The sequence below is a fragment of the Bacillus sp. FSL K6-2839 genome (genome assembly GCF_038003365.1).
Classification (GTDB): domain Bacteria; phylum Bacillota; class Bacilli; order Bacillales; family Bacillaceae; genus Bacillus.
Genome location: NZ_JBBOOZ010000001.1, coordinates 459,807 through 516,325, shown reverse-complemented (window position 1 = coordinate 516,325; position 56,519 = coordinate 459,807). Strand labels below are relative to the sequence as shown.

General features: G+C 42.3%; 56 protein-coding genes, 16 tRNA genes, 3 rRNA genes and 2 pseudogenes. 23 read left to right on the top strand and 54 right to left on the bottom strand.

The window, feature by feature from the left end; genetic code table 11:
- Positions 1-170 precede the first annotated feature (170 nt).
- The gene (locus MHH26_RS02340; protein WP_334748309.1) at positions 171-1,466 is read left to right on the top strand and encodes a homocysteine synthase; all 1,296 of its coding nucleotides are present in this window, start codon (positions 171-173) and stop codon (positions 1,464-1,466) included.
- Positions 1,467-1,509: 43 nt separating this feature from the next.
- On the opposite strand, the gene lepB is transcribed toward MHH26_RS02340, so the two are convergent.
- Both lepB and MHH26_RS02330 read right to left on the bottom strand, forming a co-directional pair.
- Positions 1,510-2,076, bottom strand: a complete 567-nt coding sequence (lepB, locus tag MHH26_RS02335; RefSeq protein ID WP_340972135.1) for a signal peptidase I — start codon at positions 2,074-2,076, stop codon at positions 1,510-1,512.
- Between the two features lie 155 nt (positions 2,077-2,231).
- Positions 2,232-4,172: an LTA synthase family protein gene (locus MHH26_RS02330; RefSeq protein WP_106041376.1), complete on the bottom strand. Its 1,941-nt coding sequence runs from the start codon at positions 4,170-4,172 to the stop codon at positions 2,232-2,234.
- A 495-nt stretch (positions 4,173-4,667) separates the two neighbouring features.
- Here MHH26_RS02330 and MHH26_RS02325 point away from each other — a divergent pair, with 495 nt between their 5' ends.
- The 5 genes from MHH26_RS02325 to MHH26_RS02305 all read left to right on the top strand — a co-directional run bounded on the left by MHH26_RS02325 (position 4,668) and on the right by MHH26_RS02305 (position 7,448).
- A complete protein-coding gene (locus MHH26_RS02325) occupies positions 4,668-5,471 on the top strand; it encodes a DUF2262 domain-containing protein (protein ID WP_340972130.1) in 804 nt (267 codons plus the stop codon).
- 17 nt (positions 5,472-5,488) lie between these two features.
- Positions 5,489-6,178, top strand: coding sequence for a DUF1963 domain-containing protein (locus MHH26_RS02320; protein WP_340972127.1), 690 nt, complete (start codon positions 5,489-5,491; stop codon positions 6,176-6,178).
- Positions 6,179-6,244: 66 nt separating this feature from the next.
- On the top strand, positions 6,245-6,514 hold the full coding sequence (locus tag MHH26_RS02315) for a hypothetical protein (RefSeq protein WP_307499343.1): 270 nt from the start codon (positions 6,245-6,247) through the stop codon (positions 6,512-6,514).
- A 128-nt stretch (positions 6,515-6,642) separates the two neighbouring features.
- Positions 6,643-6,834 carry a hypothetical protein gene (locus MHH26_RS02310; RefSeq protein ID WP_106041368.1) on the top strand — a complete coding sequence of 64 codons (192 nt, stop codon included), beginning with the start codon at positions 6,643-6,645 and terminating at the stop codon, positions 6,832-6,834.
- 68 nt (positions 6,835-6,902) lie between these two features.
- On the top strand, positions 6,903-7,448 hold the full coding sequence (locus tag MHH26_RS02305) for a histidine phosphatase family protein (RefSeq protein WP_307499342.1): 546 nt from the start codon (positions 6,903-6,905) through the stop codon (positions 7,446-7,448).
- 34 nt (positions 7,449-7,482) lie between these two features.
- On the opposite strand, the gene MHH26_RS02300 is transcribed toward MHH26_RS02305, so the two are convergent.
- From MHH26_RS02300 to MHH26_RS02195, 22 genes are all read right to left on the bottom strand, one after another.
- Positions 7,483-8,187, bottom strand: a complete 705-nt coding sequence (locus tag MHH26_RS02300) for a hypothetical protein (RefSeq protein ID WP_307499341.1) — start codon at positions 8,185-8,187, stop codon at positions 7,483-7,485.
- A gap of 117 nt (positions 8,188-8,304) precedes the next feature.
- A complete protein-coding gene (locus MHH26_RS02295) occupies positions 8,305-8,496 on the bottom strand; it encodes a DUF7832 domain-containing protein (RefSeq protein WP_340972120.1) in 192 nt (63 codons plus the stop codon).
- Between the two features lie 205 nt (positions 8,497-8,701).
- Positions 8,702-8,783 (bottom strand) — tRNA-Leu (locus tag MHH26_RS02290).
- A 38-nt stretch (positions 8,784-8,821) separates the two neighbouring features.
- Positions 8,822-8,910: transfer RNA gene (locus MHH26_RS02285), tRNA-Leu, on the bottom strand.
- 14 nt (positions 8,911-8,924) lie between these two features.
- Positions 8,925-8,995: transfer RNA gene (locus MHH26_RS02280), tRNA-Cys, on the bottom strand.
- Between the two features lie 5 nt (positions 8,996-9,000).
- Positions 9,001-9,075 (bottom strand) — tRNA-Gly (locus tag MHH26_RS02275).
- A gap of 7 nt (positions 9,076-9,082) precedes the next feature.
- Positions 9,083-9,154: transfer RNA gene (locus MHH26_RS02270), tRNA-Gln, on the bottom strand.
- A 9-nt stretch (positions 9,155-9,163) separates the two neighbouring features.
- Positions 9,164-9,239 (bottom strand) — tRNA-His (locus tag MHH26_RS02265).
- Positions 9,240-9,269: 30 nt separating this feature from the next.
- Positions 9,270-9,343 (bottom strand) — tRNA-Trp (locus MHH26_RS02260).
- Between the two features lie 13 nt (positions 9,344-9,356).
- Positions 9,357-9,441, bottom strand: a tRNA-Tyr gene (locus tag MHH26_RS02255).
- A gap of 15 nt (positions 9,442-9,456) precedes the next feature.
- A tRNA-Thr gene (locus MHH26_RS02250) sits at positions 9,457-9,529 on the bottom strand.
- A gap of 6 nt (positions 9,530-9,535) precedes the next feature.
- Positions 9,536-9,611: transfer RNA gene (locus tag MHH26_RS02245), tRNA-Phe, on the bottom strand.
- Between the two features lie 18 nt (positions 9,612-9,629).
- Positions 9,630-9,706: transfer RNA gene (locus MHH26_RS02240), tRNA-Asp, on the bottom strand.
- 4 nt (positions 9,707-9,710) lie between these two features.
- Positions 9,711-9,787, bottom strand: a tRNA-Met gene (locus MHH26_RS02235).
- A 15-nt stretch (positions 9,788-9,802) separates the two neighbouring features.
- A tRNA-Val gene (locus tag MHH26_RS02230) sits at positions 9,803-9,878 on the bottom strand.
- A 31-nt stretch (positions 9,879-9,909) separates the two neighbouring features.
- Positions 9,910-9,984: transfer RNA gene (locus MHH26_RS02225), tRNA-Glu, on the bottom strand.
- Between the two features lie 17 nt (positions 9,985-10,001).
- Positions 10,002-10,092: transfer RNA gene (locus MHH26_RS02220), tRNA-Ser, on the bottom strand.
- 4 nt (positions 10,093-10,096) lie between these two features.
- A tRNA-Asn gene (locus MHH26_RS02215) sits at positions 10,097-10,171 on the bottom strand.
- Between the two features lie 9 nt (positions 10,172-10,180).
- Positions 10,181-10,297, bottom strand: a 5S ribosomal RNA gene (rrf, locus tag MHH26_RS02210).
- 109 nt (positions 10,298-10,406) lie between these two features.
- Positions 10,407-13,337 (bottom strand): 23S ribosomal RNA (locus tag MHH26_RS02205).
- Between the two features lie 182 nt (positions 13,338-13,519).
- Positions 13,520-15,068 (bottom strand): 16S ribosomal RNA (locus MHH26_RS02200).
- The 16S, 23S and 5S rRNA genes sit together here with 16 tRNA genes alongside, the layout of an rRNA operon.
- A gap of 316 nt (positions 15,069-15,384) precedes the next feature.
- Positions 15,385-16,263, bottom strand: coding sequence for a nucleotidyltransferase-like protein (locus MHH26_RS02195; protein WP_034664951.1), 879 nt, complete (start codon positions 16,261-16,263; stop codon positions 15,385-15,387).
- 189 nt (positions 16,264-16,452) lie between these two features.
- Between MHH26_RS02195 and MHH26_RS02190 the strand changes: the two genes are divergently transcribed.
- Entirely contained in the window at positions 16,453-16,800 is a 348-nt protein-coding gene (locus tag MHH26_RS02190) for a YgzB family protein (protein WP_307499339.1), read from the top strand.
- Between the two features lie 34 nt (positions 16,801-16,834).
- Here MHH26_RS02190 and perR read toward each other — a convergent pair whose 3' ends face one another.
- Positions 16,835-17,272 carry a peroxide-responsive transcriptional repressor PerR gene (gene perR, locus MHH26_RS02185; RefSeq protein ID WP_012009347.1) on the bottom strand — a complete coding sequence of 146 codons (438 nt, stop codon included), beginning with the start codon at positions 17,270-17,272 and terminating at the stop codon, positions 16,835-16,837.
- Positions 17,273-17,429: 157 nt separating this feature from the next.
- Positions 17,430-17,897 carry a thioredoxin-dependent thiol peroxidase gene (gene bcp, locus MHH26_RS02180; RefSeq protein WP_034664955.1) on the bottom strand — a complete coding sequence of 156 codons (468 nt, stop codon included), beginning with the start codon at positions 17,895-17,897 and terminating at the stop codon, positions 17,430-17,432.
- A gap of 129 nt (positions 17,898-18,026) precedes the next feature.
- Between bcp and MHH26_RS02175 the strand changes: the two genes are divergently transcribed.
- Both MHH26_RS02175 and MHH26_RS02170 read left to right on the top strand, forming a co-directional pair.
- Entirely contained in the window at positions 18,027-19,322 is a 1,296-nt protein-coding gene (locus tag MHH26_RS02175) for a glutamate-1-semialdehyde 2,1-aminomutase (protein ID WP_307499338.1), read from the top strand.
- A 246-nt stretch (positions 19,323-19,568) separates the two neighbouring features.
- On the top strand, positions 19,569-20,642 hold the full coding sequence (locus MHH26_RS02170; protein ID WP_307499337.1) for an FUSC family protein: 1,074 nt from the start codon (positions 19,569-19,571) through the stop codon (positions 20,640-20,642).
- Between the two features lie 227 nt (positions 20,643-20,869).
- Here MHH26_RS02170 and MHH26_RS02165 read toward each other — a convergent pair whose 3' ends face one another.
- From MHH26_RS02165 to fabL, 10 genes and pseudogenes are all read right to left on the bottom strand, one after another.
- Complete coding sequence (locus MHH26_RS02165; RefSeq protein WP_307499336.1) at positions 20,870-21,766, bottom strand: ABC transporter permease; 897 nt, start codon at positions 21,764-21,766, stop codon at positions 20,870-20,872.
- Positions 21,767-21,783: 17 nt separating this feature from the next.
- Entirely contained in the window at positions 21,784-22,785 is a 1,002-nt protein-coding gene (locus tag MHH26_RS02160; RefSeq protein WP_060595826.1) for an ABC transporter permease, read from the bottom strand.
- Positions 22,786-22,969: 184 nt separating this feature from the next.
- Entirely contained in the window at positions 22,970-24,556 is a 1,587-nt protein-coding gene (locus MHH26_RS02155) for an ABC transporter substrate-binding protein (protein WP_307499333.1), read from the bottom strand.
- The gene (locus MHH26_RS02150; RefSeq protein WP_307499332.1) at positions 24,531-25,508 is read right to left on the bottom strand and encodes an ABC transporter ATP-binding protein; all 978 of its coding nucleotides are present in this window, start codon (positions 25,506-25,508) and stop codon (positions 24,531-24,533) included. The genes MHH26_RS02155 and MHH26_RS02150 overlap by 26 nt, the downstream gene beginning before the upstream one ends.
- Positions 25,477-26,499, bottom strand: coding sequence for an ABC transporter ATP-binding protein (locus MHH26_RS02145; RefSeq protein WP_106031309.1), 1,023 nt, complete (start codon positions 26,497-26,499; stop codon positions 25,477-25,479). Before MHH26_RS02145 ends, MHH26_RS02150 begins: the two co-directional genes overlap by 32 nt.
- Before the next feature lie 112 nt (positions 26,500-26,611).
- Positions 26,612-28,354, bottom strand: a complete 1,743-nt coding sequence (locus MHH26_RS02140; RefSeq protein WP_307499330.1) for an ABC transporter ATP-binding protein — start codon at positions 28,352-28,354, stop codon at positions 26,612-26,614.
- 94 nt (positions 28,355-28,448) lie between these two features.
- The gene (gene ntdP, locus MHH26_RS02135) at positions 28,449-28,979 is read right to left on the bottom strand and encodes a nucleoside tri-diphosphate phosphatase (RefSeq protein WP_106071860.1); all 531 of its coding nucleotides are present in this window, start codon (positions 28,977-28,979) and stop codon (positions 28,449-28,451) included.
- A 147-nt stretch (positions 28,980-29,126) separates the two neighbouring features.
- Positions 29,127-29,387 carry a YgaB family protein gene (locus MHH26_RS02130; protein WP_034664977.1) on the bottom strand — a complete coding sequence of 87 codons (261 nt, stop codon included), beginning with the start codon at positions 29,385-29,387 and terminating at the stop codon, positions 29,127-29,129.
- Positions 29,388-29,561: 174 nt separating this feature from the next.
- A pseudogene (locus tag MHH26_RS02125) lies at positions 29,562-29,711 on the bottom strand (gamma-type small acid-soluble spore protein); the annotation flags it as partial.
- Positions 29,712-29,786: 75 nt separating this feature from the next.
- On the bottom strand, positions 29,787-30,539 hold the full coding sequence (gene fabL / locus MHH26_RS02120; RefSeq protein WP_024425211.1) for an enoyl-[acyl-carrier-protein] reductase FabL: 753 nt from the start codon (positions 30,537-30,539) through the stop codon (positions 29,787-29,789).
- Positions 30,540-30,620: 81 nt separating this feature from the next.
- Here fabL and MHH26_RS02115 point away from each other — a divergent pair, with 81 nt between their 5' ends.
- A complete protein-coding gene (locus MHH26_RS02115) occupies positions 30,621-30,845 on the top strand; it encodes a hypothetical protein (RefSeq protein ID WP_060595815.1) in 225 nt (74 codons plus the stop codon).
- Here the strand turns inward: MHH26_RS02115 and mutY are convergent.
- Positions 30,832-31,932: an A/G-specific adenine glycosylase gene (gene mutY / locus MHH26_RS02110; protein ID WP_340972106.1), complete on the bottom strand. Its 1,101-nt coding sequence runs from the start codon at positions 31,930-31,932 to the stop codon at positions 30,832-30,834. The genes MHH26_RS02115 and mutY overlap by 14 nt on opposite strands.
- A 191-nt stretch (positions 31,933-32,123) precedes the next feature.
- Between mutY and MHH26_RS02105 the strand changes: the two genes are divergently transcribed.
- The gene (locus tag MHH26_RS02105) at positions 32,124-33,104 is read left to right on the top strand and encodes a metal-dependent hydrolase (RefSeq protein WP_307499328.1); all 981 of its coding nucleotides are present in this window, start codon (positions 32,124-32,126) and stop codon (positions 33,102-33,104) included.
- 27 nt (positions 33,105-33,131) lie between these two features.
- On the opposite strand, the gene rsoA is transcribed toward MHH26_RS02105, so the two are convergent.
- Together rsoA and MHH26_RS02095 are read right to left on the bottom strand one after the other, a co-directional pair.
- A complete protein-coding gene (gene rsoA / locus MHH26_RS02100; RefSeq protein ID WP_148666385.1) occupies positions 33,132-33,353 on the bottom strand; it encodes a sigma-O factor regulator RsoA in 222 nt (73 codons plus the stop codon).
- Positions 33,301-33,903, bottom strand: a complete 603-nt coding sequence (locus tag MHH26_RS02095; RefSeq protein WP_340972101.1) for a sigma-70 family RNA polymerase sigma factor — start codon at positions 33,901-33,903, stop codon at positions 33,301-33,303. Before MHH26_RS02095 ends, rsoA begins: the two co-directional genes overlap by 53 nt.
- Positions 33,904-34,069: 166 nt before the next feature.
- Between MHH26_RS02095 and MHH26_RS02090 the strand changes: the two genes are divergently transcribed.
- From MHH26_RS02090 to MHH26_RS02080, 3 genes are all read left to right on the top strand, one after another.
- The gene (locus MHH26_RS02090) at positions 34,070-34,234 is read left to right on the top strand and encodes a YvrJ family protein (RefSeq protein ID WP_307499326.1); all 165 of its coding nucleotides are present in this window, start codon (positions 34,070-34,072) and stop codon (positions 34,232-34,234) included.
- Between the two features lie 94 nt (positions 34,235-34,328).
- Positions 34,329-35,492 carry an oxalate decarboxylase family bicupin gene (locus MHH26_RS02085; RefSeq protein ID WP_307499325.1) on the top strand — a complete coding sequence of 388 codons (1,164 nt, stop codon included), beginning with the start codon at positions 34,329-34,331 and terminating at the stop codon, positions 35,490-35,492.
- A gap of 67 nt (positions 35,493-35,559) precedes the next feature.
- Entirely contained in the window at positions 35,560-35,982 is a 423-nt protein-coding gene (locus MHH26_RS02080) for a regulatory YrvL family protein (protein ID WP_060595810.1), read from the top strand.
- Positions 35,983-35,986: 4 nt separating this feature from the next.
- On the opposite strand, the gene MHH26_RS02075 is transcribed toward MHH26_RS02080, so the two are convergent.
- From MHH26_RS02075 to MHH26_RS02060, 4 genes are all read right to left on the bottom strand, one after another.
- Positions 35,987-36,481, bottom strand: coding sequence for a DinB family protein (locus MHH26_RS02075; RefSeq protein ID WP_106037161.1), 495 nt, complete (start codon positions 36,479-36,481; stop codon positions 35,987-35,989).
- Positions 36,482-36,529: 48 nt separating this feature from the next.
- Entirely contained in the window at positions 36,530-39,121 is a 2,592-nt protein-coding gene (locus MHH26_RS02070; protein ID WP_307499324.1) for a YfhO family protein, read from the bottom strand.
- 87 nt (positions 39,122-39,208) lie between these two features.
- Entirely contained in the window at positions 39,209-40,192 is a 984-nt protein-coding gene (locus MHH26_RS02065; protein ID WP_034665005.1) for a glycosyltransferase family 2 protein, read from the bottom strand.
- Between the two features lie 290 nt (positions 40,193-40,482).
- The gene (locus tag MHH26_RS02060) at positions 40,483-40,755 is read right to left on the bottom strand and encodes a YfhJ family protein (protein ID WP_034665009.1); all 273 of its coding nucleotides are present in this window, start codon (positions 40,753-40,755) and stop codon (positions 40,483-40,485) included.
- Positions 40,756-40,871: 116 nt separating this feature from the next.
- Between MHH26_RS02060 and MHH26_RS02055 the strand changes: the two genes are divergently transcribed.
- Positions 40,872-41,021, top strand: coding sequence for a small, acid-soluble spore protein K (locus tag MHH26_RS02055; RefSeq protein WP_003217849.1), 150 nt, complete (start codon positions 40,872-40,874; stop codon positions 41,019-41,021).
- 25 nt (positions 41,022-41,046) lie between these two features.
- Entirely contained in the window at positions 41,047-41,220 is a 174-nt protein-coding gene (locus MHH26_RS02050) for a YpzG family protein (protein ID WP_003217811.1), read from the top strand.
- 208 nt (positions 41,221-41,428) lie between these two features.
- Here the strand turns inward: MHH26_RS02050 and MHH26_RS02045 are convergent, their stop codons facing one another.
- Both MHH26_RS02045 and recX read right to left on the bottom strand, forming a co-directional pair.
- Complete coding sequence (locus MHH26_RS02045) at positions 41,429-41,743, bottom strand: YfhH family protein (RefSeq protein ID WP_106031317.1); 315 nt, start codon at positions 41,741-41,743, stop codon at positions 41,429-41,431.
- Between the two features lie 3 nt (positions 41,744-41,746).
- Positions 41,747-42,538: a recombination regulator RecX gene (gene recX / locus MHH26_RS02040; protein ID WP_307499322.1), complete on the bottom strand. Its 792-nt coding sequence runs from the start codon at positions 42,536-42,538 to the stop codon at positions 41,747-41,749.
- A gap of 94 nt (positions 42,539-42,632) precedes the next feature.
- On the opposite strand from recX, the gene MHH26_RS02035 reads away from it, so the two are divergent.
- The 3 genes from MHH26_RS02035 to MHH26_RS02025 all read left to right on the top strand — a co-directional run bounded on the left by MHH26_RS02035 (position 42,633) and on the right by MHH26_RS02025 (position 43,912).
- Positions 42,633-43,529 carry a TIGR01777 family oxidoreductase gene (locus MHH26_RS02035; protein WP_340972093.1) on the top strand — a complete coding sequence of 299 codons (897 nt, stop codon included), beginning with the start codon at positions 42,633-42,635 and terminating at the stop codon, positions 43,527-43,529.
- A gap of 52 nt (positions 43,530-43,581) precedes the next feature.
- On the top strand, positions 43,582-43,695 hold the full coding sequence (locus tag MHH26_RS02030) for a YfhE family protein (protein WP_080869592.1): 114 nt from the start codon (positions 43,582-43,584) through the stop codon (positions 43,693-43,695).
- A 61-nt stretch (positions 43,696-43,756) separates the two neighbouring features.
- The gene (locus MHH26_RS02025) at positions 43,757-43,912 is read left to right on the top strand and encodes a YfhD family protein (protein WP_034665021.1); all 156 of its coding nucleotides are present in this window, start codon (positions 43,757-43,759) and stop codon (positions 43,910-43,912) included.
- A 36-nt stretch (positions 43,913-43,948) separates the two neighbouring features.
- Here MHH26_RS02025 and MHH26_RS02020 read toward each other — a convergent pair whose 3' ends face one another.
- Entirely contained in the window at positions 43,949-44,536 is a 588-nt protein-coding gene (locus tag MHH26_RS02020; RefSeq protein ID WP_223256567.1) for a nitroreductase family protein, read from the bottom strand.
- A 273-nt stretch (positions 44,537-44,809) separates the two neighbouring features.
- On the opposite strand from MHH26_RS02020, the gene MHH26_RS02015 reads away from it, so the two are divergent.
- On the top strand, positions 44,810-46,066 hold the full coding sequence (locus MHH26_RS02015) for a transcriptional regulator (RefSeq protein ID WP_066031145.1): 1,257 nt from the start codon (positions 44,810-44,812) through the stop codon (positions 46,064-46,066).
- A gap of 36 nt (positions 46,067-46,102) precedes the next feature.
- Here the strand turns inward: MHH26_RS02015 and MHH26_RS02010 are convergent, their stop codons facing one another.
- From MHH26_RS02010 to mprF, 3 genes are all read right to left on the bottom strand, one after another.
- Positions 46,103-46,570 carry a thiol-disulfide oxidoreductase DCC family protein gene (locus MHH26_RS02010; RefSeq protein ID WP_066031146.1) on the bottom strand — a complete coding sequence of 156 codons (468 nt, stop codon included), beginning with the start codon at positions 46,568-46,570 and terminating at the stop codon, positions 46,103-46,105.
- A 336-nt stretch (positions 46,571-46,906) separates the two neighbouring features.
- Complete coding sequence (locus MHH26_RS02005) at positions 46,907-47,455, bottom strand: thioredoxin family protein (RefSeq protein WP_034665029.1); 549 nt, start codon at positions 47,453-47,455, stop codon at positions 46,907-46,909.
- Positions 47,456-47,546: 91 nt separating this feature from the next.
- Positions 47,547-50,117 carry a bifunctional lysylphosphatidylglycerol flippase/synthetase MprF gene (mprF, locus tag MHH26_RS02000; RefSeq protein ID WP_307499320.1) on the bottom strand — a complete coding sequence of 857 codons (2,571 nt, stop codon included), beginning with the start codon at positions 50,115-50,117 and terminating at the stop codon, positions 47,547-47,549.
- A gap of 168 nt (positions 50,118-50,285) precedes the next feature.
- On the opposite strand from mprF, the gene MHH26_RS01995 reads away from it, so the two are divergent.
- Positions 50,286-50,765, top strand: a complete 480-nt coding sequence (locus MHH26_RS01995) for a MarR family transcriptional regulator (protein WP_003217817.1) — start codon at positions 50,286-50,288, stop codon at positions 50,763-50,765.
- A gap of 313 nt (positions 50,766-51,078) precedes the next feature.
- Positions 51,079-51,381 (top strand): hypothetical protein, encoded by a 303-nt coding sequence (locus MHH26_RS01990; protein WP_095286102.1) that lies wholly within the window; start codon positions 51,079-51,081, stop codon positions 51,379-51,381.
- Between the two features lie 389 nt (positions 51,382-51,770).
- Here the strand turns inward: MHH26_RS01990 and MHH26_RS01985 are convergent, their stop codons facing one another.
- Together MHH26_RS01985 and MHH26_RS01980 are read right to left on the bottom strand one after the other, a co-directional pair.
- A complete protein-coding gene (locus MHH26_RS01985; protein WP_307499319.1) occupies positions 51,771-52,049 on the bottom strand; it encodes a DUF1648 domain-containing protein in 279 nt (92 codons plus the stop codon).
- Positions 52,050-52,494: 445 nt separating this feature from the next.
- The gene (locus MHH26_RS01980; protein ID WP_075611048.1) at positions 52,495-53,505 is read right to left on the bottom strand and encodes a ketoacyl-ACP synthase III; all 1,011 of its coding nucleotides are present in this window, start codon (positions 53,503-53,505) and stop codon (positions 52,495-52,497) included.
- 141 nt (positions 53,506-53,646) lie between these two features.
- Between MHH26_RS01980 and fabZ the strand changes: the two are divergent.
- Positions 53,647-53,937, top strand: a pseudogene (fabZ, locus tag MHH26_RS01975) (3-hydroxyacyl-ACP dehydratase FabZ); the annotation flags it as partial.
- Positions 53,938-54,013: 76 nt separating this feature from the next.
- Here the strand turns inward: fabZ and MHH26_RS01970 are convergent.
- The 3 genes from MHH26_RS01970 to MHH26_RS01960 form a co-directional block, all read right to left on the bottom strand.
- Positions 54,014-54,541, bottom strand: a complete 528-nt coding sequence (locus MHH26_RS01970) for a YfiT family bacillithiol transferase (protein WP_340972087.1) — start codon at positions 54,539-54,541, stop codon at positions 54,014-54,016.
- 15 nt (positions 54,542-54,556) lie between these two features.
- Positions 54,557-55,564 (bottom strand): zinc-binding alcohol dehydrogenase family protein, encoded by a 1,008-nt coding sequence (locus MHH26_RS01965; RefSeq protein WP_307499317.1) that lies wholly within the window; start codon positions 55,562-55,564, stop codon positions 54,557-54,559.
- Between the two features lie 78 nt (positions 55,565-55,642).
- A complete protein-coding gene (locus MHH26_RS01960; RefSeq protein ID WP_106038445.1) occupies positions 55,643-56,146 on the bottom strand; it encodes a hypothetical protein in 504 nt (167 codons plus the stop codon).
- Positions 56,147-56,519 lie beyond the last annotated feature (373 nt).

Sequence of the window (56,519 nt, the reverse complement as noted above, 5' to 3'; positions counted from 1 at the left end):
ACCAACATATACACCCTTCCAATTGAAATAAAAAAGTTCATCAACTTTATTGATTATTTTTTCAGATTTATCTAAAAAATGATTGACCAGGCATGAAACAAGATTTATAGTCTTATTAAATATTTCTTATCAAAGTAGTTGGTTTTATCTAACAAAAGGAGGATACACACATGTCAGAAGAACGTCCATTCCGTTTAGAAACAAAAGCCATTCACGCAGGTCAGGAGCTTGATTCAGCAACCTATTCAAGAGCCGTGCCTATTTACCAAACAAGCTCTTTCGGTTTTAGAGATAGTGAGCATGCGGCGAATTTATTTGGACTGCAGGAACCCGGAAATATTTATTCTCGCATTATGAACCCTACAAATGACGTCTTTGAAAAACGGATCGCTGAGCTTGAGGGCGGCATTGGTGCACTTGCTGTCTCTTCTGGACAAGCAGCGACAACTTATTCTATTTTAAACATTGCAGGAGCTGGTGACGAAATTGTATCCTCCAGCAGCCTTTATGGAGGCACGTACAATTTATTTGCCCATACACTCAAAAAGCTCGGCATTACAGTGAAATTTGTTGATTCATCCAACTTGGAAGAACTCGAAGCAGCGATTACAGACAAAACGAAGGCAGTGTATGCAGAAAGCATTGGGAATCCTAAAGGCGACATTCTACATATTGAAGCCGTCTCAGCCATTGCACACAAGCACCATATTCCGCTTATTGTGGACAATACGCTCGCAAGCCCCTATTTATTAAGACCGATCGAGTTTGGTGCAGACATTGTCGTCCATTCCGCTACGAAATTCATTGGCGGTCATGGTACATCAATCGGCGGTGTCATTGTCGATAGCGGCCAGTTTCCTTGGGCTGACAGTGATAAGTTCAAAGGGCTGACTGAACCAGATCCAAGTTACCACGGTCTGACGTATATCGAAGCGATTGGAGAAGCGGCTTATATCACAAAAGCACGTGTACAGCTCTTACGGGATTTAGGAGCAGCCCTATCACCATTCAACTCATTCTTACTTCTGCAAGGCCTAGAAACTTTGCATCTGCGTCTCGAGCGTCATAGTGAAAATGCATTAAAAACAGCGCAATTTTTACAAGATCACCCTCTTGTAGATTGGGTAAGCTACCCAGGTCTTGAAAGCCATGAATCTTATGAGCTTGCTCAAACGTATTTGCCAAAAGGACAAGGCGCCATTCTCACATTCGGTATTAAAGGTGGACGAGTAGCTGGTAAAAAGCTCATTGATTCCGTTAAGCTTTTCTCCCACCTTGCAAATGTGGGCGATTCCAAATCACTGATTATTCATCCTGCCAGCACAACACATCAACAATTAAGTGAAGCAGAACAAAAAGCGACAGGCGTCACACCAGAACTCATTCGTTTATCTGTTGGAACAGAAGCGATTGATGACATCCTTGCAGATCTTGAACAGGCGATCACAAAAAGCCAGGCTGAATGAAAATAGAAAAAGCACACCTCTGTGTGCTTTTTTTTATGAGTCATTAATCATTGAGTAGTCGAATGTCTTGGAAAGGGTAAAACACAAATGAAGTGGTTCCTTGAATATCACTCTTTGTAAAAAGACCTAAGCCATTGCGGCTGTCCATTGAGTTTTGACGATTGTCACCCATGACAAAATACTTTCCTTTTGGAACAGTAAGAGGACCAAAATCAGGTGTCAGCAAGGTCCCATCTGCGGCTGCTTTCTTTTTGTTTGACGCTAAGTAAGGCTCCGCCACTTTTTGTCCATTGACATATAGCTGGTCATTTTTCATTTCAATTTTATCACCGGGTAAACCAATTAATCGTTTTACATAATGAGTGCTGCGATCTTCCCCATCAAGAACAATGATCTGTCCCCGTTTGTAATCGCCGAAGTAATCAACCGTTTTATTCACAAAAACCCGCTCTGTATTATACAGTGTTGGATCCATAGAGGTTCCTTTTACAATATACGGTGCGAATAAAAAGTTACGAATGATAAAAACAGCAATGAATGCGATTAAGATGGCTTTGATCCAGCCCCATAATTCTGATTTCTTTTTTTGTGTTTTTGTATTTGTTGTCATAAGCTCCTCCTGAAATCCCCTAGGACGAAATGAGTTCCGCCAGCTGCACGCCAGCATCACGCTTGTATCACCCTAAATATAAACATATTTTGCCAACAAATCAAGCGGTGAGAGAGAAAAAGGCAAGCACCCTTCTGTGCTTGCCCAAAACTCAGTTACTTAGCAGAAGAATCCGCTTCTTTTTCTTTTGATTTACCATAGAAATAATCAGATGGATTCACTGGTTTAAAATCAGACAGCTTATGGAATCGAAGAAGATCCCTGTAAAGCACTTTATCTGAAAGGCTTAACTGATTATCGACACGGGCTTTAATCGCCTCTGTCTTTTTATTTTGTTTCACAACTTTACCTGTTTTTGTGTCGTAGACAGTGTTATCTACAAGTGTATATTTTGGTGTCACATAGTTTCCGTTACGGAATGCAACAGTTTGATCATGCTTCTTAGAGAATAAATCTGTTCCAAAATTCACATACTCATTTGAATCAATACCTTGTAAGTGAAGAAGCGTAGGCATCACGTCTACTTCACCACCATACGTATGGTTCACGCCGCCCTGTTTGCCAGGAATACGAATCATGAGTGGTACACGCTGGTTTTGTGCATTTTGATAAGGTGTAATTTCTTTCCCTTGAATTTCACTCATTGCACGGTTATGGTTTTCAGAAATACCGTTGTGATCACCATATAATAAAATAACAGAGTCTTTATACATACCTGATTTTTTCAAGTCTTTAAAGAATTGCTCTAATGACTCATCTAGATATCTTGCTGTTTGGAAGTAGTTATCTACTGTTTTGTCACCAGTTGTTGCCTTAGCAATCGTCGCATCTTTTTCATCTAAATTAAATGGATAGTGATTAGTCAGTGTCATTAAATGTGCATAAAATGGCTTTTTCATTGATTCTAGCATCGGGATTGATTCTTTGAAGAATGGTTTATCCTTCAGACCCATATTCACAAGATTTTCTTCATCCATGTTGTAATATGAAGCATCAAAGAATTGATCATATCCCATATGCTTATAAATCGTGTCACGGTTCCAGAAAGATTTATAGTCCCCGTGAAGCACTGCGCTCGTATAGCCTGCTTTTTGATCTAGGATGGCAGGGAGTGATTGGTAAGTATTTTCACCTTTTGTCACAAACGCTGCTCCCTCTGGCAAGCCGAACATACTATTATCCATCATTAGCTCAGCATCAGCTGTCTTTCCTTGACCTGTCTGATGGAAGAAGTTGTCGAAATACGTAAAATCCTCTTTACCATGAGCTAGTTTGTTTAAAAACGGCGTCACTTCTTCTCCATTTAGTTTGTAGTCAATTAAGAAAGACTGGAAGCTTTCTAAATGGATTTTAATGATGTTTTTCCCTTTTGCTTTACCAAAATACTCTGCGTTTGGCTTCGCATAGTGAGAAGCCGTATAGTTTACAACATCCGTTAAATCTTCACTGCTCGCATTTGCTACCTGTGTTGCATTTTGTGCTGATTGTACTCCGTCATAAATCGTATAATTATAAACACCTAAGTATTTGACAACATACTTGTGATCAAATGTTCTTGTTAATAATTCTGGACGGTCCTTTTCAGCTAAATGAAGGTTTACAAAAAACAGTCCTACACCTGCAGCCACAATCAGCAGTGCAAATGTCTTTTTCATTTGGAATTTCTTCACTTCTGGTCTCCAAATCACAATCGCTATCAAGATAATGATATCAAGGAAATACAAAAGGTCATGCGGCTTAATACTAGATAATACACCGCCAGTCATGCCTCCTCCAAGATTGCCTGCTTGCTTCATTGTGGAGAAAGTCAAAAAGTCATCAAAGAAACGGTAGTACGCTACATTCGCATATAAAAGTGCGGTCATAATAAAGTCAATAACAATTAAAACAATGGCAGATTTACGACCCTTCAAAAAGAGAGCCAGTCCCAAAAACACAATGGCTGAACTAAATGGATTTAATAAGAGAAGCCCCTCTTGAAAAGAACCTTTCACTCCTAAATTAAAGTCCATTTTGTAGGCAGCGTACGATTTCGCCCAAAATAAAAGGACAGCCAATACAAAAAAGCTATATTTGTTCGCAAATATTTTTTTCATAAAACCTCTTCTTTCTTAGTTATCGTTCTGATTTAAATGAAATCATAAAAAATTTACATTGATTTTGAAAATGTAAATCTTCTTCACCAAGCATTCCGATGCTCTGTTTCCGCCGGATATATGTGCTCCTTTAATATAACGTATGAGAAGCTTCAAAGGTTTCAAAAAAAAATACGAGTAAATAAAAGGAAAAATATCCATGAAGGGTTTGTAAATCACTCAGTACTACTTTACTTTTTTCATCTATTCGTGTCAAAGTAATTATAAAGAAAAGGAAGAATCACCTAGGCCTTTCGACTCTTTCACCTAAATTTATACAAAATTCAATACATAATCCATTTGTTTTTTATTGTGGCTCACCCTCCAGCAATCCATGTATTTTCTCTCCCTCTGTCAAGCTAAAAAAGTTTTAAGCAAAAAAAAGCTTGATTTCTCCTCCTGATGTGCGGTGTGATAAAGATATAGATTTTCAAAAAGCAGGCTGGAGGACATCACATGAAGAATAACAAACAAATAAGCGCATTTAAAGAAAGATTTTCAGAAGAAATAGATCACATCATTGCTGTCACAGGACCTTCAGGAGTAGGCGCAGGAAAAACCGGACAGGAATCTCTTTGGACCGCTTCTATTCCACTGATTGCATGGAAGGAAAAGGACCTCATCACAACCGAAAACATAAGGCTCTGCTGCTTAACAGATGAAGAGGGCTTGCGGGAAAAGCAGGCACAATTACATAAAGAATCAATCGTGACACTTCAGGTCCGAAAAGGTGAAGGTGAGTTCATGCTTGTATCACTCATCGATACAGATACACAGGATCAAAAGCTTCAAGAGATACTAGAAGAAGCTCAAAAACCTGTCTTTTACCATGATGACATGCTGGGCACCTTTGAATTAGTGAAAGGACTAGACTTATTTGAAACAACGATCCAATGGAGCAATCAAGAGTGCCTACTCTACTTCAACCTCGAAGAAGATGAAAAAGTAAACGACTCTCTTCGAACCGCTAGACAACTCATGGAAGAGCAGACCACATGGAACTCTTCCATTAAATCATTTGCAGCAAATCAACTGATTGAACTAGCTAAAGACTGGCAGGCACAAGATGACTCCGCTGAAAAACAAGAAGAGCTCACACTGGATCAATTTATGAGCCGCATCTCACTCGAAAGTCTGCATGCTTACCCAGATGGAGAGTTTGAAGTCTACTGTCATGACGGTGATTTGTTTTGGGGACATGTCATCATTGTCACAGGCAACATCAATGGCACGTTTCAAGATGCCCACATTGCAGGCTAAAGATTGAGGGATAAGTAATGGAGATAAAGGCTTTTCACGAATTAGAACAACTAGGAAAAACACCCGTCGTGGCTAAGAATGGCGGTTTTCGTCCTGATCCAGCAGCACACAGCTGGTTTGCCGGTCATTTCTTCATCCACCCCGATCAAGGCTGGCCAGCAGATCAAGATGGTTTCATGATCCCGATCTTACAAATTTATTTACCTGAAGTGCCAGGAGGAATGAACGGATTCAATGAATGTAAGATGATTCAAATCTTTCTTAATCAGAAAGCACTTCCGATTGATATCACCAAAAACGGCGAAGGCTGGAAGCTCATTGAATATGTAACTATGGATGGATTAAAAGTAGTTGAGACTCCAGAAGAAGTGAGAGGACTCAAACCCTTTCAAATTCAATGGAATGAAAGTGAGCAAAAGGACTACCCTTGCTGGGAAAAAGCGTGGTCATATGTTGATTTATCAGAAGTAAATGAAAGTGAGGAAGCGACAGAACACTTCTTTAAGCAATACACAAATTATTCATTCACAAAAATCGATGGATATGGCGCATATATTCAATCCCCACCCCATCATCAACCAGGCGAATTCATGCTGCAAATCGCCTCAGAAGAAAAACCTCGGTTCATGATTGGTGATAACGGCACGATGTATTTCTATTACGACAAAGACACAAAAGAATGGTTTATGCACTGGGGTTGTTTTTAAAGGTTTATTGAATGAAACCTTGCCTCCTTCTAAGCGTAGGAAAAAATATGGAAGGAGGAAACCAACATGGGATTCATTTTCGAAATCTTTTCACTTGCTGTGTATATCCCTTTTCTACAGGTAGATGAAGAAGATATCTCTAGAAACGCAGCCCATCTCAAAAAATTCAGCTGGTTTCACACGTTATTAAATGATCCAGCTTTCAGGAATCTCATCATTTATCATCCAGATGTCAGACAAGTCATTGGTAGATGTAACACGGATAAACTCCATCACAAGCGATACAACTTAAAATGCGAACGTAAAGTGCTGAAAGCATTACGTCGTGCTATGTAAATGTACAAAAAGAGCCGCACTTTCCTGTGGCTCTTTTCATCGTTCTCTAAGAAAACATTTGACGCCTGGACAACTCTCCCCGTATATTATGTATAAATCCATCTTTTTCATAGAAAAGGGGGCTTTACATGCGCTTGTTTAAGTACTGGAGAAAAAAGCAGCCTAAACAGCAGGTCACTTCAGAAAAGCAAGAAGACAGCATCCCAATCAACTTCTCCACACTTCCCTTTGGCACAGACACCGTAGACGATTTTTTGTTCAACTTAGACCTAACCTCGAAGCTAACAGATCCCTATAAAGAAACAGATTCGAACAAATGAACCTAGACCTTCATGAATCCTCATCCAATCCTGGATGATTTTTTTATACTCAATGAAAGGTGTGGCCCATGAAAACATATTATATCGTCAGACATTGCCAAGCAAATGGACAATCCGAGGATGCGTCTTTAACGCCACAAGGCATCGCACAATCTCACGCACTAGCACAGTTCTTTTCCGGTATCCACCTCAATCAGATCATCTCAAGTCCTTATAAACGAGCGATCCAAACCACTGAGCCCCTTGCTCATGTGAAACAGCTCGAGGTACAAATTGATCAGCGTCTTTCTGAACGTGTGTTAAGCAGTAAACCAATGGACGATTGGTATGAGAAACTAAAGCTCAGTTTTTCGGACTTACATATGACCTGTGAAGGCGGAGAATCGAGCCAAGAAGCGATGAATCGTATTGTAGAGGCACTCTATGAACAAATAAAATTAGGAAAAGATCATACCTTATTCGCCACACATGGCAATATTATGAGCCTGCTTCTAAAACACGCCGATCCCACGATTGGATTCAAGGAGTGGGATCAGCTAAGCAATCCAGATGTCTATGTTCTGCAATATTTTAGACCAGATCATGTAGAAATAGAGCGAATATGGCATAAGTAAAAAAACGGCAGAATGAATTCTGCCGTTTCCTCATCTATTGATGATAATAAAATGCCTCTACCCACTCATAGGGCTTCTTACGCTCCGCACACCATTTCATAAAGCCTCTTGTCTCCGTCTGCTGAAATTCCTTCCAATCCGATAAAAGCTGGTTATAGTAGACCGAATGTTTTTCAACATTGGTACGAATCCTCTTATCTTCAATCAGTATCATGACATCTTCAATGCCCTGAATTCGCTCTTGATCTTTCTCATAGGTGCTTAAATAAAGATCTTCATGTATATGATGAAACGAATACCATAAGGCCGATAGATAGGTTTCACAAATTTGAACTATCACACGCTGCTCCTTGCTGCCTCCAAGCTCTAGTGCCTTCAATAAGTAAGGCAGCCCTTCTCCCTGATGCACAAACAAGCCTTGCCAGCGATACGGTCTCACATCCATTGGATCAACATTCTCCCACTCTTGCAAAACAGGCTGAATCACCTCATTTACCAATGGAAACACAAGCAAATGATGACCATCCTCAAACCGTTCAATCCACTCAAACAGCCAAGCAACAAATACACGCTTTGCTTCAACCTCGTTTTCCTTCATCTCCGCAATAAAGGACTGAAGAACTTTAAGCGCATCTTTACGCAGACCCTGCTCTTTTCTCTCACAGTACTGTCTAAAAAGCGGATAATCTCGTGATTCCTCGTCTTCAATGATGGTCTGTAATATCGTCTTCGTATGCAAGATAACAACTCCGCCCCTCTAAATTCATTCTATTTATCTCCTATAGCCAATTGTAACGTCCACATGAAACAGTACAAAGATGAGAAGCTCTTATTTATTGAAACAAAACTAGATTCCTTAACGTTGATTCACCACATCTATATAACGCTTTTGAATCACTTCTTTGATTTTATCGTAGTTCTCCCAACGATCTTCAACATGATACACGCTTTCAGCTGCTGAGAATGTCTCCTCGTAGTCATCTAAACACAAGCCATGTTCAAAATCGAAATAATCCTGGGCGAATTCATTTCCTTCAGCATTTAGCATATTCTATTGGTCCTTCTTATTTCGAGGGAGGCAGCTACACGATCTGCTTGATAAGAGTGGTATAACGCCTAACTGCTGTTGAAAAATTTTCTAATAAGTTTATATTTTCATCTAAATAACTCGTTTTAACCACAAAAAAACGTTTCACCATTGTGGTGAAACGTTAGGCTGACGGTAAAATACCGATCATAAAACTTTTAATAGATACCGGTGGCCGGGGTCGAACCGGCACTCCGTGAGGAACACGATTTTGAGTCGTGCGCGTCTGCCAATTCCGCCACACCGGCATGATCATTAAAGAGCGCAACTTATTATAAAAAAACAATGGTGCCGAGGGCCGGACTTGAACCGGCACGGTAGTCACCTACCGCAGGATTTTAAGTCCTGTGTGTCTGCCAATTCCACCACCCCGGCAGTCTTTTCAAAAAAGGCGACACCCGGATTTGAACCGGGGATAAAGGTTTTGCAGACCTCTGCCTTACCACTTGGCTATGCCGCCATTATTGGAGCGGAAGACGGGATTCGAACCCGCGACCCCCACCTTGGCAAGGTGGTGTTCTACCACTGAACTACTTCCGCAAATTAACTGGGCTAGCTGGATTCGAACCAACGCATGACGGAGTCAAAGTCCGTTGCCTTACCGCTTGGCTATAGCCCAATAATAAAATGGGGCGATTGATGGGAATCGAACCCACGAGTGCCAGAGCCACAATCTGGTGCGTTAACCACTTCGCCACAACCGCCATAGATGTTATGAATCATATTAAGAAAATTGGCAGGGGCAGTAGGAATCGAACCCACACCGGAGGTTTTGGAGACCTCTGTTCTACCTTTAAACTATGCCCCTATGAAAACAAAAATGGTGGAGGGGGGCGGATTCGAACCGCCGAACCCGGAGGGAGCGGATTTACAGTCCGCCGCGTTTAGCCACTTCGCTACCCCTCCACATTTGAAAAACAGTGCCGGCAAGAGGACTTGAACCCCCAACCTACTGATTACAAGTCAGTTGCTCTACCAATTGAGCTACACCGGCAAATAGTGGTGGCTCGGGACGGAATCGAACCGCCGACACACGGATTTTCAGTCCGTTGCTCTACCAACTGAGCTACCGAGCCAAGTATTCTTTTTAAAAATGGCGGTCCGGACGGGACTCGAACCCGCGACCTCCTGCGTGACAGGCAGGCATTCTAACCAACTGAACTACCGGACCATTTTGGTTGCGGGGGCAGGATTTGAACCTGCGACCTTCGGGTTATGAGCCCGACGAGCTACCGAACTGCTCCACCCCGCGACGATATAAAAGATATGGTGGAGGATGACGGGCTCGAACCGCCGACCCTCTGCTTGTAAGGCAGATGCTCTCCCAGCTGAGCTAATCCTCCGAATAAAAATACTGGTGTATATTCTATAAAATGGTGACCCGTACGGGATTCGAACCCGTGTTACCGCCGTGAAAGGGCGGTGTCTTAACCGCTTGACCAACGGGCCCTTTATTATGTAAATTGTGGCGGAGAGCAAGGGATTCGAACCCTTGAGACGGGGTTACCGCCTACACGATTTCCAATCGTGCTCCTTCGGCCACTCGGACAGCTCTCCAAATTGGCTCCGCAGGTAGGATTCGAACCTACGACCGATCGGTTAACAGCCGATAGCTCTACCACTGAGCTACTGCGGAATGAAGAAAGCCTGGCGATGTCCTACTCTCACAGGGGGAGACCCCCCAACTACCATCGGCGCTGAAGAGCTTAACTTCCGTGTTCGGTATGGGAACGGGTGTGACCTCTTCGCCATCATCACCAGACAATTTAGTGACAAAAGATATTATACTATGTATTGAAAATAAATCAAGAGATATTTTAAAAATGTTCTCTCAAAACTAGATAACAATGTTCAAGCTTCACATTAGAATATAGGTTAAGTCCTCGATCTATTAGTATCTGTCAGCTCCACGTGTCACCACGCTTCCACCTCAGACCTATCAACCTGATCATCTTTCAGGGATCTTACTTCCTTGCGGAATGGGAAATCTCATCTTGAGGGGGGCTTCATGCTTAGATGCTTTCAGCACTTATCCCGTCCGCACATAGCTACCCAGCGATGCCCTTGGCAGAACAACTGGTACACCAGCGGTGCGTCCATCCCGGTCCTCTCGTACTAAGGACAGCTCCTCTCAAATTTCCTGCGCCCGCGACGGATAGGGACCGAACTGTCTCACGACGTTCTGAACCCAGCTCGCGTACCGCTTTAATGGGCGAACAGCCCAACCCTTGGGACCGACTACAGCCCCAGGATGCGATGAGCCGACATCGAGGTGCCAAACCTCCCCGTCGATGTGGACTCTTGGGGGAGATAAGCCTGTTATCCCCGGGGTAGCTTTTATCCGTTGAGCGATGGCCCTTCCATGCGGAACCACCGGATCACTAAGCCCGACTTTCGTCCCTGCTCGACTTGTAGGTCTCGCAGTCAAGCTCCCTTGTGCCTTTACACTCTGCGAATGATTTCCAACCATTCTGAGGGAACCTTTGGGCGCCTCCGTTACATTTTAGGAGGCGACCGCCCCAGTCAAACTGCCCACCTGACACTGTCTCCCTGCCCGATAAGGGCAGCGGGTTAGAAGGTCAATACAGCCAGGGTAGTATCCCACCGATGCCTCCACCGAAGCTAGCGCTCCGGTTTCCAAGGCTCCTACCTATCCTGTACAAGCTGTACCAACATTCAATATCAGGCTGCAGTAAAGCTCCACGGGGTCTTTCCGTCCTGTCGCGGGTAACCTGCATCTTCACAGGTACTATAATTTCACCGAGTCTCTCGTTGAGACAGTGCCCAGATCGTTGCGCCTTTCGTGCGGGTCGGAACTTACCCGACAAGGAATTTCGCTACCTTAGGACCGTTATAGTTACGGCCGCCGTTTACTGGGGCTTCAATTCGCACCTTCGCTTACGCTAAGCGCTCCTCTTAACCTTCCAGCACCGGGCAGGCGTCAGCCCCTATACTTCGCCTTACGGCTTCGCAGAGACCTGTGTTTTTGCTAAACAGTCGCCTGGGCCTATTCACTGCGGCTTCTCGGGGCTTTAACACCCTAAGAAGCACCCCTTCTCCCGAAGTTACGGGGTCATTTTGCCGAGTTCCTTAACGAGAGTTCTCTCGATCACCTTAGGATTCTCTCCTCGCCTACCTGTGTCGGTTTGCGGTACGGGCACCTCTCACCTCGCTAGAGGCTTTTCTTGGCAGTGTGGAATCAGGAACTTCGCTACTAAATTTCGCTCGCCATCACAGCTCAGCCTTTACGGGAAACGGATTTGCCTATTTCCCAGCCTAACTGCTTGGACGCGGATATCCAATACCGCGCTTACCCTATCCTCCTGCGTCCCCCCATTGCTCAAATGGTGAGGAGGTGGTACAGGAATATCAACCTGTTGTCCATCGCCTACGCCTTTCGGCCTCGGCTTAGGTCCCGACTAACCCTGAGCGGACGAGCCTTCCTCAGGAAACCTTAGGCATTCGGTGGACGGGATTCTCACCCGTCTTTCGCTACTCATACCGGCATTCTCACTTCTAAGCGCTCCACCAGTCCTTCCGGTCTGACTTCACAGCACTTAGAACGCTCTCCTACCACTGTTCGTAAGAACAGTCCGCAGCTTCGGTGATACGTTTAGCCCCGGTACATTTTCGGCGCAGAGTCACTCGACCAGTGAGCTATTACGCACTCTTTAAATGGTGGCTGCTTCTAAGCCAACATCCTGGTTGTCTAAGCAACTCCACATCCTTTTCCACTTAACGTATACTTTGGGACCTTAGCTGGCGGTCTGGGCTGTTTCCCTTTCGACTACGGATCTTATCACTCGCAGTCTGACTCCCAAGGATAAGTCATCGGCATTCGGAGTTTGACTGAATTCGGTAACCCGGTAGGGGCCCCTAGTCCAATCAGTGCTCTACCTCCGAGACTCTTACCTTGAGGCTAGCCCTAAAGCTATTTCGGAGAGAACCAGCTATCTCCAGGTTCGATTGGCATTTCACCCCTACCCACACCTCATCCCCGCACTTTTCAACGTGCGTGGGTTCGGGCCTCCATTCAGTGTTACCTGAACTTCACCCTGGACATGGGTAGATCACCTGGTTTCGGGTCTACGACCACGTACTCATGCGCCCTATTCAGACTCGCTTTCGCTGCGGCTCCGCATCTTCTGCTTAACCTTGCACGGGATCGTAACTCGCCGGTTCATTCTACAAAAGGCACGCCATCACCCATTAACGGGCTCTGACTACTTGTAGGCACACGGTTTCAGGATCTATTTCACTCCCCTTCCGGGGTGCTTTTCACCTTTCCCTCACGGTACTGGTTCACTATCGGTCACTAGGGAGTATTTAGCCTTGGGAGATGGTCCTCCCGGATTCCGACGGAATTTCACGTGTTCCGCCGTACTCAGGATCCACTCTGGAGAGAACAACATTTCAGTTACAGGGCTGTTACCTTCTTTGGCGGGCCTTTCCAGACCTCTTCGCTTATATCGTTCCTTTGTAACTCCGTATAGAGTGTCCTACAACCCCAAGAGGCAAGCCTCTTGGTTTGGGCTGTTCCCGTTTCGCTCGCCGCTACTCAGGGAATCGCATTTGCTTTCTCTTCCTCCGGGTACTTAGATGTTTCAGTTCCCCGGGTATGCCTTCTCATACTCTATGTATTCAAGTATGGATACTACTCCATTACGAGCAGTGGGTTTCCCCATTCGGAAATCTCCGGATCAAAGCTTGCTTACAGCTCCCCGAAGCATATCGGTGTTCGTCCCGTCCTTCATCGGCTCCTAGTGCCAAGGCATCCACCGTGCGCCCTTTCTAACTTAACCATTTCTTACTTTAGAAAGAATCACTATGTGTGATGAACTTTGCATTGCATTCAATGTGAATGTATTACTTATTGTTATCTAGTTTTCAAAGAACAATCCTGTCTCGCTAGAGACATGTTTTGAAGGAATGATCCTTCAAAACTAAACAAGACGAAAACGTACGCTGCTCCATATATCCTTAGAAAGGAGGTGATCCAGCCGCACCTTCCGATACGGCTACCTTGTTACGACTTCACCCCAATCATCTGCCCCACCTTCGGCGGCTGGCTCCATAAAGGTTACCTCACCGACTTCGGGTGTTGCAAACTCTCGTGGTGTGACGGGCGGTGTGTACAAGGCCCGGGAACGTATTCACCGCGGCATGCTGATCCGCGATTACTAGCGATTCCAGCTTCACGCAGTCGAGTTGCAGACTGCGATCCGAACTGAGAACAGATTTATGGGATTGGCTAAACCTTGCGGTCTCGCAGCCCTTTGTTCTGTCCATTGTAGCACGTGTGTAGCCCAGGTCATAAGGGGCATGATGATTTGACGTCATCCCCACCTTCCTCCGGTTTGTCACCGGCAGTCACCTTAGAGTGCCCAACTAAATGCTGGCAACTAAGATCAAGGGTTGCGCTCGTTGCGGGACTTAACCCAACATCTCACGACACGAGCTGACGACAACCATGCACCACCTGTCACTCTGTCCCCGAAGGGAAAGCCCTATCTCTAGGGTTGTCAGAGGATGTCAAGACCTGGTAAGGTTCTTCGCGTTGCTTCGAATTAAACCACATGCTCCACCGCTTGTGCGGGCCCCCGTCAATTCCTTTGAGTTTCAGTCTTGCGACCGTACTCCCCAGGCGGAGTGCTTAATGCGTTAGCTGCAGCACTAAGGGGCGGAAACCCCCTAACACTTAGCACTCATCGTTTACGGCGTGGACTACCAGGGTATCTAATCCTGTTCGCTCCCCACGCTTTCGCTCCTCAGCGTCAGTTACAGACCAGAGAGTCGCCTTCGCCACTGGTGTTCCTCCACATCTCTACGCATTTCACCGCTACACGTGGAATTCCACTCTCCTCTTCTGCACTCAAGTTTCCCAGTTTCCAATGACCCTCCCCGGTTGAGCCGGGGGCTTTCACATCAGACTTAAGAAACCGCCTGCGAGCCCTTTACGCCCAATAATTCCGGACAACGCTTGCCACCTACGTATTACCGCGGCTGCTGGCACGTAGTTAGCCGTGGCTTTCTGGTTAGGTACCGTCAAGGTGCGAGCAGTTACTCTCGCACTTGTTCTTCCCTAACAACAGAGCTTTACGATCCGAAAACCTTCATCACTCACGCGGCGTTGCTCCGTCAGACTTTCGTCCATTGCGGAAGATTCCCTACTGCTGCCTCCCGTAGGAGTCTGGGCCGTGTCTCAGTCCCAGTGTGGCCGATCACCCTCTCAGGTCGGCTACGCATCGTCGCCTTGGTGAGCCATTACCCCACCAACTAGCTAATGCGCCGCGGGTCCATCTGTAAGTGACAGCCGAAACCGTCTTTCATCCTTGAACCATGCGGTTCAAGGAACTATCCGGTATTAGCTCCGGTTTCCCGGAGTTATCCCAGTCTTACAGGCAGGTTACCCACGTGTTACTCACCCGTCCGCCGCTAACATCCGGGAGCAAGCTCCCTTCTGTCCGCTCGACTTGCATGTATTAGGCACGCCGCCAGCGTTCGTCCTGAGCCAGGATCAAACTCTCCGAGGTATGCAGGATGCATATCACACATGCGTTGCTACACGATGTAGCGAAATTAGCATGTGATCATTTCCTGCCTCGCCAGTTTGACTGACTACCTATGATGTATCATAGGATTTTTTTATAAAAACTCGAATTAACAGGTACGTTTTGTCTTGTTTAGTTTTCAAAGATCATCTTCATTGTCGCTCAGAGGCGACTTTCTCAATATAACATTTCGGCGCTGTGTGCGTCAAGTGTTTTTTATAATTTCTTTTTGTCAGCTTTTCTTTCAAAGCAACTTGGTTGCTCGTTAGCGACGTATAATAATATACCATCATAACATTCATGCGTCAATATCTTTTTTTACAAAATATCCTCGATGATAGATTTTTTGCCCCTTTGTCTCAATCGGCTCCACTTGAACAATTCCTTTTTCCACAAAGAAATCAATCATGACGCTAAGGTCAGGCGTGAAATACTTGAGATCAGGATGCGCGAGAAGCTCGCCAAAAAGCCATATATCTTGCTGTTCCATGACATGACGCAAATGAGCGGCACCAATTTCTGCTTTTGAATGGATCAAAAAATCATTTGCTAAAAATAAAAGTTCCAAACGCTTATGCAGGCTTTCGTGGCTTTCAATGAGTTCTGAATAAAGTTTATATACTTCCGGTTCCATATGACGCACCTGATTCCAAACCGTCACTTCTGGGTGGAAGCCTTTATCGATCACTTCAATACGTGCCAAATGATGCAGAGCATGCACAATTGAATTATATGCATCAAGGAATTGATTTGACTCAAAAAATGCTTTTCCTTCTATATATCTGCGAATGAGCTTGCCGTATTCTAAACCGATTTTAAGTTTGCGGTTTGAAAACGGGAATGTACTTAGTTCATCAATCAAGTTGAAAATATATTCATTTCGATCAAATAGGACTTTCCCATTCAAAATCCAATCAATGATTCGGCGGTTAGTGCCGAGGGTAATCCATTCCTTCAGCTGATCATCTGTGACAACATTTAAAGAAGCTGTTTGGTGATCGGATTCATAGTGCTTGATAAATAACGGCTCTTCCGCTTCTTTTACAATGACTAGAAGTGCTGCATCAAAGTTATCCGTCTCAGAAGATACTTTGTGTCTTCTTTCTACTATAATCACAGCTAATGTGTCTGGATGGCTTGCTCTCTCTTGATAAATAGGACGGAGAAGATTTTCCATAGTGATTCCTCCAATACTCGGGTGTAAAGTTCTTCTCTAATGCTATGTATTTCTCCTCATAGAATCAAAATTCCTTCAATACAAGAAAAAAGATCATTGAATCATTATAAGCAATTTATTCACAAAACTCTATAACTAATTCAAACGGAAAGGTAAAATGTGCTATATTGGAGACAAGGGGGACTAGGGATGGCGAAATACTCCAGTAAGATTAATAAAATCAGAACATTTGCACTTAGTTTGGTTTTTGTTGGCTTTCTGATCATGTATATCGGTGTGTTCTTCAAGGAATCGATTTGGCTGTCGACTTTCTTTATGCTGCTCGGCGTCTTATCGATCGGATTGAGTACAGTGGTTTACTTTTGGATCGGTATGCTTTCTACAAAGGCAGTGCGTGTTGTTTGTCCAGGCTGTGAGAAGGAAACAAAAGTGCTTGGGCGGGTAGATATGTGCATGCATTGCAGAGAGCCGCTTACACTCGATCCAGCATTAGAAGGCAAAGAGTTTGATGAAACCTACAATCGAAAAAAGTCATAAAAAAAGCTGACCATTTAACCGGTCAGCTTTTTCATTAATGATTTTCTTTTTTCGCACATTCTTGACAAGTTCCATAGATCTCCAAGCGATGATGACTGACTTTAAAGCCCGTCACATGGGATGCAAGCTGTTCAACTTCATCAAGGCCAGGATAATGAAAGTCCACTATTTTTCCGCAGTTTTCACAAATCGCATGGTAATGGTCAGATGTCGCAAAATCAAATCGGCTTGAGGAATCACCGTACGTTAATTCCTTTACTAATCCAGATTCCCGGAAGACTCGTAAATTGTTGTAAACCGTTGCGACACTCATGTTTGGAAATTTTCCTTCAAGTGCTTTATATATATCGTCCGCGGTTGGGTGAGTCATAGAATTTACGAGAAACTCCAAGATGGCATGGCGCTGCGGAGTAATTCGAACACCGGTTTCTTTTAAAGCATCTAAAGCGTCTTTTAGTTCGTGAGCAGCCATTTCATCATGCACCTCTCTTCAAAAATATTCTTATATTATAATCTTTATAAATAGTGTACCCCCAGAGCCGAATCTTTGTCAATTACAATCCTCTTTTTTACCTATTCTTCTTCACAAAAAAGACCGGCATGTCTGCCGATCTCATCCTGTGATGATATTAAGCGTGAGCTTTCAGTTCCTCAAGCGCTTCTTCTACGTGGTCTTTCACCTTGACTTTTCGCCATTCTTTCACAAGCGTTCCTTCTTTATTAATAAGAAACGTTGAACGTTCAATGCCCATGTATTCTTTGCCAAAGTTCTTTTTCAGCTTCCATACCCCAAAGGCTTCAGACAATTTCTGTTCATCGTCTACAAGAAGCAGGAACGGTAAATCATGTTTTTCTTTAAACTTTTGGTGCTTGTCCTGACTGTCTGGGCTTACGCCGATAATGACAGCATCTAACTCTGCAAAGCTTTGATGGCGGTCGCGGAAATCACATGCTTCTGTTGTACAGCCTGGTGTCATATCTTTTGGATAGAAATAAAGGACAATATGTTTTCCTTTAAAGTCAGAAAGCTTTACTTTCTCCCCGTTGTCACCGGTTAATTCGATTTCAGGTACTTGCTGGCCTATTTCGATTGTCATGACACAATCCCTCCAACCTATTTTTTAATTAGCCTATCCAATTTTGAGAGGATATTCAACTAAGTACGCTTGCATCGGCATGTTAAAATAATGATAGACGACGTGATACGTTGAGATAGGAGGCTATTTATGAAATTCACAGAATCAAAAAAATTACATCAAGAGGCGCTGGAGCATATCGTTGGAGGTGTCAACAGTCCGTCTCGTTCATATAAGGCAGTAGGCGGCGGTTCACCCGTGGCTATGGAAAGAGGAGAAGGCGCTTATTTTTGGGATGTTGATGGAAACCGCTATATCGATTATCTAGCAGCATACGGTCCAATTATTACAGGACATGCTCACCCGCATATTACAAAAGCTATTACAAAAGCGGCTGAAACAGGTGTCCTTTACGGAACGCCAACGAAGCATGAAGTCACTTTTGCTAAAATGCTGAAGGAAGCCATGCCTGCTTTGGACAAAGTTCGTTTTGTCAATTCAGGAACAGAAGCGGTGATGACAACGATTCGTGTCGCGCGCGCATATACAGGCAGAACAAAGATCATTAAGTTTGCCGGATGTTATCACGGCCACTCTGATCTTGTGCTTGTGGCAGCTGGCTCTGGTCCTTCCACTTTAGGAACCCCTGATTCAGCAGGCGTACCAAAGAGCATCGCCAATGAAGTCATTACCGTTCCATTTAATGATATTGACAGCTACAAAGAAGCATTGGATCGATGGGGCGATGAAGTAGCAGCTGTCCTTGTCGAGCCAATTGTCGGGAACTTCGGCATCGTGGAGCCTAAGGACGGCTTCTTGCAGCAGGTCAATGACCTCACTCATGAAAAGGGCGCACTTGTGATCTATGATGAAGTGATTACAGCTTTCCGCTTTATGTACGGAGGAGCACAGGACTTGCTTCAAGTAAAACCTGACCTCACTGCATTAGGAAAAATCATTGGCGGCGGACTTCCGATCGGTGCTTACGGCGGTAAAAAAGAAATTATGGAGCAAGTCGCTCCTCTTGGACCAGCCTATCAAGCTGGCACGATGGCAGGAAATCCTGCATCCATTCTTTCTGGTATTGCATGCTTGGAAGTGTTAAAACAAGATGGTGTTTACGAGCGCCTTGATCAGCTTGGCGCTATGCTAGAAGAAGGCATTTTAGCCCATGCAAAAAAACATCAAGTAGATATTACGGTGAACCGCTTAAAAGGGGCTCTCACGATTTATTTCACAAAAGAAACCATTGTAAACTATGAACAGGCGGAAAATACGGATGGCGAAATGTTCGCCCGCTTCTTCAAATTAATGCTTTCTCAAGGGATTAACCTCGCTCCTTCTAAATATGAAGCTTGGTTCTTAACGATCGCACATACTGAAAAAGATATTTCTGAGACGCTGCAAGCAGTAGATCATGCGTTTGAACAGTTAAAACAATCATAATAGGGTCAAAAACAGGCGAAAAAAAATGCGCCTGTTTTTTTATTTATCAGCTCTTGTTTGTCAAAAGCGTGCGAATCTGTTACATTTCTTCTCAATACCTTCTTTTGATGTTTTCATGAACTTTCAAAAATCACTTGAATATTTCGGAAGACCGCTGTATATTACTTAGTTGTTCATCAAAATATTTATAATAAATGACGAGTGATCATCTATTATCAAAAAGAAAGGAATGCAGGGACAAAACCAATGAAACTTGGAGCCCGTATTTTAAAAACTGGTATTGCCATTGTACTCGCGCTTTACCTGGCAACATGGCTTGGGTTGCCAACGCCCGTCTTCGCGGGAATTGCAGCTGTATTTGCTATCCAGCCATCTATTTATCGATCTTTTTTAACGATTGTTGATCAAGTGCAAGCCAATATTATTGGAGCAGCACTTGCCATTACGTTCGGTCTGCTTTTTGGCACTGGGCCAGTCATTATCGGTTTAACCGCCGTCATGGTCATCGCCATTAATTTAAAGCTGAAGATTGAACACACGATTCCAATTGCACTTGTAACCGTCATTGCGATTTTAGAAAGTGCTGGGGATCATTTCCTTTCCTTTGCCTTAATTCGAACAGCTACTGTGGTGTTAGGAGTTCTTTCTTCATTTTTAGTGAATTTAATCTTCCTGCCGCCAAAGTATGAAACAAAGCTTGTTCATCACATTATGGAAAATACGGAGGAGATTTTAAAATGGATCCGTCTGAGCTCCAGACAGTCTACTGATCATTCCACTTTAAAGGATGACATCGATCAAATAAAAGAACGCATGATCAAATTAGATCACATTTACTTATTATACAAAGAGGAACGAAGCTATTTAAAGAAAACAACCTATGTAAAATCAAGAAAGCTCGTTTTGTTCAGACAGGCAATTATGACATCGAATCGTGCTCTGTACTTGCTGAAAAAGCTTCATAAATTAGAAAATGAGATTCATTTGATGCCAGAGCATTTCCGGGAAAGCTTAACGGATGAGATTGATTATTTACTGTATTGGCATGAGCGGACCTTGATGAAGTTTGTCGGAAAAATGAAGCCGCAGGACGATGAATTTCAAAACGAATGCTCTCTTCGCCTTGAAACGTTAACGAAATCATTTATCCAGCATCAGCAAAACCAAGAAAACGACTTGCTCGATTACAATATGCTGAATGTCATGTCCAGCATCATCGAATACCGTGATGAACTAGAGCATTTAGATACATTGATTACAAGCTTCCAGACGTATCATCCAAATGACAGTGAAATTGAGACAGATGAAAAAGAAGCATAAATAGAAAAGACCGATTTCGATAATCGGTCTCAGATTGTTGACAAAGGGCTAAAATGATCTTTATTTTAGCCCTTTGTCTTCTTTTCAGCGTGATAGAAAACCTTTGCAGTCTAGGAAGGACGAGTACCGGAGTGGAGCGAATTGAACATTCGTGAGCACCGGCACGCAGGACTGACACCGAATGCGAGGGTTTGTCTGCGCGCTGAGACCGATTCCTAGAATCGGTCTTATTTTATTTTCTTCATTTTAGGATCCAGTGTGTCTCTTAATCCATCTCCCATCAGGTTAAAGCCCAAAACTGTCAGCATGATCGCTACACCTGGGAAAATTAATGTCCAGGGGGCTTGAACGAGATAAGGTCTCGCATCGGCGAGCATTTTCCCCCACTCTGGGCTTGGTGCCTGTGCACCCAATCCTAAAAAGCCTAAAGCCGCTGCCTCGATAATCGCCGTTCCGATCGCAAGCGTCGCCTGTACGATGACTGGCACCATACTATTTGGCAGAATGTGACGCAGCACGATGCGGCGGTGTGACATCCCAACCGCCTTTGCTGCCAGCACGTATTCTTCTTGTTTAATACTCAGCACTTTTGAACGAACGAGCCGTCCAAAGGTTGGGACATTAATAATTGCAATGGCAATAAGGGCATTTTGTAAGGAGGGGCCTAAGATGGAGACGATCGCAATCGCTAGTAGAATACTAGGAAAAGCGAGTAAAATATCAAACAATCTCGAGATCACAGCATCTAGCACTCTTCCGCCATAGCCTGCTATCAATCCAAGCAGTGTGCCTAAAATGACAGACCCGAGAACCGAGAAGAAACCAACCCATAAGGAAATCCGCGCTCCATGCACAACTCTTGAAAATATATCTCTGCCGAAATCATCCGTACCAAACCAGTGCGCAGCTGAAGGGGCGCTAAATCGCTCACCAAGAGATTGTTCATTGATGCTATAAGGAGCAATGAGTGGTGCGAATATCGCTAGGATAAGAAATAAAAAGACAATCACACTGCCAATGACCGCCAGCTTGTGCTGAAAGAACTGCTTCATCGATTCAAGAATCAATGATTGAGAGCGTTCTTCTTTTGATTGAGGTGGTTCAAGCTCTTTTTGTGCTTCCATGTTGTCACTCTCCCTCCCTAATATTTAATCCTTGGATCAATGACCGCATATAAGATGTCAACAATGAAATTGATCAGGACAAATATCAGCGCAACGACGAGAATGCCAGTTTGAATGACTGGGTAATCTCGATAGCTGATGGCGTCATATATATACCGGCCAATGCCAGGCCATGCAAAAATGGTCTCTGTTAAAATGGCTCCGCCTAGCAAGAGGCCTGTCTGAAGACCAATAATCGTCAAGATCGGAATAAGCGCATTTTTCAGCCCATGCTGATAAATGATGAAAAATGAACGTACCCCTTTTGCTTTTGCTGTTCGAATAAAATCTGAATGAAGCACTTCCAGCATACTTGCCCTTGTTATCCTTGCAATAATCGCAGCAGGGATTGTGGCAAGTGCTGTACTTGGTAAGATCAAATGCTTGATGCTGTCAGTGAATTGATCAAATCTTCCTTGCAAAAGCGTGTCCAGTGTATGAATATAGGTGATTGACTCCACTGGATTTCTGACGTTTTCACGTCCCGTTGTCGGTAAAATACCTAATTCAATTGAGAACAGCCACTGCCCCATTAAACCTAACCAGAAAATCGGCATAGACACTCCAATGAGTGCAATAAACATTGCGACATAATCAAAGATGGAATGCTTAAACCAAGCACTAATGATTCCGGCATTCACTCCCACAACAATCGCCAGCACCATGGCAAAAAAGGTCAATTCTAACGTCGCAAATAAGTAAGGCTTCATTTCCTGGGCAATAGCCGCTCCTGTTCGTATCGAAGTCCCTAAGTCCCCTTTTAAAAGACCCAGCATGTAATGTCCGTATTGAACATACCAAGGCTGGTTTAAACCGAGCTGGATGGTTAATTGTTCTACTGCCTCTTTCGTTGCCCGCTGTCCTAAGATGACCTGTGCTGGATTCCCTGGAATAAACCGAATAATTGAAAACACGACCAATGTCATTCCAATCAGTACTGGGATGAGCATTCCTGCCCGCTTCATACAATAAGCAAACAAACAGCTTTCACCGCCTTTTTCTTTGTCTTCTTTTCAGCGTGATAGAAAACCTTTGCAGTCTAGGAAGGACGAGTACTGGCGCGAAGCGAATTTGACATTCGTGAGCACCGGAACGCAGGACTGACACCGAATGCGAGGGTTTGTCTACACGCTGTAAGGGAGATACAAGATCTCCCTTATTTGCTTATTCGAAATACACGTCATCTAAAGCTTCAGAACCAGTTGGATGCGGTTGATAGCCTTTTAAATCATTAGATGCTGCAAGCATTGGGATCGAATGCACCAATGGAATCCAAGGTGCTTCATCATGAATGATTTCTTGCGCTTTTTTATACAGCTCATTTCGTTTCTTTTGATCTGTATTTGTTTGCGCTTCAATGAGGATGTCGTGCATTTTATCGTTTTCGAAGAATGTATAGTTGTTGCCGCCAATGCTGTCTTTGTCCAAAAGTGTGTAGATGAAATTATCAGGATCGCCATTGTCCCCTGTCCAGCCTAATAAGAACACATCTGCTTCCCCTTTACTTGCCTTATCTAAATAGGTCGCCCAGTCATATGTCACAATTTCTGCTTTGACGCCGACCTTTTCAAAGTTTGATTGAATGACTTCTGCTACCTTCATCCCATCTGGCATATATGGACGCGGTACAGGCATCGCCCAAAGCTTGATGCGAAAGCCGTCAGGAAAACCCGCTTCTTTCAAAAGTTCCTTCGCTTTTTCTGGATCATACGGATATGGATCAATGTCGTCATTGTAGCCTTCTAAAGCTGGGGGAAGAGGGTTTTTTGCTGGCTCGGCAAGTCCGCCATAAAATGACTCAATGATGGATTCTTTATCGACCGCGTAATTGAGCGCCTGACGAACGAGCTTGTTATCAAGCGGCTTTCTTGTGACAGTGAGTCCGATATAGCCTACGTTCATTGATGGTCTTTCAATGAGCTGGAGTGCTTTATCAGTTTTAATGCCATCTAAATCTGACGGATTCACGCCATCCATCAAATCGATCTCACCTGTTTTCAGGGCATTTAAACGAGCCGAGTTTTCTGGAATAGAGCGGAAGATGATTTGGTTCAGTTTTGGTTTATCCTTCTGCCAGTAATCTTCGTTCTTTTCTAACACAATACGGTCGTTTTGCTTCCACTCTTTAAACTTGAATGGTCCTGTTCCCACTGGATTCTCACGAAAAGAATCACCGCTTTTTTCAACAGCCGCAGGACTTGCGATGCCAAACGGTGACATAGCAATGTTTTTAAGGAATGTCGCCTGCGGGCGCTTTAGCTGAAATTCAACTTCATGCTCTCCTTTGACGATGATGTCTTTAATCACATGTCCTTTATCTTTTTTATAGCCGCCAAACATGCCATAGTAAGGAAATTTTTCTGCATCACCATTCATCCAGCGGTCAAAGTTGAATTTCACTGCTTCTGCGTTAAAGTCTGTGCCATCGTGAAATTTCACACCTTCTCTTAAGTAGAATGTGTATGATTTTCCGTCCTTTGCAACATCCCAGTCTGTTGCGAGACCAGGATGGATGGTCGTGTCTTTCTCACCATAATTCAGTAGCTTTTCAAACATATTCTCTGTGACCTTGAAGGTTTCGCCTTCTGTCGTTGTGATCGGATCTAGTGAAGTGGAGTCTCCTCCTCTGCCAAATACGAGGGTGTCTTTTGTTGCTTTTTCTTCTGATGACGGTGCGGACGAGCATCCCCCCAAAAACAGTGCAAGTGCCAGCACAAAAATGAAACTACTGAATAACCATGTCTTCTTCATTGTGTTCCTCCTTTTGATATAAGTAACACGCCGCTGCGTGCCCCGGTCCCTCCTCATACAAAGCAGGGACTGCTTTTAGGCATTTCTCCCACCTTTTTGGACACCTTTTGTAGAAAGGACAGCCGCCTTCTATCGTCATTGTGGACTCTTCTGCTGACACATCTTGCGTTTCCAGCACGTGGTCCATATGTGGAATGGATTTCAGAAGCAGCGACGTATAAGGATGAAGCGGGCTGTGAAACACGTCTTCGGCAGGCCCCATCTCGACAATTCGGCCAGCATACATGACTGCGATTCGGTCGCTCATATACCTGACAACACCAAGATCGTGAGAAATAAACAAATACGTCAGAGAAAGCGTCTTTTGCAATTCAAGCATCAAATTCAAAATTTGTGCTTGAACGGATACATCTAAAGCCGAAACTGGTTCATCGGCAATGACAAGACTTGGATGGGTAATGAGTGCTCTAGCGATACCAATACGCTGCCTTTGTCCGCCGCTGAATTGGTGCGCATAACGTTCCCCGTAGGAAGGATCAAATCCGACAATGTGCAGCATCTCTTTGACCCGCTTTCGTCTATCTGGCTTCGTCCCATTCCAGTGAACAATCAGCGGTTCCTCTAAAATATCTTTTATTTTCATTCGAGGATTTAATGAAGCGTATGGATCTTGAAAAATCATTTGAATGTCTTTTCTTAAAGAACGCATCTCTCTTTCTTTCAAAAGGGTGACCTCTTGCCCTTTCAGTTGAATAGAGCCTGACGTCGGTTCAGTCAATCTCATTAAGCTTTTGCCAAGTGTTGATTTCCCGCAGCCTGATTCACCGACAATGCCTAGCGTTTCCCCCTCCTTCACGTGAAAGGACACTTGATTTAAAGCCAGAGTCGAATGTTTGTGTTTAGAAAAAAAAGCGGCTGTGTCATACCGTTTTGTCAGCTGATTCACTTGCAAGAGTGGGCGACTCAGTGTCTTCTCCTCCTTCCATTAGAAAGCATGCCACGCGGTGGTCCTGTTCAATGGATTGTAAAACTGGATCTTCTTCAAGACATTGCGCCATTTGATAAGGACAGCGCGCGGCAAATTGACAGCCGGATCGAATGGTTCCCGGCTTAGGTACATGACCTGTAATAGAGATGAGCTTTTCTTTTTTCTCTTTAAACGATGGAACTGAGGCGAAAAGACCTTTTGTGTAGGGATGCAGAGGTTTTTGAAAAATACGGTCAACGGTTCCTTCTTCTACAATTCGACCGGCATACATAATCATGACTCGCTGGCATATTTGCCGCACGACGCCTAGATCATGGGTTATAAATAAAATAGCGGTGTCCATCTCTTCGTTTAGCTTTTTGAGCAGGCGAAGGATTTGCGCTTGGATGGTCACATCAAGTGCAGTTGTCGGTTCATCTGCGATCATGAGCTTTGGATGGCAAAGCATCGCCATCGCAATCATGACACGCTGGCGCATGCCGCCTGATAATTCATGCGGGTATTTTTTAAGTAACGATTCGGCTTGCTTCAATCCGACTGTCTGAAGCAGATCAACCGCCTTTGCTTTTGCTTCTTTTTGACCGATTGCTTGATGTGTGAAAAGGGCTTCCGTCATTTGTTTGCCTATGGTCATTAATGGGTTCAGAGAGGTCATTGGCTCTTGAAAAATCATCGAAATGTCATTCCCTCTTATCTCTCGCCACTGTTTTTCTGAAAGCGACAGCAGGTTTTGCCCTTCGAATTGAACCTCACCCGTTGTGTCTGTTTGCTGGTTCAGGCCCATTAATGACATAGATGTGATACTTTTCCCGCAGCCAGATTCGCCAACAATTCCTAAGGTTTCTCCTTTTTGAATCGAGAACGATATGTGATGGACGATGGGTACTTTTTGCTTTTTTTGCTGAAACGCAATGGACAGCTGTTTGACATCTAGCAGCACGTCTTGTTCTTTCACATATTCACCACCCCGTCATACTTTTTAAAATTGTATTGAGACAAGCTGGGAAATATGTCATGTTTTTGACAAGCATAAAAAAGCCTATCCGCTAGAATCGGATAGGCTTCTACTAATTTAATGTTTGAATGGTAAATAGATGGCGATAGTGGCTGTCTCGGTTCATTAATTCTTCGTGTGTTCCTTTTTCCACAATTTCGCCTTGTTCCATAACGACAATGAGGTCAGCATGTGTAATCGTTGATAAGCGGTGCGCGACAATAAAGGTTGTACGCTCCTTCGCTAGCTTTTGCATCGCTTCTTGAATGTAATGTTCACTTTCTAAATCAAGTGCAGACGTCGCTTCATCTAAAATCAAAAGCGGTGGATTTTTTAGAAAGACCCTTGCAATAGAAATTCGTTGTTTTTGACCGCCTGACAGCTTCACGCCCCGTTCTCCTACCTTCGTGTCATATCCTTCAGGAAGAGACATAATAAAATCATGGGCATTTGCCGCTTTTGCAGCCGAAACGATTTTTTCAAAAGATGCTTCTGGATCTCCAACCGCAATATTTTCTTTAATCGTGTCACTGAATAAGAATGTATCCTGCAGCACCATTCCGACTTGATTTCGAAGGCTTCTTGCTTTGTACTCTTTTATATCGATGCCGTCAATTTCAAGAGACCCGTTTGTCACATCATAAAATCTTGGAATTAAGCTGACGAGTGTCGACTTCCCTCCACCGCTCATTCCTACAAGCGCAACCGTTTGTCCTTTTTCTACTTTCAAGGAGATATTGTGCAGAATCTCTTCCTGTGTGTGTTCATAACGAAACGACACATTTTTAAATTCGACCTCTCCTTTTAAATGATCGGCTTCTTTTGCATTCGGCCGATCTGTTACCTCATATGGCTCATCAATAAATTCAAAGATACGATCCATTGACGCTACCGACTGAGTTAAAGTCGTGGATGAGTTAATGAGGCGGCGAATTGGGTTATACATCCGGTCAATATAACCGACAAAGGCAATCATGGTCCCGATCGAAAGTGATCCATTAATTACGGTGTAGCCAGCAAATGCAATGATCAATAGCGGTGCAATATCAGTAATGGTATTGACGACGGCAAATGTTTTAGCGTTCCAATTCGTATGGTTGATCGCTTTGTTTAAGAAATTTTTGTTTTCATCATGAAAATGTTCTTGTTCATATTCTTCAATGGCAAAGCTCCGAATGACTGGCATACCTTGTACCCGCTCATGAAGATGCCCTTGCACTTCAGCCAGCGCCTGCGACCGCTCTTTTGTCAGCTTGCGAAGCCTGCCGTAAAAATACTTCACTGCAAACGCATATAGCGGAAAAATAATGACAGACACGATGGTGAGCTTGATGTCCAGTGTACACATAATGGCGATCACGATCAGCACGGTCATCAAATCAAGCCAAATGTTCATAAGACCTGTGATGACAAACTCCTTTGTCTGCTCCACATCGTTGATGACCCTTGAAATAATTTCCCCAGTTCTCGTGTTAGCATAATAACGAAGACTGAGCTTTTGAATATGCGAAAACAGCTTTTCCCGAATATCAAATAATACCTTACTGCCTGTCCATTGCGCATAGTATTGTCTATAGTATTCAACAGGCGGTCTCATCACTAAAAATAATACGAGCATGATTCCCATTATGATCAGTAGAGATGATGTCTTTTCTTCAGCCGACCCCGAGCCTTGAATGACATCATCAATGACATACTTTAAAAGCAGAGGCAATGTTAAGGGAATCGAGAACTTGATCATCCCGATGACCATTGTCAATGCAATCTGTTTTTTATACGGTGTAACAAAAGCCATGTAGCGTTTAATGACCCCCATGTAAATCTCCTTCCCAATCTATCAGTGCCTCTTATCCGTACGCAGTCAAAAACCTGTTAGCCTAAAAAGCCAAACAGGTTTTTGCTGCTCTTGCTTATTTTGTATAATGTAAAAAACGTTCATACCACATATCCACAAATTCAGGAGCAAACGGACCTTTCCGCTGGTGAATCCAATGCAATAATGTATTCAGATGCTCTCTTAAGATACTATCGATTTCCTTTGGATAATTCATCTGCCTCTTATGATCTACATATTCATCCTCATCCAAAATATTGTACGTCATGTCTGGAAAGACTTTGACATCTAAATCGTAATCAATATACTTAATTGCCTCATCATCTGTCGCAAAAGGAGAGCTGATGTTGCAGTAATAATATACCCCATCATCTCTAAGCATCCCAATTACATTAAACCATTGTTTTGCATGGAAATAGCAAATAGCCGGTTCTCTCGTCATCCAAGTACGGCCGTCGGATTCAGTCACCATTGTACGGTCGTTTGCACCAATGATACACAATTCCGTTGCTTTCAGAATGGTGGTTTCATTCCAAATCCTGTGGATCAAGCCATTGTGTTTATAGCTTTGAATTTGGATGGTTTCTCCTTCCTTGGGATAGCCCATATTTTCTCCCCTACTTTCTATAACAAACAAACCTAACAGTCCAAAGACCTAATTTCCCAACTAAACATGTCTCTATTATATTATACCGTTACATCATTAAAAAATGAAATGAAAAAGCCATTCAACCCAATTGAACGGCACACTGTCTTACATCACGGTTGAACTCTTTTCCATCTGCTTGTATGAATTGATGACCTCTTCTGTCTGTTTTGTAAATAAGGTTTGGACTTTTTGCAGTTCCTCCCGTTTCTGTTTGATTTGATCATGAAGCCTGGTCCACTCTTCTTTTTTTTCATCCTGCAGCAATTGTTTTTCTGTTTCTAAGCATAGATCGAGTTCTCCCTGGACATCGAGCAGCTGATCCATGAGCTGCATTTGTTCTTTGACAAGCTGATCGAAATCAGACATCTAACTCCTCCCTTTTATTCGAATCCACTTTTTGTCTGTATACCATTTCTTGAAAGAACGAGGAAATCCTTTGACTGTTTATGTAGAGGTTTTACAGGTTTTGTCGGATGGTGGTGAGAGGCAAAAAGAAAAGCACTTCATTCGTATATGAAGTGCTTTCCTCTGTTTCAGTGATTAGCTGTTTTGTTGTTTGTTTTGCTCAGCTTTTTGGTTGTATTTTTTTACTTGCTGTACGTCAGTCTCGCTAGCAAATTCAGTACCAAATTGACCGCCTTGTGCAGAAGCTTGGTTTTGTTTCTTCACTTGTTGTGCGTTTGTTTTGTTTTGTTGTTGATCCATCATTATCACCTCCACGCACATTAATTTGTGCAGAAGGTGTACATCCTATTCATGATTTTTTTAAACTAGCAAAGAACGTCCGCCATCCACAATAATGGTCTGTCCTCTAATCATGTCTGCCTTGCCTGATACAAGGAACTCCACGCTGTCGACCATGTCTTTAATTTCTACCATTCGGCCAGCAGGTGTATTTTTCTTCGCATCTTCTAAAAGTTCTTCCCGGTTCGGGAAATGTTTTAGTGCATCTGTATCGATCGCACCGCCTGATACTGCGTTCACGACAATATTTTTTTGTGACAGCTCAACGGATAGGTAACGCGTTAAAGCTTCTAGTGCCGCTTTTGATACGCCGACCACTGTGTAATTTTCAAGGTAGCGGATGGAGCCTAGTGAGCTAATGCTGACGATATGTCCGCCGCCGTTTTTCTCCATTAATTTCGCTGCTTCTTGTCCGCAGAATAATAAGGCTTTCGCATTGATATTCATCGTCCAGTCCCAATGATTTTCTTCAAGGTCCATGATTGGACGCTGAACACCTGATGCCGCATTGTTGACAAATACATCTAAACGGCCAAAGGTTTCATCGATTTGCTGAAACATGTCTTTAATTTTCTCTGGCTGGCCTACGTTGGCTTTTACAACCAATGTTTTCACGCCCATCGCTTCAATTTCTTCCGCTGTTTCAAGTGCGGCTTTTTTGCTTCTCGCATAGTTAATGACAATGTCATATCCTTTTTCAGCCAGGCGAAGGGCTACTTCTTTCCCTACTCCTCTGCTGCTGCCTGTAATTAATGCACATTTACGTTGACTCATTATGGTTCATCTCCTGATTTGAATAGTTTTCGTTCATTCGCTTCACACTAATAGGAAAATTCCTATTAGGAGGTTACATTCATGTATGTCGGACGCGATTTAAGCCAGCTTGGCATGATGTCCAAGGATCAATGGAAAGATACTGAGCTTGCTTTCTTTCATCATGCTTTCCAACAAATTTTACCTTATTTGAACGAAGAAGGGCAATCTAAGTATCGAGAAATCATTTCTGAAATTGAAGACCGCGGGGGTCTGCACAGAAATGAAGCCGATTATACTCATGGTACAACGGTTAAATACGACTAGGCTCTTCAAGTGCCATCTTCCAGATTTTTTGGTGTGAGACTGGCAAAGCATATGCCTCAAATTCCTCTGTTGTGACTTTTTTCAGCATCGTGTCATCAGATACAGAGGTAACTCGTCCAAAGAAAACAGAAATATTCCAGATGAGGTGGGTAAATACGTGCTGAATGGTGCCTTCTAAATCACCAAGCTCCGCTTGTACACCCGCCTCCTCTTTTAAGAAATTAACCAGCTGCTCTTTTTCCGTTTTTCTTCCCTTCATGGTTTCCATGTTAGGGAATTCCCATAAATTCGCAAGAAGACCTGTACTTTGCCTCTTATGAATATATAGGTTGCCTGCATCATCAAATAACACCGCTGCTGCCATTGATTTTGCAGTCGGCTTTTTCTTTTTGCTTTTCACTGGGAGCTCATGCTGAACGCCCTCCTCGAGTGCCGAGCAATGCATGTTCACAGGGCAAATGAGGCATGCAGGGGATGTTGGGGGGCAAATGAGCGCACCTAGCTCCATCAGCCCTTGATTGAATTCTGACGGCTTTTCCCGGGAAATGAGCTGATCGACCGCAAACTCGAAAATATTTCTCGTTTTTGGTTTTGCTATATCATCCCATACAGACAAAATACGGGAAATGACCCTCATGACGTTGCCGTCTACCGCAGGGTACGGCTTGTTATAGGCGATACTCAGCACTGCACCGCTCGTATACGGACCTACACCTTTAAGCTTTGAAAACTGCTCTTTCGAATCAGGGACAACGCCCCCGTAGGATTCATATACTTCTTTCACAGCTGCCTGTAAATTACGCACTCTTGAGTAGTAGCCAAGACCTTCCCATGCTTTCATGACCTTTTCTTCATCAGCTAAAGCAAGATCTTTCACCGTCGGGAATTGCTCCATAAACCGGTTGAAGTACGGAATGACCGTATCCACTCTCGTTTGCTGAAGCATCACTTCTGATACCCAGACGCGGTATGGATCTTGATTTTCACGCCATGGCAGTGTCCGTTGTTCTTTTTCATACCAATCAATTAAATCATGCTGAAATCCCGCAATATCTTTGCGGTCCAGCTTTTCTTGAATGTCTTTCATATCTATACTCCTTCTCATTGAACCGAGGGCTAACGTTCTGAAAAGAACCTTATTTGTTGTATACTGTTTGTAGATACGTTAACATGTTACATTAAATCAAGACAAAGCAAAAGTGCTTTTGCACATAGTCTTGAAAGAAGGCGTATACTTTGTATGATTGTTCCTAAGCATGACAACTAGGAGGTAATCAATTGGATACTGGTACTCATGTAGTAATGGGCATTTCTCTTGGGGGACTTGCACTTTTAGATCCAGCCGTCAGCGCAGATCCACACATGGCACATGCCGTGATGCTCGCGACCATTGCCGGCTCCCAAGCACCAGACATTGATACTGTGCTAAAACTAAAAAATAATGCGGTTTATATAAGAAATCACAGAGGATTTACACATTCCATTCCAGCTGTACTGTTCTGGTCAATACTGATACCGGCTGTGATTTTCCCATTTGTGCCGGGGGCGGATTTACTTCATCTGTGGTTATGGACTCTATTAGCCGTTGTGCTCCATGTGTTTGTCGATATTTTCAATGCATACGGCACACAGGCCATTCGTCCATTTTCAAAGAAATGGGTAGCGCTTGGGATCATTAACACGTTTGATCCTTTCATCTTTTTTACACACCTTGTCGCCATTGTCGTTTGGGCCATTGGCGGTCATCCCGGCTATACGTTCATCTCGCTGTATGCCGTGATTTTCTGTTACTATATCGTCAGGGTGATCATGCAGCTTCAGATTAAACATCAGCTGCGTGCACAATTCGATGAAATTGAAGACATTATTATTTCGCCTACAATGAAGTTCAGACAATGGCGCATTGCCGTGAAATGTAAATCCTCTTTCCATGTTGGGCGCAGCATGAATGGAGAAATCGTCATTTTAGACACCTTTAACCGTGTGCCGGTCCCTGATACTGAAATTATGAAAATTGCCAAACAAGACGAAAACATTTCAGCCTTTCTCTCCTTCTCCCCTGTCTACCGGTGGGAAGTAGATAAATACAAGGATCATTATGAAGTGCGGTTCATTGATTTGCGCTACCGCAGCAAAGGTCACTATCCTTTCGTCGCGATCTGCCATATCGACATGGATCATCAAATCAAAAACTCCTATACCGGCTGGATTTTCAGTGAAGAAAAACTGCAAAAAAAATTAAGACTCGGCTCTGTGTGAGCGAGTCTTTTTTTGTGTTTACATCTCTTACAACTTCGTCATATATTCCACAATAAACTCCCAAAATCCAGGTCCTTCCTGATAAATCAGCCGGTCTACTTTTTCGATGAGTTTGATATAGAGTTCTTGTTCGAGGTCTTCTCTTTCTTGATATGCCGTGTTTTGTAGTTTCTTTTTGATCATCGGTGTGAAGGTTTCAATGAGTTCTTCCATTTCTCCATTGGTCATTTTTTCTTCGTTCACGGACATCTCCCCCTGTTTCTTCTTTTAGTTTGTTGAGCGCTTTTTTGTGTATGTTTGAGATGTTTTGTCTCGTTTCTCCTAGCCGATCGGCTATTTCTTTCATTGTTTGACCTTCGACATAGATTTGAGTTAAGACCATTTTTTGTTTGTCTGTGAGCAGCTGGTAGGCCTTGTACAATGTTTGATCTTGCAGATGCTCTCCTAAGTCTTGCTGGTTGAAGAGCACTGCTTCATACGTATCTGTTTGAACAGGGTCTTTCACTTCTTGCGTATCAGGATGATCGAGTATAAGCGGAAAACGCTGCTGCTTCTTTTTTACTCGTTTGTCAAAGTCGACTGAAAAGATGCGTATCATTGTGAAGATATACTTGATGATGCGGATTTTCTGATAGAACTGTTTGAACTCGGAATCTAGTTTTTTGGCATTTTCTTCGTTTGGCTCTTCCATGACTTGCCGGAGCAGCTGCTGGTTTTTAGGGTTGCTTAAAAATTGCTGAATAAGCGGGTGGTCAACGATTTCATTCCATTTTGCTTTCAATAACAGCCGATAATCCATGTGCATCCTCCCCTTTGTTCCCTCTACTAGCATTAAGTGGACAAAAGTTAAAAAAAGTAAACTTCGTGAAACGGGTCTAATGGTTCATTTTATCCCCCTCTGCTTTCCTTTTTCTTCTTTCATACCACTTATATAGAAGACGAGTATCCGCTGGGAGGTGAGACAAATGGAGACCTTTTTTTCAGAGGAATGGCTGAAGCAGCTCGGTCAGGCTGGCTTCCCTGCCATTTTGACGGTTTACTTGCTGACACGCTTTGAACGAAAGTTTGATAAATTAAGCAATCTCATCCAACGATTAGTGGCTTCACAAAAAAATGATGAATCAGATTGACATCCGCTTGATTGGTTTCACCTTATGAAAACGAGGGCGAAATGAAAGGCCATTTGTCACCTCACACAATACGATGTTGAAAGGGGATTTTATCATGAGTGAAAAGCAAAATGGTGTACCACAGCCGATTCGAGGAGAAAAAGGAGCAACGGTCAAAATTCCACGTAATCTCGAGCGAGACAGACAAAACCCAGATATGCTCACACCGCCGGAAACAGATCATGGAACGGTCTCCAACATGAAATATTCTTTTTCTGATACACACAATCGCTTAGAAAAAGGCGGTTATGCCCGTGAAGTGACGGTACGTGAACTGCCGATCTCTAAAAGCCTTGCCTCTGTCAATATGCGGCTAAAGCCTGGTGCGATTCGTGAGCTGCACTGGCATAAGGAAGCGGAATGGGCATACATGATTTATGGGGAAGCCCGGATTACATCAGTTGATGCAGTGGGGCGAAATTTTACAGAGGATGTGACCGAGGGTGATTTGTGGTACTTCCCTTCAGGCTTGCCGCACTCTATTCAAGCACTTGAACCGGGAGCTGAATTCTTGCTTGTGTTTGATGATGGTTCCTTCTCTGAAAATAGTACGTTCCAAGTGACTGATTGGCTTGCGCATACCCCAGAGGAAGTCGTTCTCCAAAACTTTGGAATGACAAAGGAGCAATTTGAGAAACTGCCAGAGAAAGAGAAGTATATTTTCCAAAAAGGAATTCCTGGTTCCCTTGAGTGTGACAAGGTGAAAACAGAGCAAGGGGAAGTCCCGAATTCCTTTAAATATGAGTTGTTAAAGCAAGAGCCGATTACGTCAAGCGGTGGACAAGTGTGGATTGCGGATTCTACCAATTTCAAAGCTTCTAAAACGATTGCCTCTGCTCTTGTGAAAGTTGATCCAGGTGCCATTCGTGAGCTGCACTGGCATCCAAATACAGATGAATGGCAATATTTCATTTCTGGAAAAGCTCGAATGACGGTATTTGCTTCTGATGGACATGCGAGAACCTTCAACTATCAGGCGGGAGACGTTGGCTATGTGCCATTTGCGATGGGGCATTATGTAGAAAATACAGGCGACGAACCGCTTTATTTCTTAGAAATCTTCAAGAGCGACCATTATGCAGATATCTCACTCAATCAGTGGCTTGCAGTCACACCGAAACAGCTTGTTCTTGATCATTTAGATCAAGGTGAAGAATTCTTGAAATTGCTTGATACTGAAAAACACCCTGTCATCGCTGCACCTAAAAAAGAGGATTAATTCCACCTTCCTGCAAAAAGGCTGTCCTTTTTGCAGGTATCTTCATGTAAAGGAGTGTTGTTTATCCATGCAGCAATCTGTTCACGCTTTATGGCAAGGGGTGAAGTGGCTGATGGCGATATCGGTTGTCTGTTACATATTTTTGTTGTTTTGTGTGCTGTTCTTTCATTTGACGGGTGCTTTTTATCAATCAATTTTATCGCTGCTACTTTTTATGGGCATCTATGTTGTACTCGGGATCTCTTTTGAACATCTGGAGCACGTGCTCATGCAGTTTGTTCGAAAGTGCCGGTCTAAAAAACGATCCATCGTTTTCTATGCCATTTTATTTCACCTTTTGTTTATTTGGGGTGCTGTTTATTTATCAGACGAATTGGTTGACGGCATTTGGCTGTCTACTTCTGAGGAAATTCTTTTTGCCCTTAGTCTTTGGTTGTTTCATTTTTTGTTTGATTATGCGACGTTTCCGTTTGAGAAAGAAGCTTCATGACTCTCTATCGTCTTTCTGGAGAGAGCGCTTCTTTGATCTGCTTCATATGATGGATGTCGTGATCAATCAGTCCTTGAAAATAACTTGATAACGTCAGCTCGGATTGACCGATCAAAAAGGATGTATTCCAGCGAGATGCTTCGATTTTCTTCATTTCTTGAAGCAATTCTGTTCTGACAGCAATAAATCGTCCAATCGTCTCACTTCTCTCTTCGTGTCTCGCCCTTTCGGCTGACTGTCGATTCATTTCATGCACATCAGGTGCCTGCGGTAACGCTTGATTGTTCCAAAATTCCTTTAGACGATCGTGTAAAATAAATTCATCCCATGGAACGAAATGTGCGATGATCTCAGCAATGCTCCACTTTCCATCAGCAATGGCTCTGCGCCATTCTTCGTCTGTTATTTCCGCTAGTGACTGTACCCATTCAAGGGTGTGTTCATAATGATCAGTAATGGATTCTTTGTTTAACGTCAAATGGTTTTCCCCCATTCTCATGCTTTTATGTTGATTGTATCAATTTTGAGAAAGATAAAAAAACACCACTTATGATGAAAAGTGGTGTTTCTTGTGTTTTCTCCGTGCATATAGGATCGCACCAATCAAACTGAACAATGAAATCAACGCAAGAATTCTAATATAAGGCGGATAGTAGGTTAGCACAATCTCGTTTTTGCCTTTTTCTATTGGAAAACCAATAAAAGTGTAATTGGCTTTTTCAATATCGGTTTGATGTCCATTCACCGTGAGCTCCCAGCCTTTTTCATATGGAACAGGCAGAACCATGTAATCATCGCCGCGCTTGTTATCATATGAAATCGTAAAGCGGTTATTTTTAAGCTTTACCTGCTGGCTGCCATCATCCTGTTTTTCTTTTTCATATGCTTTCTCTAGGACGCGGTAAGGCTCTTGATACAGCTTCAGTTGATTGAGCTCATATGTCCCTTTTGGTACTCGAATGGAAAGGATCTTTTCCGCAGGGACTCGAATCGTCACTTCATTTACGCCTGTTTTGTAGATGGATGTATTGCTTTTTCGTGAGGTGACGTAGTCGTCAACGGATAACTGAAACCCTGCGTTACGGTCGGTCCGCTTCACATAAAAGCTCACATACACATCCCCTGAACGGGCCATATCATCTGGCAGTGTGATATTCAGGCCGCCTGTTTCTCCGTATACATCAAGCACGCCGTGTTCGTATATCGCCTGTTCGGTATGAATATTTGTATCCTTGACTCGATTTGGCGTGCGCTCAATTTCAGCGTTTCCTTTTTTGTCTAAAATCACACCTTGCAGCATCGCATGCTCTTTATCAAGTGCTGAGGCATTCTTTAAGGATCTTTCTGAATAAACGGTGCTCGTTGTTCTTGCAAATGGCAGCGGCCGAGTATTTTCATATACCTCATAATGCTCACTTTTCAAAATTGGCTTAAAATAAGCTGGTGGTGAGTAAGGCATCATGTTGTTTCTCATATAATACTTTCCGTAGGTCAGGCCGTATAAATTCGCCCTGTCCCCCATTGTTGCATACCGGCTGACACTTTCCCTTCCCATATCGATTTGCAGGTCATTCCAGTAGAAATTGAGCAAATGCTGATTCAATATACTTGAATACACACTCATGCCTTGAAAGCCTTCAAATAACGGGGTATTGTTTCGCACGCCGTTCATCCAATCAATACGGGCGAACGGATCTTTTGAGCGGCTTTGAATCTGCTGGATCAGCTTCATTTGCTCAGGCCCAGCATACGCTTCACTTTTCATATACGTATCTGATACTTCTTTAATATTGCTTCTTTCAGATAAGTAGCCCTGCTGATACACACCTGCTGTCAGTAAGCTAAAGACAATGAGCACAGCTGAAAAGAGACGAAGGTGCTGGCGTTTTTCCGCATGAATCCATAGGAAGAACAAGCTGATCACAAGCAGTCCTATGCCTGTAAATACAACGACATCCATGTTTCCCTTTGCTCGTTCTGAAAGGGCGACAGCGAGAAGGAATGCGATCCAGGCGCCTAAGACCGCACGCTTTTTCCACTTCCACTCGATTTGTGAGAAATGCTTGATGGTGATGGCAACGACCGCTCCAACTGTAAAGGCAAGAATGTATTCAAACCTGTACTGCGGTGCCGAAAAACCATTAAACACGCTCGCCATCTTTGGGCTAAAGTGAAAAACAATGAGCAGAATACTGATGGATGTGAACATGAAAAACCATCTGTTTCGGTAAAGCGGAACGAGGAACATACAAATCAGAAAAATCACGGGTAATAAATACACCCTGCTTGCAAACAGCAGATGATCATGCAGCTCGAACCAAGGAATGGCCTGTTCATACGGTGGTCTTACATTATTGAGAAAGCCATAAACAGACGGGATAAAAAAAGCGGCACTGATCCCAAAGGATAACAGCGTAGAGATCGCAAGCGTCCAGAACACCTTCCACCCGCGCTCCTCACTTCGCAGCTTGATCATATATCTGAAAACAAGATAGATCGCTAAAAAGATAAAATGAATATAAGCAAAGTAAAAGTTGTTGATGAGCATCAGGCTGCACGCCAAAATAAACCAAGCCGGCTTACCCGTTTTGAATATCCGTTCAACACCAAGCACAAGCAGCGGAAGCCACATCATGCTGTCGGTAAAAAACTCCCAAAATGTTTGATGCCGAAAATACACAATAGACAGTCCGTAAATTGCGGCACCTGTCAATGCACTTAGTCTATTTTGAACCATTGAAAGAAGCACACGGTAAGCGATGATTAGAATGAGCGTCAGCTTGATCACGCTCAGCCAAATCACAGCATGTGCCCAGAAATGAATGTCCGTTGACTGTATGAAATGAAGCGTATTCATCAGCCAGACGACAGCGACTGTCACCATAAAGACCGTCGACGTTGTGAAATAATACCCTAATTGCGTGTATGTACCGCCGCCTAGACCGAATTGATAGGAATAAAAGAAATTCCCTTTGACATATTCGTCGTAAAGCAGCTTTTTAAATGGGAGCATTTGCGAGATGCCGTCCCCATCTCCTGTCATGTACCGGCCTTGCGTATATTCATATAAGAAAAAGGAGTGTCCTAATAAAGCAAGAATGAGGCACATTCCAATGATTATCCATCTACGTTTCATCATCTAAATCCTTTCCACAAAAGATCCACTGTTCTTTGAAACAAAACAACCCAGCAAGCGATTCGTGCTTGCCGGTTATTTGACTCCACGTTATTTAAATAACTGTGTTAACACTCGGTCTTGTTCCTTTGAGCTTGTCTCTTGCTGCATGACATTTGATTCCTGGATCAAATAATGCGGCCTCTTTTTCGTTTCATAATAGATACGGCCAATATATTCTCCAATCACACCTAGACTCAAAAGCTGGACACCTCCGAGGAAAAGCACAGCCGATATTAAAGTGAAATAACCCGGTACCATCACGCCCGTTCTGACAATTTGAATAAAGGTGGCCACGATGTAAATCAAAGAGAGGAATAAGATCAGTATGCCAGTATAAAAACAAATACGCAGCGGGCGGTTGTTAAAAGAAATGACGCCATCTATGCCATAGTTAAATAACTTCTTCAGTGACCATTTTGTATCACCATGCTGTCTTTCTACATTTTCATAATAGATGACCTTTTCTTCAAACCCAATCCAGCAAAAAAGCCCTTTTGAAAAACGATTTCCCTCTTTCAGCTGAAGCAATGCATCGATTGCTTGGCGTGAAATTAAACGGAAATCCCCGACGCCATCACGCAAGTCCACTTCTACTACCTTGTTCATCACTTTATAGTACATGGATGCTAAGTAAGAGCGAAGCTTGCTGTCTCCTTTACGGTTCCGTTTGGCAATGACTTGATGATAGCCTTCTTCATACCCTCTGACAAAATCCTGAATCAAATACGTTGGGTGCTGCAGGTCGGCGTCCATGATGATCGCAGCTACTCCCTTCGCATATTCAAGTCCTGCCAGAATAGCGGCTTCCTTCCCAAAGTTACGCGAGAAGGAAATGTATTTGACCTTTGCACTTTTGCGAGAGAGCTCTCTCATGTATTGAAGTGTGTTGTCCTTGCTTCCATCATTCACAAAGATGATTTCAAAGTTATAATGAAAATCGCGAAACTCTTCCTCGAGTGCCTCAAAGATTCGTCTGATGTTTTCACCTTCATTGTAAGAAGGAATTATAACAGAGAGCAATTCTCGTTCCATATCGCACCTTCTCTTCACTTTTTTCACATAGTCTGTTATGTTCATTATTCCTTTTTTGTCAGAAAACGAAACCCTTTTTTATTATCCATAAATTACATGTCTCTTTAATCGTTCCATTATATCAAAGTTTTATTTCCAGTGATTTTCAGTAAGATGAATTTAATGTAATTTTAAGTTTAACCATTGTAAAAAGCCTGTAATTTCGATCACAGACTGGGTATTGTATCATAAAATTGTTTGCTTATTTATATATTTTCCTATTACTTGAAAAAGATGAGCGGGCACTTCTTTTAATGAAGCAGCCCTTTGTTCTGCCCTTGCAGATGCTCGTTTGCCTTTGATTGTTTATTTTGAAATAAATGCAGCTGCGCACCGTAGCTCTCAATCCATTCTTGGACAATCCGTTCTGTTGTTTCCTGTCCTTTATACTTGCGGCCAGCCTTTGCATAGGTCGTTTCAAAATCACTCCAAAGCAGCTCTACCCATGTACGTGCTTCTTCATATGTCAGCATATTGTTTTTTTCCATGAGTTGTTCTGTTAGTCGCTCAAAGTATTGTTCCATGTCGGTTCCTCCTTCATCTAGCAGAAAGTGCCTTTTTAAAAAAACCTCTTTTTTCATATACTACCCTTACGTCTTCAAAAGACGCAAATGATTTGTATTGTTTGGAGGGAATCGATATGCGTAATAAAGCAAAAGGCTTTCCAAATCAAGTGAATCACAAATTTGAAGGCGAACCAGGCGCCACAGATGCTTATGCGTCTAAAAGGCCGAATGGTGAGACGAATACACGTCCACAGGAACGTATGAGGGCATCAGGGAAACGCTAATTTTTCCAAAGGGAGTGCTTGAGATATGAGTTCAAATGGGAAATCGTATATGGAAGACTTTGTTCAATTAAGGACAACCGCTTACCCTCAACCATGGGCGAATGCAAAGCATTCTGCCTCTCAGGTCAACGGAGAAACGCAGCAAACGCAGCACGACATCGTACTTCAGAACAACGTCCGTAAACAGCGTTCGAAGTAAAGAAAAGGACTGATCTTAGGATCAGTCCTTTAGATTGTTGACAAAGGGCTAAAATGATTTTTATTTTAACCCTTTGTCTTCTTTTCAGCGTGATAGAAAACCTTTGCAGCCCTAGGAAGGGCGAGCACCGGAGTGGAGCGAATTTGACATTCGTGAGCACCGGCGTACAGACCTGACACCGAATGCGAGGGTTTGCCTACACGCCGGATCAGTTCTTTTGCGTAAGCATTGAAATCGGCAGGGCATCTTCCTTATTTGGAGCCGATACTCTGTATCCCCACGCAAATACGCCATTTAAATATTCCACGTAAAATTGCTCGTCTGTATCTTTGATTTGATATGTCGTTTTGGTTTGAATGAGAGCTGGATCTAATAAGTAGGCTTTGGCCATATCGATTTTCCGTTCTAAGACGGCATATTCATTGACAATGCCAAGCTGCTCAGCCTTTCGTGCTTTTTCAGAAAGAGAGGCAATTTCCTGCTTCAATTCGTATTCCGTCATCTCACTATAACGTTTTTCCATCTTTCATTCCCCTTTGTCTAAAACGTGATCAATTGTATCGAGATCAAAGCCTTTTCTGAATAAAAACTGCTTCACTTTCATCTTCTTTTCAAATGATCCGTCATATCCTACCTTGCGTTTTGCCTTCTCCAGCATATAGAGGAGGGCTTCTTCTTCCTTTTCCTCTTCTTGTCCATCATAGGCTTCTTGAAGGGCTTTATCAATGATCGCAAACGAAAATCCCTTTCGCTGAAGCTGAAGCTTGATGCGCTGCTCGATCTCTTTTGCAGAACGATTCTTTTCTTTTCTCACAAGCTTGAGAACATGATTGACGGCTTCCTCCAGCTGTAAGTCATCAGGATATTGCGATAGCGCTTGTTCAATGGTGTCATCGTCTATCCCTTTAAGCTTTAACTCTTTTTTCAGGACGGACGGCCCTTTGCTGTTCGTTTTACGGTGGGTGCTTACATAGGCTTCCGCAAATTCAAGATCATTTACATACTTGTAATGCTTTAATTTGTGTATAATTTCACTAATAGCAGGCGCTGGAATTTCTTTTTTCGTCAAATAATCGGTCACTTCTTTCACCGATCTCATTCGGTAGGATAAATAATCGACGGCCTGCTGAAATCCTTTTTTCACAGCATCACCGAATTGAATTTCAATGATATCTGCTTCGTCCAGCTCTTTCCCTTTTTTCAAATCGTGCTGGACGAGCACATCTAGATCAACGCTAAAGGCGTACTTTTCATCAAGAAAGATGTTCACCCGCTCCGTATTGTTTTTCTGAGCGGAGATTTTTGTAATATAGGGCATCCTGTGATCACTCCTTTTTTAAAACAATCAGGATGTTTCTTCTGATTCAAAATCGTGAAAAATATAGGTATATATATGAGAGGAGAGATATCAATTGAATATCGCCATCACCGGAGGAACCGGTTTTATCGGCCAGCACGTCACTAAAGTGCTCGCTGCTGAAGGACATCATCTATATATTTTAACAAGAAATCCAAAGGAATCCGAACAAAATCATTTACACTATGTGCAGTGGCTGACAGAAGGTGCTGCGCCTGAGCATGAACTGCCTGCCATTGATGTCTGGATTAACCTTGCTGGAAAATCCATTTTCACACGCTGGACAGACAAGGCAAAAGAAGGCATCCTCTCTAGCCGTATTCAATCCACACAAGAAGTGAGGCGCATTATAGAAGCGCAGGAATCGAAACCATCTGTGCTCATTCAAGCTAGTGCTGTCGGAATTTATGGCACGTCTCAAACAGGAGATTTTACGGAGGAATCACCTCCTGCGGATACTGATTTCTTAAGTCATACCTCAAAGCTTTGGGAAGCTGAGGGGCAAAAGATTGAAGCACTCGGCATTCGTACCGTCTACACACGGTTTGGTGTCGTGTTAGGAGAAAAAGGTACACTGCCACTGATGACTCTGCCATATAAGCTGTTTGCCGGCGGGACGATCGGCTCTGGTTCGCAATGGGTTTCATGGGTTCATGTCGAAGATGTGGCACACCTCATTGCTTATGCGATACACCATGACGACTTCTCAGGTCCACTCAATGTCACATCACCGAATCCTGTGCAAATGAAGCAGCTCGGACAAACGATTGCGTCTGCCCTTCACCGCCCTCACTGGCTGAAGGTCCCATCCTTTGTCATTCAAACGGCACTTGGTGAAATGTCATTACTTGTTTTAGAAGGCCAGCGTGCGCTGCCGAAAAAGGCGCTGCTTTCTTCTTATGACTTTTTGCATCCTGAACTAAAAGGAGCGATTTTGCATTCAGAGGAATAAATTTTGTCAAAAACACCCATCCTATTAGAAATGAGATGAGGGGGCGATTTTGATGAAGAAAAAAGAACACCAGCCAACTTCAAAGCTGAAGAAAACCCAGGAAGTCCTGTATCAGCAGGAATTCAAAAAAGCAGAAAGAGCAGCAGCAGAAAAAAGAAACAAATAAGATGGATATTCCACTCCAACAAGCACATAACTAAAGTGATCTTGTAAAGGAGGGAAAGGCTTTGAAAAAAGACCAACACCAAAAATCCAACCACGAGCTTGCAGCACAAGAGACGGATGGCGAATATGTTGAATTTTCCAAAGAACTTGCAGATCCGAATGACGTAAAAGCAATGGCACGTATGAAAGCAGCCGACCAGCGCGCCAAAAAACAATAAGTAAAAAAGCAGACACTTTAGCGGTCTGCTTTTCTTTTATTGAATTTCAGTTAAAAGACTTGATGCTTTCTGACGTGATTTTTCCTCAGGCACCTCTTCTGGATAACCAATGTGAAGGATCGCAGCAAAACGCTCGTTTTCCTTTAAGCCCATGTCCTGTTGAAAGCCTTTGTCATATAAAATGCGGCCGCTCTTCCAGACCATACCGATCCCCTGATCCCAAGCAAGCAGCTGGAAGTTTTGAATGAGCGCACTCACAGCGGCAAAATCATCATTTCTCACCACAGGATTCTCGTCTTCTTTTAGCACGACAAGTAAAAGCGCTGGGACCTTAGAAAAGTAATCTCTATATTGATTGATCTTTTCTTCCTTTGCATCTGGGTTGTTGCGCTGAAAGAACGCAATGAAGCGATCAACAAAAGTTGCTTTGGCCTCATCCGTCACCGCATATAGAAAGCGCCATGGCTCCGTGATTTTATGGTTCGGTGCATAGACTGCATCCTCTAATAACGGCTGAAGCTGCTCAATGGTCACCGGCGTTTCTTTGAATTTTCGAATGGATCGTCTATATCTGACAGCGTCTCGAATCGTTAACGCTTCTGTTTGTTGTTTGATTTCTGGCATATCTGTCATCCTTTCAATCAATCTTAATTGAAATTGATTCTCATTCACATTATAAACATCATTTAGGGCAATTTGCAAATGGTGTTTCCCTTCCTGTCTGCTAAAAAGTTGTTTGACTTTTTCAAGTAATGTTACAATCATATTACGTTTTAAACAAATTTTGATAAAAAAACCAGTATGATGAAATGGTTTCAGGTATTCCCATTTTGTCTGATTCGGTTATTTTGTCAAAAGGCTTTCAACCCATGATTGGAAGGGAGGCTTCTGGATGGAATGAAAATCAATATCGGGCAAATCATCAAGCTCTACCGTTATAAACAAAATATGACCCAATCTGAATTGGCAGAAGGAATTTGTTCTGTCTCTCATTTAAGTAAAATCGAAAATGGCTCAAAGGAGGCCAATCAAGATACCATCAATTTACTGCTTGAACGGCTGGGCATCAGTCAAGAAACGCTGTCACAAAAGGCGCGTCACCTGCTGTCACTCTTGGACGAGTTTCAAATGAATATGTATTTCTATGCACTCGATCAGGCAGAACAAAATGCAGAAATGATCATTCAGCACGAGGAACAGTTCTTTTCGCTGGATTTAGGCATTCAGTATCATCTGTCCTTATTTCAATTTTATTTATTAACGGACAAACAGCCGCTTGCCTTAAAAACACACCGCGTGCTTAAAAAGTTTGAAAAAACCTTTATTGAAACAGAAAAAGAAATTTTCGAATATTTAGATGGCATTCATCTAATAAAAAATGGTCAGCTTGAAGAAGGCTTAAAAAAACTTGAGAGCTGCTTTTCTTACGCGTCTGTTGAACAAAGTGACCTATATTATCACTATGCAAAAGCACTCGGAAATATGGGACATCTTGGTGATGCGCTTGAAGCGACACATCAAGCGATGGATTTATATAGACAAAAGAACAATTTCAAGCGGATTATTCACTGTACACTCATTCATGGCGTGATCTCACTGGAACTAAAAGCCTTTCAAACGGCGAAGAAATATTTAAAAGAAGTGATTATGCACACGTCCCTTTATCCTGATGCCTATATTAAAATGACGGCTTATTTTTATTACGGGGTGCTCTTAAAACGTGAAGGCGATTTCTCTTCAGCTGTGCCTTATTTACTAGATTCACTCAATTACTTTAATCAAGAACAGATAGAAGACCGTTACTGTGAAACATTGTATGAAATTGCGACATTATATGCTGAATACGACCGCAAAAAGGCACTTCCCTACATACACGAGCTCTTAAAACAGCCTCGTATTCAGCCAAATTGTTTATATATGATCAAAATCTATAAATTGATGATTGAGGAAAACCCTCTTGATTTGAAAACCTATTTGATCGAAGCAGCCCTTCCTTACTTTAAACAAAATGAGCTGCACAGTGAGTACTTGTTTGCTCTTAGAACCTTGCTTTCCTATGCGGCTTCTGAGCTTGACGAACGTGCATATATGTCCTATACGAGAACGCTGCTTGATCACTTAGCATCATATGTTCCCTATTACAAAAAAGCATGACCTTCTGCCGATCGAAGGTCATGCTTTTCCAATTCATTAAATGGTCTTCTGTTGATCTGTACCAGGACGAGTGACTTGTTTGACAGAATGAATGTACCGTTTTCTCGCAAAATAATCATACGCATGCTGTCCAAAGCCTAACCAAATGCTGAGCACGATGAATGGGACCGTTCCCCATAATGCAGGGATATTGCAGGCAATTCGCAGCCACGTATAGATCCCCGAATTTTTTTGGTTTTTGGCTAAGGAAATAGACACGATTCGTTTTTCTGCCTTCTCTTCACTTATTTTGTTCAGCTTGAGCAGTTGCGAATGCCTAAAGGATTCAAAATGAATACGGTTCTTCCAATCGAGAGCTTTCAACAAGTCAATCGCTTTTGCACATGAAGGACTTTGCCCGTCATAAAACACAAGCAGCCTCAGTGATTTGATGGAACGCTGTTCTCTTTTTTTCGATTCAGCGAGCTTCTTTTTTTCTTGATCGAGATAAATGATTTTTTTCATAGATTGATCGCCAGCCCTTTTCCGTCATTTGTTTTTTAGTTCGTTCAAAGGAGATTACAACTAGATTACTATAGTTGCTGGGCCTCTTGTATTGGGAAAAAGCAAACCAACGTGCGTTATATGAGCCTTTAGATAAGGGCAAAATTGAGGTTTTCATGGCACACATGAGGTTTTTCAACTAAAAATGGTTGGGAAAATCGTGATGCTTTGCGGTTTTCTGCGGTTTTTTGTAGAATTCTGCGGTTTTTCTACATCTTTATGCGGTGTTTTGTAGGTGAGACGCAAAAACAAGATAAAAAAAGACTACTTCCCGTTGCGGCGAAGTAGTCTTTTGGTTTATATTTTTTCCAAAACTTCTACTATTTCTTTCTCAATATCTTTCCATAAGTAACGATCTGTCGTATAGTGGTGTGCGGCTTCTTTCGCAAATACTTGAAAAGCTTCTTCAAAATCAGGTGCATCCTTGTCTGGTTTTTTCTCATCAACAAAGCGCTGTGCTTCTGTTGAGCGTGGCCCCCATTTTCCTACTTCATTCCCGTCCTGATCAATGATCACGATAATCGGAATCGATCTTGCGGTCCCGTTCGTTAAATACTGATCCATCAGATCTAGATGCTCGTCCCGAATGAAATAGCGCGCATCAATGAGTGCTTCACTCGCGATACGCATGAAAATTGGTACATTGACCATCGCATCCCCGCACCAATCCGCTGTGATGACAAGCGCTCTGAGCTTTTTCTTTTGCAGCTTTTGAAGCAGCTCTTTTTCTTTTTGATGAATTGCGTACTGATTGTACACCGTGAGCAGATTTTCTCGGTTTTTCTCCATGTTGTGTACATATGTACGTTCAGTTAATCCCTTTGTAAACCATTCATTTAATGTCATATTTACATCCCCCTTACCCTTCAACTTTACCACTTTTGCTATTCTTTTGTCTAAAAAAACCTTCACCTAGTGAAAGGTAAAGGTTTTTGATCTATGGACGCCGGTTGCGATTTGGGTCCATCCCGATCAGCTTGGTGACAAGCACCATTGTGACAGGTAATGATGTATTCTTTTTATACGCTAAATATTTTCCGCGCCACTCGGGTTTATATTTCTGTTTAAACGACCTTAATCCGCTGAAGCTGTACATAAATCTGACGTTGTTGAAAATGACACTCGCCAAACGCTCCGTGAGGAAGGACTGATGAAACGTCCCTACATTTGATAAAGGCGCCATTCCCATGTTAAAGGATTTGTAGCCTTTTTCTTTCGCCCATTGAAAAAGGTGGATAAACAGCGCATCCATCATCCCGTTCGGTGCATCATGCATATGACGCATTAAGTCGATGGAAATCTCCCCTTCTTGATACATCGGCATTAGTGACACAAAAGAAATGATCTCCCCTTGTTCATCCTTCAGAATCGCAACCGGTGCTTTTTGAAGATAATCTTCTTGAAAATAGCCGAGCGAAAATCCTTTTTCTTTTTTCTTTCCGAGCCAGCTGTCAGAAATCTGTTTTAAGGTTGAAATGAACTCATCTGAAAAAGGCGGTTCCAGCATTTCAAACGTATAGCCTTCTCGTTCAAACTTATTGACCACAGCCCGTAAATTTGATTTTTTCTTACCGGAGAGAGAGAACGTTTCTAAATCGACCATGGCTTCTTCTCCAAGCTTAAAGAAATGAAAGCCTAAGTCATGATAAAGCGCCATCCCTTCCCGTTCTACTTGATAAAAAGCGACACGATAGCCTGCTTTTTCGGTCTGCTGTAAAAACTCCTCAAGCACAAGTGGATAGGACGCTTTACGTCCAGAGGGATCTCCGAGCACAATGACGCAGCGGCCAATTCGTCCAAATTGAAGCATCGCCTCTCCATCACTTGAGAAAAATAATTTTTTATCGCCTAAAAAGCCAAGATGACTGAGGGCATTTCCGCCCTTTTCCTCTAAAAACGTTTTTAATTTTTCCTCATCTGCTATTTCTCCAATAGGAAATGCTTTTTTATTAAAAATCAATTTACTAATGAAAAAGAAAAGTGGTACACCGATGAGAGCAATCATGCTCGTCATCGTGATATGCCGTTCATTATGCACCAGGTAATCCTTACTCAAGAAATGCCCAATTTTTGTCCAAATAAAGTTGCCGATGACATTATAGTTAAACAGCACGAGTAAATATCCAGCGGCGGCCGCCACAAACTGATACAACGAATAAGGGGCCTGCTGCTTCACAAATTGATTTCGAAGAGAGAAAAATACAGCCATGATGACTGGCAGAATAAAGATGAGACTCAGGTTAAATCCTTTTAACAAAGTAAACACAAAGCCGCCTGCTAGGGCGATCATCGTCAGCACGTACGATCTTTTTGTTCGTTTATACACTTCAATGGACAATATCATCAGAATGATTCCGAACATTAAAGAAAGACCATTAAATCCTGATAACAGAAAACGTGGAATGCTGGTAATCACACCTAATCGATCGACAGGAAGCACAACAGACGCCATGATGAGCAAGCCGCTTCCGAAGGTTAAAATTGATAATGATCCGTACAATAAACGGATTAATAAAGCACGGTGCAACACAATTAAGACGTTCGTTGTTTCTATGGCAGGTGCCATTCTCGGATTGCCTTCAAGACGTCTAAGCGTCGTTCCCGTTAAATCGTAAGCAGCTAGACAAAGCCCAAGGATAAACGGGAAGATCGAGTACACGAAGCGGTACAAAACGAGCGCCGTCAGCACCATCTCTTTATCAAACCCAATGTACTGCATGCTGAGTAAAAAGATGAGATCAAACGAACCAAATCCGCCCGGAACCATACTGATTAAACCGCCGATTGACGCAATCGCAAATACGCCTAATACAATCCGGACATCGACGTTCATCCCCATAGAGACGACAGCCATGTACATGACAAGACCAGCTGCCAGCCATTCTAAAAACGATGCACCGATATAAGCGTAAATCGGATGCTTCAGTCCACTTTCGCCGCTCTCAATCGAGCTTTTTCGAACGGACGCCATAATGATGTAAATGGGCACAATACAGGCAAAGATAATAACAAAAGCCCATAGCCACGGCTCTTGGCTGATAATACTTTCAACAGGAAGCACCCTCACCAAGATCAGATCACTGAAAATAGATAAACCCAAAAGGACCGAGGAAGTCAAAAGGGCAATGCCTTTCAGCAGTTTTTTCGTATCGGTTATGTACTCCTTGTATAGAAGCGTTCTAAGCCCTGCTCCTGAAAGACCGCCGAACCCAAGGACACTGTTAAAGGAGTTCGCAATCCAGGAAATGCGAATCGTTTTCCAGCCGCTGATGGGCATATTAAGGTTTCTTCGTAAAATAAAATCATATAAGGACATCGATAACACTGCGACAAGTCCAAGAAAGACAAGAATAAACAAGTCCATTCGATTCAAGCTGTCAATAATATAAAATGTCTTTTTAATGGAAAGGCCGCTCAGCTCCTGCTTGGCGACAAAAATTAAGACAAGGATGATCACGATCGGAAAAAGCATTTTTAAGATCGTCATACCCGTTTTTTTGTTCCACATGTTTTCCCCAACTTTCTAGGTTGCTTCATTTATTTAGACTGAACATTATTATACAACAAATACCACTTGATTCATGCAGTTTAACATTCAAAAGCTTGACGAACCTTTCAATTAGAAGTAAAAATCAGTAGTATAGAGAAAAGAGCCGCTTAAAGGAAGTGAACAAGCGTGGAATATAATATTCATGACACCACTGTATTAAAAGAAGAGATTCTATCTCCAGAGGAAAAAAAGACATGGGTGCTTTATATGAAAGTACTCACAGCTGCAGGTCTTGGAGATGTTTCAGAATGGATGAAGCTCGATATGAGTATGCCTCAAATGAAGGTGCTCATGCTGCTCAATAACCATGGCTCTCTCAAAGTATCCGAAATCGCTGAAAAAATGGGCGCGTCTTTGTCCAATATGACAGGTCTGCTTGACCGGTTAGAACAGTCTCACTTTGTTGAGCGAAAGCACTCTGAGCGTGACCGGAGAATCATTGTCGTAGAACTAACGGAGGAAGCGAAAAATATTTTCAGAAGCATTTATCAAAAAGGACACGAAAAAATCAAAAATTCCCTGCAACGACTCAATGACGAGGAAAAAGAAAAAGTCAACGAAGGTCTAGCTATTTTAGAAAAAGCACTGCGTCCTGAACGCGGCTAAACATGAAAAGGAAAAAAGACGGTCACTTGAGATCCGTCTTTTTTAGTTCTTCTTCTACTTGTTTATCTGAGAGGATAAACGTTTTTTGAATAACTCCCCTGTCATCCCATAAAAGGTAGTTGGTGGAGGGCATGATTTAAGTTGTAAGGTCTGTAAAAGTACTGATGAGATACAGAAGAAGTATTCCAAACATTTAAGAGTAAGTTAGATCGTTATAAGAAGTCATATAAAAACGAATAAAAGAATTGAGTTTTCCAGGCAGAAGAAATGTTATTCATCTTGCTAATTCCCTATTTATTAGTGAGGTGTATTTATGGCAGAAAGAGATCATTATAAAAATTTGTTGATAAAACTCTGTGAAGATCAGGGAATATCAACTCGTAAACCTAAATTTGAACAAGTTGAAAGTTTGATTCTTATTAATCTTAAGAATCAATTAAAAGAAGGAGTTGACTTGGAATGTTTTAAGGTTTTAAACCTGATCCATCAAACAGTCTCACCCTTTGGAATAAAATTTGACCAACAGCTTACTTTGTATCCTGGTGGAAATCGTTTGGACAGAGTGACAGTTTCTTTTGATAAAGATGATTACGAGCTGACCGGTGACACGAAATGATTTTTGAAGGTGGTGTGTGCAATAGTTTTGATTTTTAAGGAAGTTCAAAAAATAAACTTCCGGGCAATACCAGGAATGGGGTCCCGCCAACCAAATGACATAAAACCCACGCTAAGGGGTACCGCCAGAATTTCGGAAAAAAACATGCTAAGAGTATGCAAGATTTTATACAACTTTTAAGATAATCCAGTAACAAACAAGGACCCTAAAACCGCGCCAGATAGGAATGTATAAAAAAATGTATAGATTTATAGAACAAAAAAAGGGGGTCCCTTGTGAGAGTAGGGTTCCTCCTCTATATTTGCTACCGTTAAATGAGACGTTATGTTAATTAGGTTTGTATAAAGTATTCATGTTTTCCTTAGAATAAGATCAAATAATAATTTAAATTAATATATAGCCATATAAATTATTACCATTTGAAGAATCGCAAATAAATATATTGCATAGAAAGCTTGAATTGAAATTTTATTCATATAATAGGCAATAATCATACATACTGGAGAAATAAAAAGTCCGTTATATTTTTTTACAATTAAATCAGACTCATTCCATCCATTAAAATGTATCGGAATTTCGTTATAACTAAACGGATAAGCTAAGATAGAAATTAAAAATGTTAATACAATAACTGCTAAAAGAACTTTATTGTTAAATAACCAATACATATCTCTCCTTACCCACCAAAAAATCATTATAATTAATTATAGAATGTTAATATATCATTTGTAAAATATGTATTTTAATTTATAACCCTCAAAGTAATTAATGACAAAAATGCACTTCCAATAACGAATTTTATGTAAATAAGCTGTCGGCTTATTGTATGTTTTTGCTTAACGTGGTTTTTTTCCGAAATGCTGGCGGAACCCTATCACTATTAAGTAAGGTGTCATCTAAATCAAATAGCATTGCTTTATAATCTCTTAATTAACTTCACAGCCTTTCTTATATAAATAATCCCTAGTTCGCACCTTCAAACTTTCAATTTACTAAAAAATGTAATATTTAACTATCGCACCCAATAATTGAAGATAAGCAAACTGAGTTGTCAATTGGCAACCAATTCTTAAAATCAAATTCATTTCTTTGTCAATCATTATGTAAAATCTATTACAACGGGGTTGGAGCATTAATTAGTTGGTCAAAATTTATTTCTAAAAGTTGTCCTGCGTGAACCAAACCACTCCCAAAACCGTACATAAGAACTCGATCTCCATTTTTGACTTTTCCTTCACGGATTCCAAGGTCAAGAGCTAAAGGAATTGTAGCAGCAGAGGTATTTCCATAATTGACTAAGCTATAAAGTGTCTTTTCCAATGAGTATTCTAATTTTTCACAAATTGGTTCTATCAATCTTAAGTTAGCACTATGGGGTATAAACCAATCAACTTGATCTAAACTCGTTTGTGTTTTTTCTAAAATCTTTCGTATGCTGTCTGGAATATTTCTTACAACCCATCGAAAAACTTCTCTACCATTTTGTACAAGACATTGAGTATCGATTAACTCAATATCATTGACCTTTTTTGATAGTCCAGAACGATATACATGTTGCGCTCCTCTTCCATCACTTCCTAGATGGAATCCAATGAAGTCGTTGGATTGTTCATCTCTTTCAACTAATACTGCACCAGCACCATCACCAAATAGAATGCATGTACTTCTATCGGCATAATCCGTAATTTTTGAGATTGTGTCTGCTCCAATAACTAATACCTTTTTGTGGAGTCCAGAAGAAATTAAACCGTTTGCTGTATGCAATGCATAAACAAATCCTGCACACGCTGCACTTAAATCTATAGCACCTGCTTGGTTTATATTTAATTGATCCTGTATTATGCTGGAAACAGATGGGAATGGGAAATCTGGTGTACTAGTTGCTACAATAATCATATCTACATCTTCAACTTTTTTATTATATCTGTGCATTAAATCTTTTACAGCAGATACACATAAATCACTGGTAAATTCATCAGAACGAGTTATTCTACGTTCATGAATTCCTGTTCTTTGGATAATCCAATCATTACTTGTTTCGACCATTTGCTCAAGCTCAAAATTTGTTAATTTCTTTTCAGGTACATAGGTACCAATAGCTGTAATTCTTGCTTTTGACATCATTTGTTTCTCCCCCTTTACTATAATTACACTAAGTTTTATAATCTAATATTAGTACCAGATACTAATATTGTCAAAAATTAAAAATGAAAATACTGATAATTGAAAATCCGCTTGTGAAAATATAAAAAGGGAGAGGGAGTCATGTTCAATACTCAACAAATTAAAGAAATTATTCCACATCGTTATCCGTTTTTATTAGTTGATTGTATTCTTGAAATAGAGGAGGGAAAACGCGCAGTTTGAATTAAAAATGTTACTACTAATGAAGAGTGCTTTAATGGTCACTTTCCAGAATATCCAGTATTGCCAGGTGTTCTAATTGTAGAAGCGTTGGCACAAGTAAGTGCAGTTATTATGTTAATGAAAGATGAAAATCGAGGGAAAATTGGATTATTAAGCTGTTACTATAACGTATCTCCAAAAGAACATATTTCGCTATATAAAACAATGCCGCCATGCAAATAAACATGGCGCCGACAATTCTTCTACCAGACATGTGATGACTCCTTTAATTCCACTGATTTTTTTTGATTAACTCCGTGATATGGGCAAGGTGATGCCTTGAATGCCAGACGTACATTCCTGTTGCATCATATAAGGACACCGTTTGTTGATCGGCTGGGTGATAATAAAACGCATTGAAGTCTTCCTCTGACATTCCCCGAAGTAAAGTAACCCACCTGCGGTGCAGACTGCTGATTAAGGGCAGTGATAGGCTGATGGGCGCTTTGCTATCTGGAAGCTCGGCGAATCCCGCCTGATCATATGGACGGATGTTTGGTGTTTCTTCTGTGAGCGCAAGTTTGAATCGTAAATAAGCATTCAGGTGGCTGTCTGCTACGTGATGAATGAGCTGACGGACGGTCCATCCTCCAGGCCGATAGGGTGTATCCAGCTGACCATCTGTCAACTGATAGGTCACCGCTTCATACTCTTGTGGAATCGCAGCCAACTGATCAATCCATGCCTCAAGCTGTTCTTTCGTTTTTTCTTCAACCGGTTCATATAAGCCAATCGGATATTGTAATGACGTCATACGCTCTCCCCTCTCTTAAAATCCTTCCAGCACAAATTTACCAATCATTTTTCCTTGCTCAAGCGTTTGATGTGCCTGTTTCAAATGAGCAGCATTGATCGGACTGAGAACCTTTGTTAAGGTATGCGTCAATGTCCCCTGTTCAAATAACTCAGCCGCCTCTTTCAAAAGCTCATGCTGTTTGATCATGTCCGCTGTTTTGTACATAGGGCGTGTGAACATGAACTCCCATACAAATGCAGCACTTTTATTTTTGAGTAATTGAATGTCTAGGTTGTGCTGGTTCTCGACAATGGTACAGATCGTGCCTTGGGGTTTTATGGCTTCTGCCATGCCTTTGAAATGTCCATCTGTGTCATTTAAGCATAAAATAAAATCCACTTCGCCTATTCCTTTTTCCTGAAGCTGCACGAGAAGCGGCTCATGATGATCAATGATATGATCGGCACCTAATGACAGACACCACTCTTTTGTTTCAGGTCTTGATGCGGTGGCGATCACAGTGGCATTCGCTAATTTGGCTAGTTGAATGGCGATAGAACCTACCCCGCCTGCACCACCGATGATTAGCAGTGTTGCCCCTTCTGCATTTCGCTTCATATGCATCCGGTCAAATAACGCTTCATATGCCGTAATGGTCGTCAGAGGCATCGCGGCTGCTTCTGCAAAGGAGAGATTGGCAGGCTTTTTCGCCACAATCCGTTCATCCACAAGCTGATACTCACTATTTGAGCCTTGACGCGTGATATCTCCCGCATAGTATACGTGGTCACCTGGCTGAAATAATGTACACGCTTCACCGACTTCAACAACCGTGCCGCTTGCATCGTAGCCAAGAATTTTCAGTTCTTCTTCCTTCTGATCCTTCGGTGATCTCACCTTTGTATCAACTGGATTCACTGAGACTGCCTCTACCTTCACCAGTATATCCCTGCCCATTGCTTTAGGCTTTTCTACTTCCTGATCCATCAGGCTTTGCTCATGCTCAATCGGTAAGTACTCCAATAGTCCAACGGCTTTCACTCGCTCGCACACCCTTTCTCCATGCTTCTTTTACACATTTTATCATAATTTTCTGATGTTTTTGGATAGGTTGCACATTTAGGATCTCTTCAAAGCCTTTCGCTCCCTCGCTATATAAGAAGGACGTCCCTTTTGCAATGAAGGAACATAGAAGAACCAGCTTTTGGATTTAAAGAATAGCTGGAAGTAATAAAACTGAATGTGCTGCAGGAAAAAAATCATCAATAGAAAAATAGCTAGTGAAAGAGTTTGGAGATCAGCCGCTCCCTGTAGCCATTCATTGATAAAGAAAACAACAAAACCGATCATCATCAGCTGTTCCAGCCTCTGCATGAGCTGGACAAAGACGTGTCCTCGTTTGGGGAGATCGCCTGACTGGCACTTCCTGATCTTTCTCGATTTGTAAAACCAAATGATACATTCTACTAAGTTATGAGTCATAAAAAGAGCGATGAGGGCGATCAATAAAGGTGATGGGGTATAAAGGACTTGTGCAGCAAACGGAAACACTAAAAAATAACATGCAATACATGCGTGTCTGACTGATAAGAGAAATAGTTCTTTTTCTATGTATGGTTTCATCTGTTTCACCTCCATATGTACTACGTCTTATTTGCCAAAAAGTTTCCTTTTTCAATAGAAAAAGGATGCCTCCAAAAGGCACCCTTCATGAATCAAACTTAAAATGCAGCGCTTAGTACGACAGGTCCTTGCGGAAGCTGGTTATCCTTTTTTGGTTCAAGGGTGACTGCCACGGTAGCTGAAAAAGGAAGTGTGCTCCTCATGAGAATGTACTTACTTTACGAAAAAAACGGTCATTTGGATCACTAATATCCAAAAAGTCAAGAATCCATGTGTTTCCATTCTCTGTTCAGTAGATTTTAGCAAACTCTCATCTCCCTCACAATTTAATTGAAGTAGAACTCATTTTTTCAACATGTCATAATAGAAGGTA

Coding starts and splice junctions, on each gene's coding strand:
- MHH26_RS02340 (WP_334748309.1), top strand. CDS start 171: ATGTCAGAAGAACGTCCATTCCGTTTAGAAACAAAAGCCATTCACGCA.
- lepB (WP_340972135.1), bottom strand. CDS start 2,076: ATGACAACAAATACAAAAACACAAAAAAAGAAATCAGAATTATGGGGC.
- MHH26_RS02330 (WP_106041376.1), bottom strand. CDS start 4,172: ATGAAAAAAATATTTGCGAACAAATATAGCTTTTTTGTATTGGCTGTC.
- MHH26_RS02325 (WP_340972130.1), top strand. CDS start 4,668: ATGAAGAATAACAAACAAATAAGCGCATTTAAAGAAAGATTTTCAGAA.
- MHH26_RS02320 (WP_340972127.1), top strand. CDS start 5,489: ATGGAGATAAAGGCTTTTCACGAATTAGAACAACTAGGAAAAACACCC.
- MHH26_RS02315 (WP_307499343.1), top strand. CDS start 6,245: ATGGGATTCATTTTCGAAATCTTTTCACTTGCTGTGTATATCCCTTTT.
- MHH26_RS02310 (WP_106041368.1), top strand. CDS start 6,643: ATGCGCTTGTTTAAGTACTGGAGAAAAAAGCAGCCTAAACAGCAGGTC.
- MHH26_RS02305 (WP_307499342.1), top strand. CDS start 6,903: ATGAAAACATATTATATCGTCAGACATTGCCAAGCAAATGGACAATCC.
- MHH26_RS02295 (WP_340972120.1), bottom strand. CDS start 8,496: ATGCTAAATGCTGAAGGAAATGAATTCGCCCAGGATTATTTCGATTTT.
- MHH26_RS02195 (WP_034664951.1), bottom strand. CDS start 16,263: ATGGAAAATCTTCTCCGTCCTATTTATCAAGAGAGAGCAAGCCATCCA.
- MHH26_RS02190 (WP_307499339.1), top strand. CDS start 16,453: ATGGCGAAATACTCCAGTAAGATTAATAAAATCAGAACATTTGCACTT.
- perR (WP_012009347.1), bottom strand. CDS start 17,272: ATGGCTGCTCACGAACTAAAAGACGCTTTAGATGCTTTAAAAGAAACC.
- bcp (WP_034664955.1), bottom strand. CDS start 17,897: ATGACAATCGAAATAGGCCAGCAAGTACCTGAAATCGAATTAACCGGT.
- MHH26_RS02175 (WP_307499338.1), top strand. CDS start 18,027: ATGAAATTCACAGAATCAAAAAAATTACATCAAGAGGCGCTGGAGCAT.
- MHH26_RS02170 (WP_307499337.1), top strand. CDS start 19,569: ATGAAACTTGGAGCCCGTATTTTAAAAACTGGTATTGCCATTGTACTC.
- MHH26_RS02165 (WP_307499336.1), bottom strand. CDS start 21,766: ATGGAAGCACAAAAAGAGCTTGAACCACCTCAATCAAAAGAAGAACGC.
- MHH26_RS02155 (WP_307499333.1), bottom strand. CDS start 24,556: ATGAAGAAGACATGGTTATTCAGTAGTTTCATTTTTGTGCTGGCACTT.
- MHH26_RS02140 (WP_307499330.1), bottom strand. CDS start 28,354: ATGGGGGTCATTAAACGCTACATGGCTTTTGTTACACCGTATAAAAAA.
- ntdP (WP_106071860.1), bottom strand. CDS start 28,979: ATGGGCTATCCCAAGGAAGGAGAAACCATCCAAATTCAAAGCTATAAA.
- MHH26_RS02130 (WP_034664977.1), bottom strand. CDS start 29,387: ATGTCTGATTTCGATCAGCTTGTCAAAGAACAAATGCAGCTCATGGAT.
- fabL (WP_024425211.1), bottom strand. CDS start 30,539: ATGAGTCAACGTAAATGTGCATTAATTACAGGCAGCAGCAGAGGAGTA.
- MHH26_RS02115 (WP_060595815.1), top strand. CDS start 30,621: ATGTATGTCGGACGCGATTTAAGCCAGCTTGGCATGATGTCCAAGGAT.
- mutY (WP_340972106.1), bottom strand. CDS start 31,932: ATGAAAGACATTCAAGAAAAGCTGGACCGCAAAGATATTGCGGGATTT.
- rsoA (WP_148666385.1), bottom strand. CDS start 33,353: ATGTCCGTGAACGAAGAAAAAATGACCAATGGAGAAATGGAAGAACTC.
- MHH26_RS02095 (WP_340972101.1), bottom strand. CDS start 33,903: ATGGATTATCGGCTGTTATTGAAAGCAAAATGGAATGAAATCGTTGAC.
- MHH26_RS02090 (WP_307499326.1), top strand. CDS start 34,070: ATGGAGACCTTTTTTTCAGAGGAATGGCTGAAGCAGCTCGGTCAGGCT.
- MHH26_RS02085 (WP_307499325.1), top strand. CDS start 34,329: ATGAGTGAAAAGCAAAATGGTGTACCACAGCCGATTCGAGGAGAAAAA.
- MHH26_RS02080 (WP_060595810.1), top strand. CDS start 35,560: ATGCAGCAATCTGTTCACGCTTTATGGCAAGGGGTGAAGTGGCTGATG.
- MHH26_RS02075 (WP_106037161.1), bottom strand. CDS start 36,481: ATGAGAATGGGGGAAAACCATTTGACGTTAAACAAAGAATCCATTACT.
- MHH26_RS02070 (WP_307499324.1), bottom strand. CDS start 39,121: ATGATGAAACGTAGATGGATAATCATTGGAATGTGCCTCATTCTTGCT.
- MHH26_RS02065 (WP_034665005.1), bottom strand. CDS start 40,192: ATGGAACGAGAATTGCTCTCTGTTATAATTCCTTCTTACAATGAAGGT.
- MHH26_RS02060 (WP_034665009.1), bottom strand. CDS start 40,755: ATGGAACAATACTTTGAGCGACTAACAGAACAACTCATGGAAAAAAAC.
- MHH26_RS02055 (WP_003217849.1), top strand. CDS start 40,872: ATGCGTAATAAAGCAAAAGGCTTTCCAAATCAAGTGAATCACAAATTT.
- MHH26_RS02050 (WP_003217811.1), top strand. CDS start 41,047: ATGAGTTCAAATGGGAAATCGTATATGGAAGACTTTGTTCAATTAAGG.
- MHH26_RS02045 (WP_106031317.1), bottom strand. CDS start 41,743: ATGGAAAAACGTTATAGTGAGATGACGGAATACGAATTGAAGCAGGAA.
- recX (WP_307499322.1), bottom strand. CDS start 42,538: ATGCCCTATATTACAAAAATCTCCGCTCAGAAAAACAATACGGAGCGG.
- MHH26_RS02030 (WP_080869592.1), top strand. CDS start 43,582: ATGAAGAAAAAAGAACACCAGCCAACTTCAAAGCTGAAGAAAACCCAG.
- MHH26_RS02020 (WP_223256567.1), bottom strand. CDS start 44,536: ATGCCAGAAATCAAACAACAAACAGAAGCGTTAACGATTCGAGACGCT.
- MHH26_RS02015 (WP_066031145.1), top strand. CDS start 44,810: ATGAAAATCAATATCGGGCAAATCATCAAGCTCTACCGTTATAAACAA.
- MHH26_RS02010 (WP_066031146.1), bottom strand. CDS start 46,570: ATGAAAAAAATCATTTATCTCGATCAAGAAAAAAAGAAGCTCGCTGAA.
- MHH26_RS02005 (WP_034665029.1), bottom strand. CDS start 47,455: ATGACATTAAATGAATGGTTTACAAAGGGATTAACTGAACGTACATAT.
- mprF (WP_307499320.1), bottom strand. CDS start 50,117: ATGTGGAACAAAAAAACGGGTATGACGATCTTAAAAATGCTTTTTCCG.
- MHH26_RS01990 (WP_095286102.1), top strand. CDS start 51,079: ATGGCAGAAAGAGATCATTATAAAAATTTGTTGATAAAACTCTGTGAA.
- MHH26_RS01985 (WP_307499319.1), bottom strand. CDS start 52,049: ATGTATTGGTTATTTAACAATAAAGTTCTTTTAGCAGTTATTGTATTA.
- MHH26_RS01980 (WP_075611048.1), bottom strand. CDS start 53,505: ATGATGTCAAAAGCAAGAATTACAGCTATTGGTACCTATGTACCTGAA.
- MHH26_RS01970 (WP_340972087.1), bottom strand. CDS start 54,541: ATGACGTCATTACAATATCCGATTGGCTTATATGAACCGGTTGAAGAA.
- MHH26_RS01960 (WP_106038445.1), bottom strand. CDS start 56,146: ATGAAACCATACATAGAAAAAGAACTATTTCTCTTATCAGTCAGACAC.